The organism is Trinickia acidisoli, assembly GCF_017315725.1.
GTDB classification, from domain to species: domain Bacteria; phylum Pseudomonadota; class Gammaproteobacteria; order Burkholderiales; family Burkholderiaceae; genus Trinickia; species Trinickia acidisoli.
Genome location: NZ_JAFLRG010000001.1, coordinates 1,315,564 through 1,372,629, shown reverse-complemented (window position 1 = coordinate 1,372,629; position 57,066 = coordinate 1,315,564). Strand labels below are relative to the sequence as shown.

The following is a 57,066-nucleotide window of genomic DNA, read 5'->3' as shown; positions in this document are numbered from 1 at the left end:
TGCACCGACAGAAGCTGCGACTTGTCGCTGTCGGCCTCCGCGAGCAGGCGGTCGATGTGGCCGAGCACTTCGCGCGTCTGCCCGCCGATGTCCGGCGCCGTGTCTTCGGCGATCTGCCCGGCGAGGTAGACGGTGCCGTTGTGGATCGCGATCTCCGAGAGGCGCTTGCCGACGTGATGACGAATGACTGCCATTTGAAGTCCCTGTTCGGTAGAAGAGTGGGCCGATCGGGCGCCGCCTCGAGCAGCGCCGCAGATCGCTATTATGACTCGCCCGCGTCTCGAACGAAGAAGTGCCTCGCAACCGCGATCTGCTCGGGATCCAAAAACGCCGGCGCATGGCCGACGCCGGCGATCTCGACGGACTCGACCGCGTGGCCGCGCTCGACCATCTTCGACACTGTCTCGCGCGAAAGCAAATCCGATTGCTCCCCGCGCACCACGAGCACGGGCCCCGCAATCGCTCCAAAAAGTTGCCACAGAACCGCCTCGGCCGCGGCACCGGCTTCGGGCGTCGAGGCGCCGAACGGCACGGCGATCGCCGGATCGTAGCGGAACTCCCACGCACCGTCCTCGCACTGCCGCAACAGCGGCGCGTTGATTTCGCGCCATTCGTCGGCGCTGAGCGGCCCGAAGGTCGCCGCCAGCGCAGCCGCATGCTCGATCCCTTCCTCGAGCGTCGCAAAGCGCACGTTTTGGCCGACGTAGCCGCCAATTCGCACGAGCGCGTCGGGCTCGATGCGAGGCCCGATGTCGTTGACGAGCAGCTTGCGCACCGGGGAGCCCGGCAAACCGGCCAGCGTCATGCCGATGAGCCCGCCCATCGACGTGCCGAACCAGTCCACGGTCTCGACGTTCAGACGCGCGATCAGCGTCACCATGTCGGCCACGTACTGCGGCAAGACGTAGCGATTCGGATCGGGCAGCCGATCGGAGCGCCCGCGACCGACGACGTCGGGACACACGACGCGATAGGTATCGCACAGCGCCGCGGCCACGCGATCGAAGTCGCGCCCCGACCGCGTGAGCCCGTGCACGCAAACCAGCACGCGCGGGTTGTCGGGATCGCCCCATTCCGTATAGGCCATGCGGTGCAAGCCCGTCGGATTCGCGCAGATGACCTCGCGCTCGCGCGGCACGGCTTCGTGCGCGACGGCACCGAGAGAAACAGCGGCAACGGTCGATTCGCTCATGGGATCGTCCTTATGAAGGTTCTACGCGCGTGCCCGCTCGCTGCCGGGCGTGCAAACAAAAACGGGCGAAGCACTCGCCTCACCCGTTTCATCTTACCTGCGCGAGCGGCCCGAGCCTTTCTCGCGCTCATGACCCGCCGCGAGATCGCCCCGCGTCAATGCACCGCACTCGTATCGAGCGGCGCGCCCGTCTTGGCTTTGATTTCATCGATCGTCACGCCCGGCGCCAGTTCGATGAGCGTCAAGCCCGCGTCGGTCACGTCGATGACGCCCAGATCCGTGATGATCCGATCGACGACGCCCACGCCCGTCAGCGGCAGCGTGCAGCTTTCGAGAATCTTGTGCTGGTCGCCCTTGGCCACGTGCTCCATCAGCACGACGACGCGTTTGACGCCCGCCACCAGATCCATGGCGCCGCCCATGCCCTTGATCATCTTGCCCGGAATCATCCAGTTCGCCAGATCGCCGTTCTTGCTGATCTGCATCGCGCCGAGGATCGCCAGATTGATGTGCCCGCCGCGGATCATCGCGAACGAATCGGCCGACGAAAAAATCGACGAACCGGGCAACGTCGTGATCGTCTGCTTGCCGGCGTTGATCAGATCCGCATCGAGTTCCTCTTCCGTCGGCGACGGGCCGATGCCGAGCAGGCCGTTCTCCGATTGCAGCCAGACGTCGATGCCGGGCGGCACGTAGTTCGCCACGAGCGTCGGCAGCCCGATGCCCAGGTTCACGTAGAAGCCGTCTTGCAGCTCCTTCGCCGCGCGCGCGGCCATCTCGTCACGAGTCCAAGCCATGTCAGTCTCCTTTCGCGCGCACGACGCGTTGTTCGATGCGTTTTTCCGGATGCGCATTGAGCACGATGCGCTGCACGAAGATGCCCGGCGTGTGGATGGCATCGGGATCGAGTTCGCCCACCTCGACGATTTCCTCGACCTCGGCCACGGTGATCCGGCCGGCCATTGCGCACATCGGGTTGAAGTTGCGCGCGGTGCGGCGAAAGACGAGATTGCCGGACTTGTCGGCCTTCCACGCCTTCACGAGCGCGATGTCGGCCGTCAGCGAATGCTCGAGCACGTAGTGGTTTTCGCCGAACTGGCGCGTTTCCTTGCCCTCGGCGATGACCGTGCCGAAGCCCGTGGCCGTGAAGAACGCCGGAATGCCCGCGCCGCCCGCGCGCAGCTTTTCAGCCAACGTGCCTTGCGGCGTGAACTCGAGTTCGAGCTCGCCCGCGAGAAACTGGCGTTCGAACTCTTTGTTCTCGCCCACATACGACGAGATCATCTTCTTGACCTGGCGCGTTTGGAGCAGCACCCCGAGGCCGAAACCGTCGACGCCGGCGTTGTTGCTGATGCAAGTGATGCCCTTGACGCCGGTTTCGCGCAGGGCCGCGATCAACGCCTCGGGAATGCCGCACAGGCCGAAGCCGCCGACGGCAAACGTCTGGCCGTCCTTGACGATGCCTTCGAGCGCCGCGGACGCGCTTGGATAGACTTTATTCATCTGAGTGTCCCTTCCATGATGGAAATCCGAAATCCGGATCGGCACGAGCACTGAACCGGCATCGAATGCAACCGATGCCCATTTTAGTCGTCGAGCGCGCATCCGTTGGCCTGACATCGCTTCAGCTTCAGACACGCGTCGCCGTGCTCGGTTTAATGCTCCAAAGGGTACGATGGCCGGCGCTTGCGGCACAATACGCAAAAATACATAAGCGAAAGCCCCGTGCGCCGACTGCCGGCCTGCCGCGAACCATGCCCAAAATCGATTATCAGACCGCCTTCCATTTGGCGCCGATCGGCCTCGTGCTGTCGCGCGACCGCGTTATCGAAGATTGCAACGATGCCGTCGCCGCCATTTTCCGATGCGACCGCCCGGCGCTCATCGGCCGCTCCTTCGAGGTGCTCTATCCGTCGTCGGACGAGTTCATGCGCATCGGCGCGCGCATCGGGCCGATCATGACGGCCCAAGGCAGCTACGCCGACGATCGGATCATGAAGCGCGCCGACGGCGAGCTGTTCTGGTGCCACGTGACGGGCCGCGCGCTCGAGCGCCAAGCCCCGCTCGCGGCAGGCGTGTGGACGTTCGAGGATCTGAGCGCAACGCGGCGCGTCGCCGTCGAACTCACGCCGCGCGAGCGGGAGGTGGCCGCGCAACTCGCAACGGGCAAAACGAGCAAGCAGATCGGGCGCGCGCTCGACATCAGTTCGCGCACGGTGGACATCTATCGCGCGCGGCTCATGCGCAAGTACGGCACGGGCAATGCGACCGAACTCATGCAACGGCTGCTCGGGTAGCGGCGCGCGCGGCGTACATGCGGGCGACCGGCCGACGCAAGCGTCAGCCCGCAATCACGAGATGGGGATGTTCGAGCAGCGCGCGCAGACGCTCGGGCATCGGCACGGAGCTGCCCGCGGCGTAATCGATCCACACGCACCGCGCGGTGCCGCGCGCATAGACCGTGCCCGGATCGTCGGCGCGACGCAGTTCGAAACCTGTATCGAAGCTGCTGCGCCCCGGCTTACCCACCGACATCGTCCCGACCACGTCGCCCGGATAGTGCAGTTGCCGCAAAAATTCCATCGCAGCGTTGACGATGACGGGCCCCTGCCCTTGCTCGGCGCCGCCCATGATGCCGATCGATTCGAACCAACTGATCCGCACCTGCTCCATGTAGCGAAAGTACACGGTGTTGTTGACATGGCCGAACGCGTCCATGTCGCCCCAGCGGATCGGCATCGACATTTCGAAGACGCCCTGATAATCGTTGATCGTCACTTTTACTTCTTCCACTTCCAAAGAACACTTCCAACAGAAAATCCGGCGCAACGTCGACGTAGCGGGTTGGCGACGGACGGGCCTCGTTAGGCGAGCCCGAACCCGTCGTCGGCCGCGATGACCGCGCCGTTGATGAATTGCGATTCGTCGGCCGCCAAAAGCAATAGCAAGCCGTCGAGATCCTCGGGCCGACCCACGCGCCGCCGCGGCAGCATCGCCAAGAGCTTCTGCCCCTGGTCGGTCGACCAATGGTGATGGTTGATCTCCGTATCGATGTAGCCCGGTGCAATGGCGTTCACGTTGATGCCGTGCCGTCCCCATTCGAGCGCCATCGCGCGGGTCATGTGGACCACGGCCGCCTTGCTGATCGAATACAGCCCGATCTGCGGCAGCACGCGCAGCCCGGCCACCGACGCGATGTTGATGATGCGGTAGGCCGGCTTCTGAGCCGCGCCGCCCGAGCGCATGATCATTCGTTTCGCCACTTCCTGCGCGACGAAGAACGCGCCGCGCGCATTCGTATCGAACACGTACTCGTAGTCCGCCGGCGTGACGTCCGTAAGCTTTTGCGTCGTCGATACGCCCGAGTTGTTCACGAGAATGTCGATCGTGCCCGCTTCGGTCTCCGCATGCGCGACGGCCGACTTGATGCTTTGATAGTCGGTCACATCGAGCGACACCACGTGCGCCGCGCCGCCCGAAGCCTCGATCTCGGCGCGCAACTCCTTCAAGCGCTCCACGCGCCGGCTCGCCAGCACCACCTTCGCCCCCGCCTGCGACAGCACGAGCGCGAAGCGCTTGCCGAGACCGCTTGACGCGCCCGTAATCAGCGCGACCTTACCCTCTAGGTTGATCGAACGGCCCATTCTCGTTCCTTTAGTCGATGAAGTTGTGCGATGCGCGATCGAACGCGGAACATACAGCAACGAAACGGCCGCCGCTTGTCGAGCCGCGACTCTATCATATAAATAGAACGATCGTGCTAATCTTGATTCGCGCGGTTGCAGCGTCCCTACTGTTCGCTGACAATACGAACCGAAAAAAAGCATTCTAATGGCTAAGGAGCCTCAATGACCCCTGAAAGTCTGATCGAGCAGTATGGCCCTCGCGAGTCGATGGAATACGACGTCGTGATCGTCGGCGGAGGCCCCGCCGGTCTGTCCGCGGCCATCCGGCTCAAGCAGCTCGCGCAAGACAAAGGCGTCGAGCTGGGCGTGTGCGTGCTCGAGAAGGGGTCGGAGATCGGCGCGCACATCCTCTCGGGCGCCGTGATGGACCCGCGCGCCATGGACGAGCTCATTCCCGATTGGAAGGAGAAAGGTGCGCCTTTGAACGTTGCGGTGACGGAAGATCGTTTCCTCTTTCTCACTGAGAAAGGTTCTGTCAAGACGCCGAACTGGGCGCTACCCGAGAATTTCAAGAACCACGGCAACTACGTCATCAGTCTGGCCAACGTCACGCGCTGGCTTGGGCAGCAAGCCGAGGCGCTGGGCGTCGAGATCTTCCCCGGCTTCGCCGCAGCGGAGGTGCTCTATCACGACGACGGCTCGGTCAAGGGCGTGGCGACGGGCAACATGGGCATCGGCAAGGACGGCGAGCCCACCGAGAATTTCCAACTCGGCATGGAGCTGCACGCGAAATACACGCTGTTCTGCGAAGGCGCGCGCGGCCATCTGGGCCGCCGCCTCAGCGAGAAGTTCAAGCTCGAGCAAGGGGCCGACCCGCAGGTCTACGGCATCGGCATCAAGGAACTGTGGGAAATCGATCCGGCCAAGCATCAGCCGGGGCTGGTGATCCATACGGCCGGCTGGCCGCTCGATACGCAAACGTACGGCGGCTCGTTCCTCTATCACATCGACAACCACCAGGTGATGGTGGGCTTCGTGGTCGGCCTGGGCTATACGAATCCGTACCTGTCGCCGTTCGAGGAATTCCAGCGCTACAAGACGCACCCCGAGATCCGCCGGTTCCTGGAAGGCGGCAAACGCATTTCGTACGGTGCACGCGCGATTACGGCCGGGGGCATCCTATCGCTGCCCAAGCTCGTATTCCCGGGCGGCGCGCTCGTGGGCGACGACGCGGGCTTCTTGAATGCCTCGCGCATCAAGGGCAGCCACGCCGCGATCAAGAGCGGCATGCTGGCGGCGCAGGCCGCGTTCGACGCGGTGCAGGCGGGCCGCCAAGGCGATGAGCTGGCGGCCTACCCCGAGTCGTTCAAGCAATCGTGGTTGCATGAAGAACTGAACCGTGCGCGCAATTTCAAGCAGTGGATGAGCAAGGGGCTCTATCTGGGCACGCTGATGGTCGGGATCGAGCAGAAGCTGTTCGGTGGCAAGGTGCCGTGGACGCTGCATCATCGGCATCGCGATCACGAGATGCTCAAGCCGGCCTCGCAGTGCACGCCGATCGTCTATCCGAAGCCGGACGGCAAGCTCACGTTCGATCGGCTCTCGTCGGTGTTCCTCTCGAACACGAACCACGAGGAAAATCAGCCGGCGCATTTGACGCTCAAGGATGCAGCGGTGCCGGTGGAGGTGAATCTGCGTACCTATGCGGGCCCCGAAGGGCGCTACTGCCCGGCGGCCGTGTATGAGTTCGTGAAGAACGAGGAGGGGGGCGACCGGCTCGTTATCAATGCGCAGAACTGCGTGCATTGCAAGACGTGCGACATCAAGGACCCGACGCAGAATATCGTTTGGGTGACGCCCGAAGGCGGCGGCGGGCCGAACTACGCGAATATGTGAGGGCGAGGGGCCGCGCGCGTCGCGGCCCTATGCAGCGGAATGCGGGCGGTCAGGGTGCGCTGCCCGCGATTTTCGGCGTCGCCACGCGTACGTCCCCGCATTGCGCGCGATGACGCAAGGCGTGATCGATCAGCACCAGCGCCAGCATCGCCTCGGCGATCGGCGTCGCACGAATGCCGACGCATGGGTCGTGCCGCCCGAACGTCTCGACGACCGCCGGTTTGCCTTCTTTGTCGATCGAGCGGCGCGGCGTGCGGATGCTCGAAGTCGGCTTGATCGCAATCGAGACGGTGACGTCCTGTCCTGTCGAGATACCGCCCAGTACGCCGCCCGCATGATTGCCGACGAAACCCTCGGGCGTCAGCTCGTCGCCGTGCACCGAGCCGCGCTGCGCGACGCTCGCGAATCCCGCACCGATCTCGACCCCCTTCACGGCGTTGATGCCCATCATCGCGTGGGCAATGTCGGCATCGAGACGATCGAACAGCGGCTCGCCCCAGCCGGCCGGCACGCCCGTGGCCACGACGTCGATGCGCGCGCCGATCGAATCGCCATCCTTGCGCAGTGCGTCCATGTAGGCCTCGAGTTGAGGCACGACCTCGGCATTCGGCGCAAAGAACGGGTTTTCGCGAACGTGCGACCAATCGACGAACGGAATCTCGATTTCACCGAGCGCGCTCATATAGCCGCGCACTTCGACACCGAACGTCTCGCTCAGCCACTTCTTCGCAACGGCTCCGGCGGCAACGGTCGGCGCCGTCAGCCGTGCGGACGAACGCCCGCCGCCGCGGTAATCGCGCACGCCATACTTTTGCCAGTAGGTGTAATCGGCGTGGCCTGGACGGAAGGTTTCGGCGATGTTGCCGTAATCCTTGCTGCGTTGATCGGTATTACGAATCAGCAGCGCGATCGGTGCGCCCGTGGTGACGCCCTCGAATACGCCCGAGAGAATCTCGACCTTGTCCTCTTCTTGGCGCTGCGTCACGTGCCGCGACGTACCGGGCTTGCGGCGATCGAGTTCGCCTTGGATATCGATCTCGGAAATTGCCATCCCCGGGGGACAGCCGTCGATCACACAGCCAATGGCCGGCCCGTGCGACTCGCCGAACGTCGTGACGGTGAAGAGCGTGCCGAGAGTGTTGCCGGACATGGATGTGGCCTCAGAAATATTGAATGAGCAAGCCGATATTATGCCTTGCCCTGCGTCCGAGACGTCCTATTGCCGTTCATGCATGCCGCCGCCCCGCGACGCGCTAGCGGCGCTCGCCACGCAATTGCGCGACGATCCCCTGTAGCACCTCGGGTGTGGCCGCGCTCGGGTCGAGCGGCTCGGCCACGGCCAGCGTGAGCCGGCTCATGACGCCCTTCCGAAGCGGTCGCGGTACATGCGCATCGGAATGACGCGAAAACACGCTGCCCCAAAGGCCGCGCAGCGCCATCGGAATGACGGGCACGGGCGTACGCTCGAGAATCTGCGTCACCCCATGGCGGAACATGTTCAACTCGCCGTCGCGCGTGAGCTTGCCCTCCGGGAAAATACAAACGAGTTCCCCATCGGCCAACGCCTTGGCGCAAGCCTCGTAGGCGCTCTCCAACATCGCCGGATCTTCGTGGGCAGGCGCGATAGGAATGGCTTTCGCGTGCCGGAACAACCAGCCGGCAAACGGCGAGCGAAAGATTCTATGGTCCATGACGAACCGAATCGGCCGTGGGCTTTCCGCCATGATGACGACCGCGTCGACATAGCTCACGTGATTGCAGACGAGCACGGCCGCGCCTTCCTCGGGGATCCGTTCGGCATGAACGAGACGAATTCGATAGAACGTGTGCACGAGCAGCCACGCGACGAAACGCAGCAGGAATTCGGGCACGAGCGAATAGATGTAGGCCGCGACGACCACGTTGAGCAGCGCGGTGACCGCAAAAATGCCGGGAATGCTCACGCCGAGCGACGTCAATGCGATTGCCATCAGCGCCGAAACGATCATGAAGAAAGCGTTGAGAATATTGTTCGCGGCGATGATGCGCGCGCGGTGCGTGGGCTGGCAGCGGCTCTGGATCAACGCGTACAGCGGCACGCTGTAGAAACCGCCGAACATCGCGAGCAAGAAGAGATCGGCGAGGATGCGCCAGTGGCGCGCGTGTGCGAGAAATTCGCCGACGCCGATGAGCCGCCCAACTGGCGGCAACGCGTGGCTCGCCCAATAGAGATCGAGCGCGAATACGCTGATCCCGATCGAGCCGAGCGGCACGAGCCCGATTTCCACGCGCCGCTTCGAGAGCCGCTCGCACAGCATCGAGCCTGTCCCGATTCCAAGCGAAAACGTGGCCAGCAGCACCGTGACGACGTCGGGATTGGCTGATAGGACATCTTTCGCGTAGCTGAAAAACGACGTGAGGAACGTGGCGCCGACGAACCAGAGCCACGAAATGCCGAGCAAGCTCAGGAACACGGTGCGATTCGTGCGCGCCAGCGCGAGGTTGCGCCAAGTCTCCGTGAACGGGTTCCAGTTGATTCGCAAATCGGGCTGCGAAGCCGGCGAGACGGGCACGAGGCTCGAGGTCGAACGCCCCGCGAGCGCCACGGCCAGACACATGCCGGCCAGCACCCATCCGCCGTGCTCGGGCGAAGCCGCGGCGGCACCGCCGATGATCGTGCCGACGAGGATCGCCACGAACGTACCCATTTCCACGAGGCCGTTGCCCCCGACGAGTTCGCGATCGTCCAAGTGCTGTGGCAGGTACGCGTACTTGACGGGGCCGAACAACGTGGAATGAACGCCCATCAGGAACGTGCAGAGGTAGAGCAGCAATGCGTGATGCGTGACGAAACCGGCTCCGCCGATCAGCATGACGACGATCTCGAACGTCTTGACGAAACGCGTGAGCGTCGCTTTGTCGTACTTGTCGGCAATCTGCCCGGATGTGGCCGAGAACAGCACGAACGGCACGATGAAGATCGCCGAAATCAGGAAGGCGGCGGTCTTCGCGTCGACGCCCGAAAAACGCGCCGTCTGATAAGTCACGAGCGAGCTGAAACCGACTTTGAAAACGTTATCGTTCAGCGCGCCGAGAAATTGCGTCCAGAAGAACGGTGCGAACCGCCGCTCGCGAAAGAGCGCGAATTGAGAGTGGTTTTCGCGCGGGGCGCGGCGCGGCAACGAGGCAGCGGGCAACGGACGGTCACTCATGCGCTCAGCGGGTCTCCTGGGGGCCGGCACCTTCCTCGGGCCAGTCGCGGATGTAGGCCTTCAGCATGCGGTTCTCGAAGCCTTGCTCTTCCACGACGGCCTTGGCAACGTCATAGAACGAGATCACGCCCATCAGCGTGCGGTTCTCCATGACCGGCAGATAGCGGACGTGGTGCTCGAGCATGATGCGCCGCACTTCGTTGACGTCCGTTTCCGGCGTGCAGGTGATCGGATGATCGTCCATGACCTTGCGGATCGTGGTCGTGCCGACGCCGCCGTCGTTTTGCTTGAGCGTGAGGATGATCTCGCGGAATGTCAGCATGCCGACGAGATCGCCGAACTCCATGACGACGAGCGAGCCGATGTCGCGCTCGGCCATCGTATCCACCGCTTCGTGCAGCGCCGTGTCGGGCGTGACCGTGTACAAGGTGTTGCCCTTGACCTTCAGGATGTCGCTGACTCTCATGTCTGTCTCCCGGTGATGCTTACATGGATCGGTCGATCCTAGCGGAAAGGCCTGCAAAAGGAAAGCGAGGCGCCCGTTGGCCGGACGGCCGGCGCACAGCGCGGCGACGGCGCCGTGCGGGCACCGGCCAATGTTACGATTGCCGCCACCGCAACCTTCGCCGGGCCTGCCCGGCCGACGTCATGTCCGCCAACCGCTTCGATACGCTCGCGCTGCACGCCGGCGCGGCCCCCGATCCCGCGACGGGCGCGCGCGCCACGCCCATCTATCAAAGCACGGCCTTCGTCTTCCGCGATGCGGACCACGCCGCCGCCCTGTTCAATATGGAGCGCGCGGGCCATGTCTACTCGCGCATCTCGAATCCGACCGTCGCCGTGTTCGAAGAACGCGTCGCGGCGCTCGAGAACGGCGCCGGCGCGATCGGCACGGCCAGCGGCCAGGCCGCGCTGCATCTGGCCATCGTCACGTTGATGGGCGCCGGATCGCATATCGTCGCCTCGAGCGCGCTGTACGGCGGGTCCCACAACCTGTTGCACTACACGCTGCGCCGCTTCGGCATCGAAACGACGTTCGTCAAGCCGGGCGACCTCGACGCCTGGCGCGCGGCGGTACGCCCGAACACGCGCCTGCTGTTCGGCGAAACGCTCGGCAACCCGAACCTCGACGTGCTCGACATCGCGGCGCTCGCCGAAATCGCGCACGCGCACGCCATCCCGCTACTCATCGATTCGACGTTTACGACGCCGTTCCTCATCAAGCCTTTCGAGCACGGTGCCGATTTCGTCTATCACTCGGCGACGAAATTCCTAGGTGGCCACGGCACGACGATCGGCGGCGTGCTCGTCGACGGCGGCACCTTCGATTTCGCCCGCTCGGGCCGCTTTCCCGAATTCACCGAGCCCTACGAGGGCTTTCACGGCATGGTGTTCGCCGAGGAAAGCACCGTCGCGCCGTTCCTGCTGCGCGCCCGCCGCGAAGGCCTGCGCGATTTCGGCGCCTGCCTGCATCCGCAAGCCGCCTGGCAATTGCTGCAGGGCATCGAGACGCTGCCTTTGCGGATGGAGCGGCACGTCGCGAACACGCGCAAAATCGTCGAATTTCTCGCCGCGCAACCGACCGTCGAATCGGTCGCGTACCCCGAGCTGGAGTCGCATCCGGACTACGCGCTGGCCAAGCGCCTGCTGCCGCGCGGCGCCGGCGCGGTGGTCAGCTTCAACCTGCGCGGCGATCGCGCGGCGGGCCGCCGCTTCATCGAGACGCTGGCGCTGTTCTCCCACCTCGCCAACGTGGGCGACGCGCGCTCGCTCGTCATCCACCCCGCATCGACGACGCATTTCCGCATGGACGCCGCCGCGCTCGCGGCGGCAGGCATCACCGAAGGGACGATCCGGCTGTCAATCGGCCTCGAGGATCCCGACGATCTGATCGACGACCTCAAGCGCGCCATCAAGGCCGCGGCCAAACCTGCCGCGAAGCCCGCCTCGAAGCCCGCCTCGAAGTCGGCCCCTGGCTCCGGTGCCGCAGACGCACCCGCGAAGAAGGAGTCGGCATGATTCTGATCGTCCAAGGCAAAGCCGCCTATGCCTATACCGGCGGAAAGCCGTTCGATCCGGCGCTACCGACAGCCGTATTCGTGCACGGCGCCCAGCACGATCATAGTGTTTGGGCGCTGCAAAGCCGCTACTTTGCGCATCATGGCTTGAACGTGCTCGCCGTCGACCTGCCCGGCCACTGCCGCAGCGAAGGGCCGGCGAAAACGACGATCGAGGCACTGGCCGACTGGCTCGCCGCCTTGCTCGACGCGGCGGGCGCGCCAAGCGCGCTCGTCTTCGGGCACAGCATGGGCTCGCTCGTGGCGCTCGACTTCGCCAGCCGATACCCCGCGCGCGCACTAGGTGTCGCGCTCGTCGCGACGGCCGTGCCGATGGTCGTCTCCGACGCGCTGCTCGATGCCGCGCTCAATCGCGAGCCCGACGCGATCGAGCTCGTCAACCGCTGGTCGCACGCGACGATCGCCGCCAAACCGTCTTGCCCCGCTCCGGGATCGTGGCTCCACGGGATCAACCAGCGGCTGATGGAGCGCGTTTCGGCGAGCGGCGAACCGCATCTGTTCCATACCGACTTCGCAGCCTGCAACAGCTATGCGCATGGCCTCGAACGGGCTGCGCAGGTGCGCTGCCCCGTGCGGCTCGTCCTCGGGGCGAAGGACATGATGACGCCGGCACGCGCCACGCGCGCCCTTGTCGACACGCTCGAAGCCGCGAGCACGTCCGTTGACGTGGTCACGCTCGACGCCGGCCACGCGCTCATGAGCGAGCAGCCCGACGCGACGCTCGACGCGCTGTTTTCGTTCGCGCGGTTGACCACCCAACCACGACACGCCTGACGATACGCGTGCCGCGAACAAGGTGCCGAACAAGGTGCCACTAGGCCGAACGGTCGAGTTGCGCCTTCGCCGCAATCGCCGGACAATAGTTCTCGTCAGCCGGGGCGCCTTCGCGGAAGCGGCACCGGGGCACCGGGCGGGTTGCACGCTTGCCGCGGCGCCACCGCGGCAAGCGCACCCTATCAGCGCATACGGAGGAAGCGATGACTCACAGCGCTCATACGGCCGAGTTCGCAAGCTTCGCCGCGTTCTACCCGTTCTATCTCGGCGAGCATCGAAATACGGTTTGCCGCCGCCTGCACTTCGTCGGCTCGCTTGGCGTGATCGGCTGCTTGGCGATGGCCGTCGCGACGGGCGGCTGGCTCTGGCTGCCGGCCGCTGTTGTTTGCGGCTACGGTTTTGCCTGGGTGGGCCACTTTTTCTTCGAAAAGAACCGGCCCGCCACGTTCCGTCACCCGATCTACAGCCTGATGGGAGATTGGGCGATGTTCAAGGACATCTGCATCGGCAAGATCCCGCTCTAGCGGCGCAGGCGCAGTTGAAGAGGCGGCTTCGGCTATGCCGAGGCGGAACTGCCGACGCGGCCACGGCAGAACGCCGCCGCACCCGCTGGGTATCGCTGGGTATCGCTGGGTATCGTCGGTCACGCGGGCTGATGCGGCCATGGGGAACGCGCGGCTTTGCCGGTCCCGCCGATCGCACCGCGAGCGCTGCGCGCGGCCACCAGCGTCGCGATGGTCAGATCGAGCTTCGGATTGTGCAGTGCGTCGAGCAGCATCGCTGTGTCAACGCGTGTCGAATCGAGCCGCAACTGATACTCCAGCTCCGACCGGTCGATCACGAACATGTCGAACAGCCGACCGACCGTGACCTGCGTCGGATTGGCGATCAAAACGAAACGCGGCACGGCGTCATCGGCCAGGCGCGTGATCCACTCGCGCCGGCTGAGCTTGCCGAGCAACCGCACGACGGTATCGATGTCGCAGCGAAGCATACGCGCGAGTTCCATCGGCGTCAGGCCCGGCCTGCCCGCGTCACGCGCTTCGTCCAAACGCACGAGCATCTCGAGTGCGTCGAGCAGGTCGCTGCCTGCATAGCGCCGCCGGTGGAACTGCCCCGCGCGAATCGCCGGCATCGCGGAAACGAACGTCGCGCCCGCGAGCGTGATGAACCAGCACAGATACACCCACAGCAGGAACATCGGCACCAGCGCGAAGGCGCCGTACACGGCGGTATAGGTCGGCATGCGGCGCACGTAGAAACCGAAGCCACGTTTGGCGAGTTCGAATGCGACGGCCGCCAACAGCCCGCCCACAGCGGCATCGCGCCATTGCACCGAACAATTGGGCAGATAAACGTAAAGCAGTGCGAACGCGAGCGCGGTGAGCGGCAATGCCGCGCCCGTCAACGCCCACTCGAGCAGCAGCGGCACGTGGCCGGCCGAGAGCATGCTCGAGCGCGCAAATAAATACGACGAAATCGACAAGCTCACGCCGATCAGCAGCGGGCCGAGCGTGACGATGGCCCAATAGACGAGCACGCGTTGTGCGAACGGACGCGGTTTCGCCACTCGCCAGATGACGTTGAACGCCGACTCCACCGTCATCATCGTCATGACCGACGTGACGAACAGTACGATCATGCCCGCGGTCGTCAGCCCTTTCGCCTTCGACGCGAACTGGTTCAAATATTTGAAGATTTGGTTGTTGATCTGATCCGGCATCAGGTGCTGCGCGAGAAACATTTGCAGCGAGGCCTGGAATTTCGCAAAGATCGGAAACGCCGTGAACAAGGCGAACGCGACCGTCGCGAGCGGCACGATCGCGAGCATCGTCGTAAACGTCAGGCTGCCGGCCACTTGGGCGATGCGATCTTCGCTGCTACGCTTCGCGGCGAAGCGCGCCAAACGTTTGAGCGTATCCAGTTCGGAGCTGAGCGTCCGCACGAATGGTTCTCCTTTTTTTCATTCGATAGCCGCGCACGCGGCACGCACGGCGGCACGCGGCGGCGGGCACGGCGGCCTGCCCCTATAATAAGCCGCTCACGACCCGGCCTTATGAAAGACATTCTCGTACTCTATTACAGCCGTCACGGCGCAACGCGCGATTTGGCCTTGGCCATCGCCCAAGGCGTCGACAGCATCCCCGGCATGCAGGCGCGCGTGCGCACCGTGCCGGCCGTATCGGCCGTGAGCGAAGCCACGGCGCCGCCGATTCCGCACGACGGCCCGCCCTATGTCGAGTTACGCGATCTCGAAGAATGCGCGGGTTTGGCGCTCGGCTCGCCCACTCGCTTCGGCAACATGGCCGCGTCGCTGAAGTATTTTCTCGACGGGACGGCGCCGCAATGGATGAGCGGCGCGCTGGCCGGCAAGCCCGCCTGCGTATTCACGTCGACGAGCAGCATGCATGGCGGTCAAGAATCGACACTGCTTTCGATGATGCTGCCGCTGCTGCATCACGGGATGCTGATGGTCGGCATCCCGTACACCGAGAGCACGCTGGCGACGACGACGACCGGCGGCACCCCCTACGGCGCCTCGCACGTTTCCGGCGCCGGCGCACGCGAATCGGCGCTCTCGGCTGACGAAAAGGCGCTCGCTGTCGCACTCGGCGCGCGGCTCGCACGCACGGCGTCACTGCTGGCCGGCCGCCCATGACCAAGGACCAGGCAGCCCGGCCTACGACGAGCGCCGCCGCCAAAGTTGGCGCGCGCGGCCGATGGGCGATCGGCGCGACGCTCGCGCTCACGGCCTTGATCGCGCTCGCGATCGCTTGGGAGTGCTGGCTCGCACCGCTGCGCCCGGGCGGATCGGCGCTCGTGCTCAAAGCGCTGCCGCTCGCGTGCGCGTTGCCCGGCGTCGCCCGGCGCAAGCTTTACACGCTGCAATGGGCATCGATGCTCGTGCTGCTCTATCTGGCCGAAGGCATCGTGCGCGGCATGACCGACGGCGGCGTGTCGGCGCGGCTCGGCTGGATCGAAGTGGCGCTCGCGACGTTCTTCATCGGCTGTGCGCTCGCCTATGTCGCGCCGTTCAAGCGCGCGTCGCGAGCGGCGCGCCGCGGCGCCGACGCCCCGAGCGCTTCCGACGCGCGGTAGCATTCATGATGGCGTCGATCGGCGAACGCCGGCAGCGGCGCCTCGAACGGCACGCGAGCCGTCGCGCCTATTCGCGGTCCACGACGCTCGCCCTTTTGCCTCGCGCTTGCTCGAGATCAAGACGATCACCATGACCGACATCACTTCAGCCGCCCGCGACGCATTCGTCGCCGCATGCCGCGACGCCATCGGCGCCGCGAACGTGCTCACCGATTCGCACGACACCGCGCCGTTCCTGACGGACTGGCGCCGGCGCTACACGGGCGCCACGTGCGCCGTGCTGCGGCCAGGCACGACGCAGGAAGTCGCCGCCGTCGTCAAGCTCGCGAACGCGCATCGCATCGCGATCGTTCCGCAAGGCGGCAATACCGGGCTCGCGGGCGGCGCCACGCCCGACGGCACAGGCAATCAAGCAGTCGTCAGCCTCGCGCGCTTGAATCGGATTCGCGCACTCGATGCGCACAACAACACGATCACCGTCGAGGCCGGTGTCGTCCTGGCGCAGGTGCAGAACCACGCGCGCGAGGCAGGCCGCCTCTTCCCGCTCAGTCTCGCCGCCGAAGGAAGCTGCACGATCGGCGGCAATCTCGCGACGAACGCGGGTGGCACCGCCGTACTGCGCTACGGCAATACGCGTGAACTGTGTCTCGGCCTCGAAGTCGTGACGCCGCAGGGCGAGATTTGGGACGGGCTGCGCGCGCTGCGTAAGGACAATACGGGATACGACTTGCGCGACCTGTATATCGGCGCCGAAGGCACGCTCGGCATCATTACGGCAGCGGTCATGAAGCTTTACCCGCTACCGGCCGCCAGCGTCACGGCGCTGGCCGCCCTCGCCTCGCCGCATGCCGCGCTCGAATTTCTCGCGCTTGCGCATCGTTGCGCGGGCCCGCTGCTGACGGGTTTCGAACTGATGTCCGATTTTTGCCTGCGTCTTGTCGGCAAGCATTTTCCGCAACTGCGCTATCCGTTCGGTGAACCGCACGCGCAAATCGTGCTGCTCGAACTCTCCGACAACGAGAGCGAGGCGCATGCGCGCGCGCTGTTCGAGCAGATGATGGAGCAGGCACTCGAATCGGGCCTCGTCGACGATGCCGTCGTCGCCGAGAATCTCACGCAATCGCGCGCGTTTTGGGATCTGCGAGAACACATCCCGCTCGCGCAAGCCGAGGAAGGCTTGAACATCAAGCACGACATCGCCGTGCCGATCTCGCGCGTCGGCACGTTCATCGAGGAAACCGATGCCGCCATCGCCGCGGCCGTTCCGGGCGCGCGCATGGTCACGTTCGGCCATCTTGGCGACGGCAACCTGCATTACAACGTCCAGGCCCCGGAAGGCGTCGACGCCCCCGCATTCCTCGCGCAATATCAAGCGCCGCTCAACCATATCGTCTACGACAGCGTGCATCGGCATCGGGGTACATTCAGCGCCGAGCATGGCCTCGGACAGTTGAAAGTCGACGACGCGGCGCATTACAAGCCGGCCGTCGAAATGGACCTCATGCGCGCGCTCAAAACGGCGCTCGACCCACTCGGCCTGATGAACCCCGGCAAAGTGTTACGCTAAGGGTCATCGACCGGCCTCGACACGCGACGGGCCGCGCACGACGCCTCGGTGCGCGCCGGCCCATCGAGCCGTCATTGCCAAGGGGTGTCTCGTGAAAATCCGCGTGCTGTCCGATCTACATCTCGAGTGCGACGAGCCCGAAGCCATCGCCCATGCCGATGCCGATCTCGTCATCCTCGCAGGCGACATCCATAACCATGCCGAGGGTATTCGCTGGGCGGCTGAAACGTTTAGCCAGGACGTACCCATCATCTACGTACCCGGCAATCACGAGTACTACGACGGCGAATTCGGCGCACTCGAAGTGGCGATGCGCGACGCGGCGGCGAGCGTCGACAACATCCATTACTTGAACAACGAAACGCTGGTCGATCCCGAACGCCGCTGGCGCGTGCTCGGCACGACGCTATGGACCGATTTCGAACTGTTCGGCACGAGCGAAGAAGCCGTGGCTGCCTCGATCGCCGCCGCCGCAAAAGTCATGCTGGATTTTCGCGGGCCGATTCAGGTGACGTGGCCATCGAGCGCGACAGCCGCAGGCACAGTAGCGGCGGTCGTGGACGAAAATCCGCGTCTGTTCACGCCGGCCGACACCCTCGCGCTCCATCGTCATGCGCGCGAATGGCTCGCGCGGGAGCTAGCCAAGCCATTCGCCGGCAAAACCATCGTCGTCACCCACCACGCGCCGCATCGCGCGAGCCTTGCCGATCGCTTCGCCAACGATCTCGCCTCGGCCGGCTTCATCAGCGATTTGACCGACCTCGTCGGGCCGCCCATCGCACTCTGGGTTCACGGGCACACGCACACGCCGTTCGACTACGTCGCGAACGGAACGCGCGTGGTTTGCAATCCGCGCGGCTATGTCGATCGGCGCCGCAATCGGCTCGAAAATCCGCACTTCGCTTGGGACAAGATCGTCGATCTCTAAACCCGCCCGCGCGGCGGCGATATCTGAGCAACGCGCGTGCACGCGGGAACCTTACGACAATTCGCGTTCCTGCACGGCGCGCAACGGAATGCGCACTTCGATCTTCGCGCCGTGGCCCGGCGACGACTCGATGCTGAGTTCGCCATCGACGAGATAGGCGCGCTCGCGCAATCCCGCCAAACCGAACGAACCCGGCTTGCGCGGCCGTGCCGGATCGAAACCCACGCCGTCGTCGCGCACTGTCAGTACGACGCGATCATGCTCGCGCGTGAGGCGCACTTGCACGAGCGAGGCGTGTGCATGACGGGCCACGTTCGTCAGCGATTCCTGCAGGATGCGGAAGGTTGCCGTCGCGTAGGGTTCGTCGAGTTCGAGATCCGGGGGCTCGAGCGTCAGCTCGCAAGCGGTCCCGCTGCGCTGGCTGAAGTTTTGTACGAGCCATTGAGCCGCCGCGACGAGACCCAAGTCGTCGAGCACGAGCGGCCTCAAGTCCGACGCAATCCGCCGCGTCGACGCGACCGCCTCATCGAGCAACGAGCGCATCGCAGCAAGCCGGTGCACGCGGGCCGCGCCGCCGGATGGGTCCGTGGCCGATTCCCGTAGTCGATCGGTTTCGATTCTCAAGGTAGCGAGCGTCTGCGCGAGTTCATCATGCAATTCACGCGAGATCCGTCGCATTTCCTGCTCGCGCGCCGAACTGCCGATCGCAGCCACCTCCCGCAATTCCTCCTGCGAAAGCACGAGCGCCGCTTGGGCGCGCTTGCGCTCCGTGACTTCGCGCAGCAAGTCGCGATTCGATTCGGCAAGCGCGGCCGTGCGCGCCGCCACACGCTGCTCGAGCAGCGCCTTGGCTTCGTTCAGTTGCGCCGTGCGATGCTGCACGAGCCGGTGCTCGGCGCGCTCTCGATCGAGCGCCAGCACGATGCGCGCGTAAAGCTTGATGTTGTCGAACGTCAGGGCGACGAGCACGAAGCTCGACGCGATCAAACCGTAAATGCGCCCGGCATAAAAGCCCAGGTCGAAACGCGCGTGATTGAGCACGGAGGCCAGCGCAATGTCGAAAATCCACGCGCACAGCACGACGATCAGCCAGAGATCCAGAACGGTGCGCGCACGCCGCACGATCAAGGCCGCCAGCGCCGCAAAGTTGATGAGCCATACGAACGAGACGACCCAGACGATCGTGCGCGCCTCGTGCGAGCCCTGCATGATCGGCGGTAACCACGGATGGCCGATCGTCGCGATGGCCGTCATGACGCATGCCGCGCAAACCGCCGCCGCGATGCATAAGAGCGCGCTTAACCAAGGCGCGGCCGGGCGAACATCCTCCCCGACCGGTCGAGCCCGCGCGTAGGCAATGACCGCGAGCGGAAACGCCGCATGCCACATCATGTAAAGCCAAGCGGTCGTCTGCGGGCCGGCCCCGAGTAGCCCCGTGGGCGCGAATAGCCCGGGGAACGAGAGCGTGTGCGCAATCGCCATGCAAGCGCTCAGCAAGTAGCCGCCGGCGATGATCAAGAGCGGGCGCGAATAGAGGATGCTGAACTGACCGATGAGCAGCGCGGCCGTCAAGAGATCGCACACCGCGAGTGCCGACTGGTAGATCGGCACGAACGCCCAGACAGGCGCGAGCTGCGTTTTCGCGAACGGCGCCAGCGCCGCGAACACGACGATCGACGCCGCGACGGCACCCACCGCCAGCCGCCGCTCCCGGCGCTCAGGCCGCAATGTCGAAATGAATACCCGTGCCTCGTCCGCCGATTCGCCCAAATTGCCCCCCGTGCTCGATCGCGTGCGGTAGCGGTTCTTACGTGTAACGGCTCAATTATGGGACGCCATCACGCGCGAGGAAAGGAGGAACGATGAGATGACGGATGATGCTCGACACGTCAGCGCCCGGGCTCACCCGCATAGGCGAGCCCGGCATGAAAATCGCTGCACATCGCTCCTGCGGAATGACGAACGCCTTGCCGGTCACGTATCGATCATTTTGGGGCGGCATTGTCTGCTGCTCGATGCCAAGCAATCGGGCGTACGCGCAGTTTTCTTGCCGCGAAGCCAATATGACGATATATAGTCTGGCTGACATCATGCGCGCAAAAGAGGTCTAGCACCCGCAATGCGACCAACGATCGAGCCGTTGACGAGTCTCAGGGGCATCGCAGCCCTCTTGATCGTCCTCAATCACGTGACGCTGCTGATGCTCCCACTGGGACAGACGCAAGCCAAGGCAGCATTGATCAAGACGGGCATCCTGGGCATGACGGTCTTTTTCGTGCTCAGCGGATTCGTGATGTACTACAACTACGCACACCGCATCGCGGCCAATCGATCGGAAGGGACCGTGCACTTCCTGTTCGCGCGGTTCGCTCGACTCTATCCGCTGCTGATCGCGTACGTCGTGCTGAACTTCGTGTTGAACGTTTCGCGCTCGCTGTCGAGCGGGAATGCGGCAGGCGCGTCGCTGTACGTGGCAACGCTTCCGCTCTATCTGCTCGGCGTTCAATCGTGGCTGTACGCGGTCATCGACAACGTCAACGTGACGGTATCGCAGTACTTCGGCAATCCCGCTTGGTCGGTCAGCGCGGAATTATTCTTCTATACGCTCTTCGTTCCGCTGATCGCCCTGCGTAAGGCGCGCGCGCCTTCGGTGACGCGCGGGCTCTTCATCGTCATCGCATCGATCGCCGCGCGCGCCGCCTTCTTAACGGCTGCGAATGCCATTCCCGTGCAGCATTGGATCGCAGCCAAGCTCGGCGAGTCGAGTTCGCTCAGCGTCTATGCGTGGCTCGTCTATTACTGCCCTTACGGACGGTGCTTCGAATTCTTCGCGGGAATGGGTATCGCGCAGATATGGCTTGCACGCCGAGAGCGCGGGCATGCGCGTTCGGTTCTTGCCGACCGGCTGGGCCTATTGGCAGGCGCATGCGGGCTCGCTTATGTCACCGCGTCCTTCATGAGCGAAATCGTTTTTTCCTTGCCATCGCTCTTCGAGGGGATCGCAACGCATTTCTTTTACATCATGGCCGTGCCGCCAGCCATCTACTTCCTGAGCCGCGAACGGGGCGTAGCCGCGAAGATCTTGTCACGCGCACCGCTGCTGTTTCTCGGGGAGATCAGCTATTCGCTCTACTTCGTGCATACGCTCGTATTTCCCTTGTTCAGGGTACCGCCCACTACCGATCTCGCCTTGCATCTGCCGATGGTCATCGGACGCTGTGCCGCTTTTCTCGCGATTACGCTCGTCGTGTCCACCGTCGTCTATCGGACGCTCGAAAAGCCATCGCGCGCCGCGATCATGCGTATGCTCGGCATGAGCGTGCGAGCGCAAACACAAGCGCAGAGCGTGCAAGACACCGAGCAGGTAGCCAGCCTCGCCAGCAGGCAATGACAACTGCCGTCCGGCGGCGCGAAACGGAAAAGCACGTCGATCCGCGCACACCGCAAACGGCCGCGAGCGTACAATCGGCGGTCACCGGGGCGCCCCTCTCTTTAGGATAGGCAGCGATGACCTCTAGCAAGAACCTCGAAATCGAACGTCTTCGTGCGATCGCCGTTCTGCTTACGATTCTCGTCCACGCGCCCTTCAAGCAGCTTTTCAGCCCTTTGCTGTATTCGACCTTTACCGGGGTCGACCTGTTCTTCGTCATCTCCGGTTTCGTCGTCACCGCGTCGTTCTTGCGAACCTTGCCCGCTCCACTCGGCGCCAGCGCGCTCGAGCGTCTGCAAAACAGCCAGCGCGCGGTCATGCAGTTCTATATGCGCCGCGTATTCCGCATCGCGCCGTCGGCGTTCTTCTATATTGCGCTGTACTGGATCGTCGCTACGATCATGGCGTCGGCGGGCAGCATCGCCCCCTACGCAAGGCCGCAAGACATCTTTCGCGAAGGCGTGGCCTTCGCAGGCGGCATCTACAATTACGCGATGGTCTATGGCGGCATTACGAACAACCTCGCGCACTACTACAGCCTATCGATCGAAGAACACTTCTATCTCATCGCCCCGCTTCTTCTCGTCCTTTGCGGGAGTACGTCGAAGCGCCTGATCGCGCTTTGCGCCGGCATCGCGCTCGTCATCTTCGTCGCGCGGCCACTGACGACGGCCAACATCGCCAATCTGTCGCATACGCGCTTCGACGAACTGTTCTATGGCGTGATCCTGGCGCTGCTGGCACCCAAATACAAACGCGCGTTGGCGCAGCAATCGGAAGCGCTCAGGCGTTCAGCGCAGCAAATGCCTGCCTTCGTGCTCGCGTGTATGAGCGCGAGGGTGCGTCCTTTGACGAAGACGCTCGTCGGCTTGTCGCTGTGCGTGCTACTCGCGCTGCTGCCCGGCGTGACGAACACCGAGGTGCTCAACCGTACGACGGGGCCGCTCTACTTCTCGGTGTCGAGCGCGGCGTTCTGCAGCTACGGCGCGGTGTCCGCCGCCCTCGTGATGCTCGCCTCGCTCGAGCGCGGTTGGATCGTGCCGATCCCGGGCTTATCCACCGTGCTCGAATACATCGGCTCACGTTCCTATTCGCTGTACCTAGGCCACATGCTGATCATCTATATCTATAACGACCTGTACTTCCAGTGGTACGAGCTCGTTCCGAACATGCTCCGGCTCACCCGCACCGGCTACCTCATTCAATTCGCCATCTTCCTATTGCTCGCGCTGTGCTTGGCGGAACTCTCCTATCGCCTGATCGAAACGCCCTTTAGAAACGCCGGCCGCCAGATCACACGCTCGCTGAAGGAAACGTTCGCATGACGCTCGCAAAGACGGCAGCCTTCATCGCGCTCGCCTGCATTCCGATTACGGCTTTTTCTCAATTCGACTACAACGACGATCTGACGCACGCGGTGGCCGCGCACTATCCGCCGCTCATTCGGCTACTGATCACGAAGGGAGCGAAACAAAATACCCAAGACGCGCGCGGCGACACGCCCTTGATGCAAGCGATCCGATCGCACGATCGCGAAATCACCGAACTGCTGTTGCGCTACCAGCCGAACCCGTATTTGCTTAGTACGACTAATCACTCCGCGGCGACCGAAGCGGTGCTCGCCGACGACCCTGACAGCCTGAAAGCCGTCTTGATGCAGGACGATCAATTGCAAGTGGCCCAGGCCGTGGGCCTTGCAACGAAGCTCGACAAGCGCCGCGCGCTGAATATGTTCGTGCAGATCTATGGTGCATCGGCCACCTATGAAATCGGTCACGGCTTCCTCGATACGCCGATCAAGTACTTCAGGCTCGGCAGCCAAGTGGCCGTCGCATTCTCTCCCACCGGCCCGCGCCCCGACGTATGCGCGACGCCCGCTACGACACTCTTGCTACAGGGAAAGATTTGCAAGGTGGACGGCGAGCACGTAGCCATCGAATGGGAAACGCTGTCCAACCTCGACAACACGGACAGGCAATGTTCGCCGCAAAGGCACTTCCGCGTCGAACGGAAAACCGATCAAGCCTGGGACGCCAAGTACCTCGGCATGTGCGGCACCGTGCCCGGCTACTTCCCGAGCCTGCCTACATCCTTCGACTATCGGTCATTCGTCATTCCCGAGCTTCGATAGTCGGGCATATTTGAATTTTTTATGCATTGACAAAGTTAAAAAGTACAAAATAATTTAAATGCTTGCATCGACCAACCATTCAAATAGCAGGCACTCGGCTTCGATTTAAAACGTGCGTTCAATAGAATTTTCCGCCTCCGCTCAAGAAATCATAACGTTAACCCTATCAGGAGCACGTCGAATTTACACGGAAGACCGTATCAGCAATGCGCTTTCATAGCGACCGAATCGGCAAAATTTGTATCGAATCCAACTTATCCAGGTCATTTCAAGTTATTCTGGGATCTCAGATGCTTGTGGGCGCGCAGTGCGGCGGCTGCCGCAACCGAGGGCAAGCTACGCTTTCGACAATATCGTGAATATTTATTTCACGAAGGAAAAACGATTTCAGTTTTCACTGCATTCGTAAGGAATCCGTTATCTCGAAGTCCAGACGCCACTTCGTATAAACTTCTAGTGCAGTTCGTTTGTCCGACAACTAGACCTGGATAAAAAACTCGCTCATGCGAATGACACCCAAGCACGCCCGGACCACGAATCGACCCGCCAGCCGGAAGGGATTCCGGTTTCTGGCGGTCGGCGCATTCAATACCGCGTTTGCCTATTGCATCTCCACCGCCCTCTACTACGCCCTCGACCGCCAACTGCATATCGTCGCGATCGGAGCCATCGCCAACGTCATCTGCATCACGGAAGCGTTCGTCGCCTACAAGCTCCTCGTGTTCCGGTCGCGCGGACACTGGCTCGCGGAGTACCTGCGCTGCTACGTCGTCTACGGGGGCAGCGCACTGATCGGTATCGCGGGGCTATGGCTGCTGGTCAACGTGATCGGCGTGGCGTTTTGGCTCGCGCAAGGTCTCTTGATGATCGTCGGCATCGCCATCTCGTATGCCGGCCATGACCGATTCACTTTCAACAGGGCGCAACGCGGATGAGCAACCGAAAACTGATCAGCATCGTCGCCGGCTGCTTCAACGAACGGGACAACATCGCCGAGCTGCACGAGCGCATTACCGCGGCGATGCGGCAAGTGCCGCAATACGACTACGAGATCATCTTGATCGACAACGCGTCGACGGACGGCACGGTCGATGTGATCCGCGCGATCGCACGAACCGACAAACGTCTGAAGGCGATCGTCAATGTCCGCAATTTCGGCCACATTCGCTCGCCCTATCACGCGCTATTGCTCGCGCAGGGCGACGCCGTCATCGGCATGGCGTCGGACCTCGAGGACCCGCCCGAGCTGCTGCCCGAGTTCATTCGACACTGGGAGCAAGGCTTCAAGATCGCCATCGCCGTACGCCGCGGGCACGAGGATCGCGGCCTGCGGGTGTTGTTGCGCAAGGCGTACTACACGCTCATCACGCGCATTTCGGACGTCGAGCAAGTACAGGACTTCACGGGCTTCGGTTTGTACGACCGCGCGGTAATGGACATCTTGCGCGATATCGACGATCCGTATCCCTATTTCCGCGGCCTCATCTGCGAGATCGGCTTCGCGCGCGCCGAAGTGCCGTTCGACAAACCCGTCAGAAAGCGCGGCATCTCGAAGGGCACGTTTTTCGTCTACCTCGACAGCGCGCTGCTCGGTATCGTCAATCACTCGAAAGCGCCACTGCGGCTCGCGACGTTGCTGGGCATCGCGATGAGCGGCCTGAGCTTCCTCATGGGGATCTACTACCTCGTTCGCAAACTCATGGCGTGGAGCGAATTCCAAATGGGCATCGCGCCGCTCGCCGTTAGCCTGTTCTTCTTCATGGGCGTTCTGTTCCTGCTCGTCGGCTTGCTCGGGGAATACATCGGGTTGCTCGTCACACATACCGTGCGGCGCCCGATGGTCGTCGAAGACGAGCGCATCAACTTCGAGTCGACGCCGAAAACAGCCTCGCAGGCGAAGCTAGAGAACAGCGATGCATGAGATTGCGCCCGGCTTCTCGCTGTTTCGCGACGACCTCGAACGCATCGACCAGAGACTCGCACCGGTCTGGGCCGAGCTGCGCGGCGCACACCTGTTCCTGACCGGCGGCACCGGCTTCTTCGGTATTTGGCTGATCGAATCGCTGATCTGGGCCGATCGAACGCATCGGCTCGACATGACGATCACCGTCTTGAGCCGTGACCCCGAACACTTTCTGCGCACGCGCGCACCGCATCTGCGCGACTGCGAAGCGTTGCGCTTCGTGACCGGCGAGGTGGCCGACTTCGAAATGCCGGCGCGACCCTGCACGCACATCGTGCATGCCGCATCCGAAAACAACGTCGATCAACGCGCCGATTGGGCCGAACGCCAGTTGAACTCGGCGATCGACGGAACGCGTCGGATCATCGACATGGCGGCGCGCCACCGGTCGAAGTCGGTGTTGCTGACGACCTCCGGCTCCGTGTATTTGCCGTCGGAATCGAGCGATGGGCCACGTTTTGCCGAAGGCCCCGCGGGCATCGCCGACTATGTGTCGGAACGCCTGGTCTACGGTCAATCGAAGCGAACGATGGAAGTCATGACCGCGATCGCCGCGCGCAAACACGGATTCAATGCTCTGATCGCACGCTGCTTCGCGTTCGTCGGCCCGTATCTTCCGCTCGAGCACAACTACGTCGTCGGCAACTTCATTCGCGATGCCCTTGCGGGAAATCAAATCGTCGTGACGGGCGACGGGACGCCTTTGCGTTCGTATCTCTACGCCGGCGATCTCGTCGTTTGGCTGCTCACGATACTGGTGCGCGGGCGCAGCGGCGTGCCCTACAACGTCGGCGGCAAGGAGGCCGTCTCGATCGCGCATCTGGCACAACGCGTCGCTGCGGTGGCAGGCATGCCCGCCGATGCAGTGACGATCAAAGGGACACCGATACCGGGCGCCGCGCCGTTGGCCTATTTGCCGGCACTTGCACGAATCGAGCGCGAGTTGGGCTTGCATGCCGCGATTGGGTTGGATGACGCCATTCGTCGGACATTGGCCTGGCACCGCGAGCGAATGAACACGAGATAAACAAGGAATCAGGCGGCCTGGTTTAGCCACGCGAACGCACTGGCGGACGAAAACGAGTAACGACATCCATTTTTCATTGGGGCTTGCGCATATGGCAATCAGCGTCGCGGACTATGTCTTCCAACGGGTCGCCGAGGAAGGTGTCAAGGACGTCTTCATGGTATCCGGCGGCGGCATCATGTATTTATGCGACGCCCTGGGCCGCGCATCCGGCTTGCGTTATTGGTGCAACTACCACGAGCAGGCGTGCGCCATCGCCGCCGAAGGCTATGCGCGCGTGACCGAAGGTCTCGGCGTTTGCCTCGTCACCACGGGCCCCGGCAGCACCAATGCACTCTCCGGCATCGCGGGCGCGTGGGTCGATTCGATCCCGGTCCTCGTGATTTCCGGGCAAGTGCGCACGGGCATCATGGCCGACTACACGCGCCAGCGCCAAGTCGGCCCTCAAGAAATCAACATCACGCCGATGGCGACGCCGGTCACGAAGCACGCCGTCACCGTCACGCGCGCCGAAGACATCCGCTACGAACTCGAGAAATGTCTGTATCTGGCGCGTGCCGGTCGGCCCGGCCCCGTGTGGTTGAACCTGCCGCTCGACATTCAGTCCGCGATGATCGAGCCCGATCGGTTGCACGCTTACGTGCCCGACGTCGCACGCACGCCGCGGCTCGATCGCGCCGTGGTCAGCCAGATCGCGGATCTGTTTTCGCTCGCGAAACGGCCGGTCATGCTGTACGGCAACGGCATCGTGCTCGGCGGCGCTCGCCGCGCATTTCGACGGCTCGTCGAAGATTTGCGCGTTCCCGCGATGTCGACGGTCAGCGCCATGGACGCGCTGCCGGAGGATCATCCCTGCTTTCAAGGTCGCATCGGCCCGGGTGGGCAGCGCCGCGCGAACTTCGCGCTGCAAAACGCCGATTTGGTGCTCGCGATCGGCACGAGTCTGTCGATTTCGGCGATCGGATTCAGCGAGAAGTTCGCGCCGAAAGCCAAAAAGATCCTCGTCAACATCGACGAGGGCGATCTCGATAAGCGCAACATCACGATCGACGTTCCGGTGCTCGCGGATGCGAACGAATTCATCGCTGCGTTTCGCGAGGCGCTCCAAGCGCGTGACCGCCGGACCCCGCAGCGCTGGCTCGACGCTTGCGCAATGTGGAAACGCGATTACCCGCCGATGCCCTCGGCCGAACATTTGCAAAAAGAGCACGTCGACATTTATGCGGCATACGACGAGTTGTCCCGCCAACTCGGCGATACCGACATCGTCGTCAGCGGCAACTCGCTCGACGGCTGCATCATCGCTTATCAAAACCACCGCGTGAAAGATGGACAGATCGCGTTCACGAGCGCGTGCATGGGTGCGATGGGATGGGACCTGCCGGCACTCGTCGGCGCCTGCGTTGCCGGCGGCCGCGAGCGCCGCGGCGTGCTCGTCACGGGCGACGGCAGCGTTCTCTTCAATATTCAGGAGCTGATGTTCCTCGGTCATCACCGCCTGAACGCCAAGCTCTTCATCAGCAACAACGACGGCTATCAAAGCATCCGCAACACACAGACGCGCTTTTTCGACGGCCGTCAGGTCGGCACCGACGTGCATTCCGGCGTAGGCAACCCGAACTTCGAACAACTCGCCGCGGCGTTCAACCTGAACTATCTGCGCATCTCGACGAACGCCGAGTTGCAGCCGTCGATCGCCAAGGTATTCGCGGACGACGCCCCTTGGCTCGTCGAGATGTGCGTGTCGCAGCAGCAGCAGCGTTTCCGCGCGAGCTCGTACCGCCAACCGGACGGCACGCTGGCGTCGCGCCCCATGGAGGACATGGACCCGCTGCTGCCGCGCGAGGAACTGGAACGCAACATGACGATGTTCGATAACGACTAGGCGCGAAGGAGCGCTCATGCCATCGACGAGAAAAATATTGATCACCGGCGCGGACGGTTTCATCGGATCGCATCTAACCGAGCATCTCGTGCGAGCGGGTCACGACGTTCGCGCCTTCGTGCTTTACAACTCGTTCAATTCTTGGGGATGGCTCGATCGTACGAGATCCGACATCCGGCATGCCCTCGACGTGTTCGCAGGCGACGTGCGCGATCCGAACGGCGTGCGCAAGGCCGTCGAAGGCTGCGACGTCGTCCTTCATCTGGCCGCGCTGATCGCGATCCCCTACTCGTATCATTCGCCCGATACCTACGTCGACACGAACATCAAAGGCACCCTCAACGTCGTGCAGGCCGCGCGCGATTCAGGCGCACGCGTCGTGCATACATCGACGAGCGAAGTCTACGGCACGGCACGAACGGCACCGATCTCCGAACATCATCCGCTGCAAGGGCAATCGCCCTACTCGGCATCGAAGATCGGCGCCGATCAGATCGCGTTGTCGTTCCATCTTTCTTTCGGCACGGCCGTGTCCGTGCTGCGTCCGTTCAACACTTACGGGCCGCGTCAATCCGCACGGGCGGTGATACCGAGCATCGTCACGCAAATCGCCAAAGGGCAGCGCACCATCAAGCTCGGTGCGTTGCATCCGACGCGCGATTTCAATTACGTGACCGACACGGTGCGCGCCTTCGAGGCCGTCATGAACAGCGAGGCGGCGATCGGCCAGGTGCTCAACGCCGGTAGCGGATTCGAGATCAGCATCGGCGACACGGCGAAGGTCATCGCGGAAACGATGGGCGCGGACATTCGCATCGAAACCGAACAGGCGCGATTGCGGCCCGAGAAGAGCGAGGTGGAGCGGCTCGTCGCCGACGCGCGCCGTTTGCACGAGCTGACGGGTTGGACGCCCGAATACGGTGGCCCAGACGGCTTTCGACGCGGCATCGCACAAACGGTGCAGTGGTTCACGGAGCCGGCCAATCTCGCGGCTTATAAAACCGACATCTACAACATCTGAGCCATGACTCGCGCATACGACGTTCTGAAGATCGTCCGTGACGTGTATGGCAGCCACGGACCGCTGCCCTTGCATGCCCCTGTCTTTGCGGGCAACGAAATGGCCTACGTGCAATCGACGATCGAGTCGACGTTCGTGTCCTCCGTCGGCGCCTATGTCGACCGCTTCGAACAGATGTTGGCCGAGCTTACGGGTGCCGCGTACGTGATCGCGACGACGAACGGCACCACGGCCTTGCATATGGCGCTGCTGCTCGCAGACGTGGCGCCGGGCGAGCTCGTCGTGACGCAATCGCTGAGCTTTGTCGCCACCGCGAATGCGGTCGTTCATGCGGGTGCCCTACCGGCATTCGTCGACGTCGAGACGACGACGCTCGGCATGTCGCCCGACGCGCTGAGCGAATTTCTTCAACAGCACTGCGAACGTACCGACGGTGGAGTACGCCATCGTGAATCGGGGCGCCGCGTGGCGGCCTGCTTGCCGATGCATTCGTTCGGCTTGCCGTGTCGCATCGACGAAATCGCCGATGTCTGCGCGCGTTGGGGTCTCGCCCTCGTCGAAGATGCCGCCGAGGCGCTCGGCAGTCGGCGCGACACGCGGCACTGCGGCACGACGGGAAAATTGGGCACATTGAGCTTCAACGGCAACAAGCTGTGCACCACGGGCGGTGGCGGCGCGATCATGACGAACGATCCCGTCATCGCACGACGCGCCAAGCATTTGACGACGACGGCGAAGGTGCCCCACCGGTGGCGCTTCGAGCATGATGCGATCGGCTACAACTTCAGGCTGCCGAATCTGAACGCGGCGCTCGGCTGTGCGCAACTCGAGCAGATCGATGCATTCCTGACGTTCAAGCGTGCGCTTGCCGAACGCTACCGTCAGGCGTTCGAAATCGCCGACATCCCCTTCGTCGCCGAACCGCCGCATACGCATGCGAACTATTGGCTGTGCGCGATCCTGCTCGGCAGCGAGGCCGAACGCGATCTTTGCTTGGAAGTGACGAACGATGCGGGTGTGATGACGCGGCCGATCTGGGATCCGATGCATACGCTGCCGATGTTTGCGCAGAACCCTCGCGGGCCGCTTCCCGTCACCGAGCGCATGGCCGCGCGTCTCGTCAACATTCCGAGCGGCGTACGCATCGAGGAGCCCGCATGAAGGACATCCTGCTGATCGGCGGCGGCGGTCACTGCAAAGCCGTCATCGACGTTCTCGAAGCAACAGCGGCCTGGCGCATCGCGGGCATCGTCGAGCGGCGCGATTGCCGAATCAAGGAAGTCATGGGCTACGAAGTGGTCGGCTTCGACGAAGATCTCGCGGCGCTGCGAAAGCGTTGCGAGTTCGCACTCGTCACGTGCGGGCAGATCAAGTCGCCGCAAATCAGGATGCGCCTCTTTCATGCATTGAAAGAAACCGGCTTCACCTTGCCGGCAGTCGTGTCGCCCCGAGCCCACGTCGCGCGTTCGGCAACGCTCGCCGAAGGAACGATCGTCATGCACGCGGCGTGCGTCGGGTCCTGCGCGCAGGTCGGCGCAAACACGATCGTCAACACACGCGCGCTGATCGAACACGACGCCGACGTGGGAAACCATTGCCATGTGGCGACGGCCGCGGTCGTCAACGGCGGCACCACGGTCGGCGATCGCACGCTGATCGGCAGCGGCGCCGTCTGCCGCGAGGGCATCGCGATCGGCGCGGATTGCATCGTGGCCATGGGCTCGCGCGTCGTCAAGCCACTGCCTGACGGGACCCAGTTCATCGGAGGGCTCGCAACATGAAGTCCATCTGCGCGATCATCGCCGAGGCCGGCGTCAATCACAACGGCTCGATCGAGCTGGCCTTTCGGCTCGTCGACGAAGCCGCGCGAACCGGCGCCGACTACGTCAAGTTCCAAACGTTTCGGACAGAGAAGCTCGTCGCGCGTCATGCGCCCAAAGCGAACTATCAACAGCGAACGTGCGGCTCGAGCGAATCGCAATTCGACATGCTCAAGCGCCTCGAGTTGCCCGAGTCGGCGTTTCGCGATATCGCCGCTTATTGCACAGAGCAAGGCATCGCCTTCTTGTCCACGCCGTTCGACGCCGAATCGGCGGCGTTTCTCGCCGGTATCGGCATGAGCGCGTTGAAAGTCTCATCGGGCGATCTCACCGACATCCCGTTGCTGCGCCAGTTGGGTGCCATGGGCTTGCCGATCTTGCTCTCGACCGGAATGGGCACGCTGGGCGAGGTGGAAACCGCGCTCGAAACGCTGGAAGCGGCCGGCACGCCGCTGGAACGGATCACCTTGCTTCATTGCACGACCGAATACCCGGCGCCCTTCGAAGAAGTCAATCTGCGGGCCATGCTAACGCTCGGCACGGCGTTTCCGCGCGTATCGATCGGCTACTCCGATCACACCGACGGCATCGAGATTCCGATCGCCGCGGCCGCGCTCGGCGCACGCGTCATCGAAAAGCACCTCACGCTGGACCGCGCGATGCCTGGGCCGGACCATCGCGCAAGCCTCGCGCCGCTCGAATTTGCGCAGATGGTGGGCGCCGTGCGCCGCGTCACGTCGGCCCTCGGCGATGGCCGCAAGCGCCCGTCGGCGTCGGAGCTGCCGAACCGCCTCGTCGCGCGCAAATCGATCGTCGCAAGCCGGCCGATCGCCCAAGGCGAACCGCTCTCGCCCGAGAACCTGACCGTGCGCCGTCCTGGGTCGGGCATTTCGCCGGCCCGGTGGGATAGCGTCGTCGGCACCCTCGCGATGCGTGCCTATGCTGCCGACGAGCCGATTTGACATGGCCCAGCTCCCCCACTCATCGCGATCGCTTCCCATGGAAGAGACCGGCCTTCACCGCGACGGTCCGGCGGCGGACGCCGGTCCGCGCGCGTCGCTGCTGGTGATCGGCTACGGGTCGATCGGTGCGCGCCACGCCAGGCTCGCCGCGGCGCTCGGCGCTGACGTCGCATGCGTGACGAGCCATCCCGGCGCGCCATTTCCGCGCTTCGCGAGCATCGCGCACGCCCTCGCCGAAAGTCGGCCTGGGCATGTCGTGATCGCGAACGCCACCGGTCTGCATGCCCAAACGTTGCAAGAGTTGGCACGCGCGGGATTCGACGGTCGCGTGCTCGTGGAAAAACCGCTTTGCAGCACCCTCGATGAGATCGACGAGATGCCCGCCGCGCTGCCGTTCCATGTTGCCGTCGCATACAACCTGCGTTTTCATCCTCTCATCCAAGCGCTGCGCGATGCGCTCGCGGGGCGGCCACTCTACAGCGCCTGCTTCTACGCCGGCCAGTACTTGCCGCAGTGGCGGCCGGACCGCGATTACCGCACTTCGTATTCGGCGCACTCGGACCAAGGCGGCGGCGTGTTGCGCGATCTTTCTCACGAGATCGATCTTGCGCTCTGGTTATGCGGTCGTCCGCGCTCGATCACGGCCGTCGGCGGTCATCTCAGTCATCTCGAGATCGCGAGCGACGACGTCTATTCGATCGTGTCGCGCCACGAACGCTGTCCGGCCGTGGCGATCTCCATCAACTACCTCGACCGGACGCCGCAACGCGTCATCACAATCAACGCTCGCGATTTGACGGCAAGGGTCGACCTCGTCGGCGGCACGCTGATCCTCAATGACGAGTTGATCCACGGCCCGACCGAGCGCGACATGACGTACCGGACGCAACTGAAGTCGTTCTTCGACAACAACCTATCGACGATGTGCGATTTCGCCGGAGGACGTGAAGTCATGCAGTTCATCGCGGCCGCGGAAACGGCGGCGGCCAATCAACGCTGGGTGCACCTCTAGCCCGGACCGGACCACCACGACCTATCGACTCGACACCCTACGATGCGCACGATTTCAGAGCTCATGTCTCTCTCGGGTAGAACGGCCTTGATCACCGGGGCAGCCGGCCACATCGGCGCGGCGATTGCCGAGGCGCTTGCCGAAGCCGGCGCCACCGTCGCGCTGGCGGATCGCCGGCTCGCAGCCCTCGAGCAGTGCGCCGAGCGCATTCACGGCATGCGCATGCGCGACGCGCGTGTGGCCGCGTTCGAAGTCGATCTCGCCGACGAGGCAAGCGCGCGCGCGCTGCCGGCCCAGGTTGCCGCGCAATGCGGAGGGCTCGACGTGCTCGTCAACTGCGCGGCGTTCGTCGGCACCACGGAACTCGACGGTTGGGCCGTGCGGTTCGAACGGCAGCAAAGCGCGGCATGGCGCGCTGCCTTCGAAGTCAACGTCACCGCGGCCTTCGAGCTCGTGCAGGAAGCGCTGCCGTATCTCAAGCGATCCGGCAAAGGGTCCGTCATCAACGTGTCCTCGCTATACGGCGTCGTCGGGCCGGACTGGCGCCTCTATGAAGGCACGGCGATGGCCAACCCAGCCGGCTACGCCGCGAGCAAAGGCGCGCTGGCGCAACTGACGACCTGGCTCGCGACAACGCTTGCGCCCCACGTACGCGTGAACGCGATGAGCCCCGGCGGTGTCTGGCGCAACCAACCCACCGCATTCGTCGAGCGCTATGAACAACGGACGCCGCTCGGCCGCATGGCGATCGAGGAGGACTTCAAGGGCACCGCGCTATTTTTGGCAAGCGACATGTCGAGCTACGTCACGGGGCAGAACATCGCGGTCGACGGCGGTTGGTGCGCTTGGTAGATCATGGATATGGACGACAGCGACGAGGTTTCGATGTATACACAGTTCCGGCCCGACGCCGATACGCGGCAACGCGCGCGCGAGCGGATAAGCGGCCGGTCCTCGCGCTTGTCGGGGTGGGTCGCATTCGTCCGGCGCATACCCATCGCTTTCATCGCGATCTTCGGCGGAACGGCGCTCATCGCTTGCAACCCCGGTTACTTCTGGGACGACTGGGTATGGCGCTTTCAATCCCCCGCTCAAAACATACAGATCTCCAAGGAGCTCGGTATTTTCTGGGGCGGCTATTTGACGAACGCGATCAATGCGCTGGCTCATCCTTCGCTTGCGATGCGCGTGACGGCGCTCCTCGGGTGGGTCGTCGCGGGGGCCGCTGCCGCTTATGTGTTGCACCGCCGGCGCGTGCTCTCGCGCGACGATGCGTTCGCGCTGTTCTTGATCTACACCGCCACGCACGTCGCGATGGTCCGGTTTCTGACGAGCGTGGCGATGTACAACGTCTACATCGCGTCGTTCTGGATCGGCTGCGCGTGCTTGTCGGCGTCGTCGAACGAACGCAGGAATCAACTGGTCAGCTTGCCGTTCTTTTTCTTCTCGTTCTACCTCAATTCGCTCATCGCGCTTTATTTGGCGATCCTCGTCCTGTTCGCGGCCCGCTATGCGAGCGAACGCGTCGGTGGCGCGGCGACGTATATCCCGCAATGGGGCGACGTGCCTTCTCGGGTGCGCGAGTGGCGGGTGACGCTGAGCGCGATCGTGCAGGCCACTCGCGCACCGCTTCGCGAATTCGCGGCACAACACGCGGCGTTGCTCGCGTTGCCGCTCGTCTTCGTTTTGATCAAACGGCTCACGCACGTCAAGTCGATGCTTTATGGCGACTACAACGACATTCATTCGCACGCGCTGCTTTCATCATTCATCGGTGCATTCACGATCATTCGGCCCGTCCTGCGCGATTATTTCGCCATCTCGTCGCGCGGCGTGCCCTGGCCGATACTCGTTTCCTGCTGTCTCCTCTGCTTTCTTCTGCTTCGCGTCGCACCTAGAAAGCCCACGCGCACGACGCTGCGCGCGTCGCTGGCTCAGGCCGCGCTCGGATGGATTTTGTTCGCGGCGGCCGTCTATCCCTATCTGGTCGCCGACAAGACCCCGGTGCTGACGAGCTTCTACGACAGCCGCAACATCCTGCCGGCACTCGTCGCGCTCGCGCTCGTCCTGATCTCGTTCGTGAATCTACTCGACCTGGCGTTCGCGAAAGTCGCCGCGCTGCGCACGATCGGACGCGATCTTGTGCTCGGCTACGTGATCGGCGCGTCGGTGGGAAGCGGGATCGTCTCGGGGCTCGATCTCTGGCGCGACTGGATCCGACAGTCCGCGATCATGACGTTCGTCCGCACGCACGAAGCACCGCTCAAGGACGTGCGTACCTTCGTATTCGACGACGCGGCCCCTCGCATCGGCGATCGCATGCTTTGGAACTACGAATATACGGGCAGTCTGGTCGCGGTCTATCACACGAAGGAACGGCTCGGCATCTCGGTCGACGAATACGTCAATTGGCCGCGCAGCGTCCAACTCATCGTCAACCCGGGGTTACGACAGCGCTTCAACCTGGACGACTACGATTTCGACAAGCCCCACGCGATCATTACCGTCCGCAATGGGGTCGTCCCGCTCACGAACCTGAACACGCTGTCGGTGGTTCGATCCTATCTTCGCGGCGAAGCATGGCGGCAACGACTCGGCCGGTACATCGACATCAGCATGGCATTCGAAAACGTGCAAGCCGACGCGCGCGTGGCGCAGATATTCGACATCGTCCAAGCGCTCGACGCTTACAAGCGCGACCACGGGCAGTATCCGCCAACGTCCGCGGCGCTCGAGGACGGCATCCCCACCCATACGCTTTCGCCCACCGAGCGCATCGGACCGCCGATCGTGCGCGGCGACATTCCCGGCCTGTTTCCCGACTACATGCCGCGGATGACTGCGATGGCCCCGCATCCGATCGGCGATCCGACCTATCTGTACATGTCGGACGGGCTGGACTTCAAGCTCGTCTACGCAGACCCGCCCGACTTCGCGTACGCGAAGCAGGCGCATCCGGTATTGATCGATCCGATGCGGCCCGCCTACGGCACGTGGACGTCGGGCGCGAAAAACTGGTGATGCTGCCCGAACATCACCCGACATAGGAGCGATGCTATGCGAACGATATGCATCTTCACCGGCACGCGCGCCGAGTATGGCCTGCTGCGTCCGTTGATTCGCGCGCTCGAGAACGAACCGGACGCGACGGTCAGGCTGCTCGTGACCGGCTCGCATGTGGCCGATGCGCACGGCGCGACCTGGCACGAGATCGAGAACGACGGCATTTCGCTTTACGAGCGCGTCGAAGTGCTGATGGACAGCGCGACGGAAGCCGGCGTCTACACCGCGATGGGACTCGGCATGATCCGTTACGGCGACGTCTTGCGTCGCATGGCGCCCGACCTCCTCGTCCTGCTCGGCGATCGCTATGAAGCGTTCGCCGCGGCCGCGGCCGCGACGGTCTGCAAGATTCCGATCGCTCATATACAGGGGGGCGAACTCACGCTCGGCGCCATCGACGAATCGTTCCGGCATGCGATCACGAAGATGAGTCATCTGCACTTTGCGAGCACGCAGGCTTACCGGGCACGCATCATTCAGCTAGGAGAAGATCCCGATCGCGTATTCGCGGTCGGCGCGCTGGGCGTTGAAAACATTCGGACGATCGAGTTGTCCGGCGCCGAAGACACATCGCGCAGGCTGAACCTCGAACCGGGTCAGCCGTACCTGCTCGCGACGTTTCACCCCGCTACGCGATCCTCGAAGCCGCCCGACATTCAGCTTAGCGCCTTGCTCGACGCGCTCGACGACTTTCCGGACCACGCAGTCGTCATGACAGGCGCCAACGCAGATGCCGGAGGCCTCGCGATCAACCGCCTGCTCGCCGAGCGAGCGGCCCGGCACCCCAAGCGCTATCGGTTCTTCATGTCGCTGGGCACGCAGCTTTATCTGTCGGCGGCGAAGCACGCGGCGGCGGTCGTCGGCAATTCGTCGAGCGCCGTCATCGAAGTGCCGACGCTCGGCGTGCCGAGCGTCGACGTCGGCCCGCGTCAAGCCGGCCGCACGCGCGGCAACAGCGTCATTTCCTGCAACGACGAGGCGACCGAGATCGTCGATGCGATCGCTCGCGCGCTGTCACCCGAATTTCGCCATCTCGCCGCGTCTGCCGCCAATCCCTACGATCGCCCCGGAACGACGGCACGAATCGTGCGCGAGCTCTTGTCCCGAAATCTAACGGAGGTGTCGATCAAAACGTTTTACGACCTTCAGTAGCTACGCGCGGCCCTGGATGCCAGGCGGAGAGCGAGCCTGCATCGATGACGCCCTGATCGCCTTGGGAGCGATTTGTTTGCGGAAGGAACGCCATGAAAAATACACACATCGACGAACTCAAAGTATCGCTCGACGCCAATCTATCCGACGTCGTGCGTTGCATTCAAGCAAGCGGATCGCTGGGATGCGCGCTGATATACGACGACGCTGGGCGCTTCGTCAACGTCGTCACGGACGGCGACATTCGCCGCGCGTTTCTAGAAGGTAAACAACTCGACGCGACTGCCCGCGACGTTCACCAGATCAAACTCAAAACCGCGCGGCCGACGGCCGTCACGGCTCGCATCGATTCGACGCGAGCCGAGCGGACCGAACTATTTCGCCGGCATTCGCTGCGACAACTCATTCTCGTCGATCGTCTCGGCGCGCCGGTTGACGTGATCGATCATCAAAGCATCAATTCGTCGCCGGCCTACGTCAATCAGCGTTTCACCGCGGTCGTGATGGCGGGCGGCTATGGGATGCGCCTACGGCCGCTCACGGAAACCACGCCGAAGCCGATGCTGTGCGTGAACGGGCGCCCGATGCTCGAAATCAGCATCGAGAAACTCGTGAACCACGGCGCGAATCGCATCTTCATTTCCACGCATTATCTGCATGATAAGATCGTCGACTACTTCGGCGCGGGCGAACGCTTCGGCGTGCCAATCGATTACATTCACGAAGAAGAACCGCTCGGCACGGGCGGTGCGCTGTCGCGCCTCTCCTGCCGCGATAACGCGACGCTCGTCTTCAACGGCGACATCCTGACCAACCTCGATATCGGCATGTTCCTCGCCTATCACCTGCGGACCGAATCGGCGATGACGATCGCGGCGACACAGTACAGCTTTCAGGTGCCGTTCGGCGTCGTCAGCACGGCGCAAGCGCAGGTCCTGCACATCGATGAAAAACCGAAGCTCGGCTTTCTCGTCAATAGCGGCATCTACTTTCTCTCGCCGCGCGTGTTCGCCACGTTGCCGAAGGACGGGCCGTACCACATGACGGACGTTGCGCACGAGTTGATTCGCCGCAACGTGCGCGTGTCGTGTTTTCCTATCTTCGAACACTGGCTCGACGTCGGCCGCCCGAGCGATTACGACCTCGCCGCGAAGCTGTTCTGAACACGCATGAGCGTGCAACAGTCCGACTCGTTGTTTGGCCGCCTCTGGCGGCCCGACCTCGCCTCGATCCTCGCGCTACGCGTATGGCAGGCCGGCGCCGGACTCGTCTCGACGATACTCGCGATCAAATACCTGACACCTGAACTGCAAGGCTGGTATTACAGCTTCCTGAGCGTCGCCTCGCTCTATACGCTGTTCGATCTCGGCTTGTCCACGGTCTTGCTTCAAGTCGCCGCGCATTCGTTCGTCGGCTTGCGCTGGGCTCACGGCAATCGGCTCGTGGGGGCTCGCTCCGCTCACTTCAAGTCGTTGCTGGGCAAGTCGGTGCGCTGGTACGCGGCAGCAGCGATCGCGTTCTTCGTCTTGCTGCTGCCGGGCGGATGGATCTTCTTCGCTTCGAAAGCATCCGCCGGCATCACGTGGGCGCCGTGTTGGCTGGTGCTGTGCGCGGTCACCGCAGGCGGCCTCATCGTCTTGCCGTTTCTCTCGTTGATCGAGGGCAGCGGCCGGATTTCGCAGGTGTATTCGGTGCGGCTCGTCACCGCGATGCTCGGGTCGCTCGGGTGCTGGGCGGCCCTGGTCGCCGGGGGCGGCCTATGGGCCACGACGATGACCCCGGCGATGGCGCTGTGCGTACCGCTCGTGTGGCTTGCGCGCCGCCATCGTCCCCTCGTGGCGATCGCCCGCGACGAGCCGGGCGACAGCTACCGCTGGCGCGAGGAAGTGTGGCCCTTGCAATGGCGGTTGGCCCTCAATTGGCTATGCGCCTATTTGCTCACGCAGATCAACATCCCGAACCTGTTTCGTACGCAAGGGGCGATCGTCGCGGGACAGTTCGGCCTATCGCTGACGGTCGTCAATACGATCTGCCTCATCTCGCAGTCGTGGCTGCTGCGCCGCGTGCCCGCGATGGCGCAGGCTGCGGCGGTACACGATTGGCCCAAGCTCGACCACCTCTTTTGGCGCGACTTCGGCATCATGCTCGGCGTTTTCACCGTCGGCGCAACGGCATTCCTCGGTCTCGCCAGCCTCGTAGCGAATCTGCCGGTCGCGCATCGCCTCTTGCCATGGCCGCAATTGCTCGGACTCACCGTTTTTGCTTTCGCCACGCAGTTCACGAGTGCCCTCGCGCTGCAATTGCGTAGCTTCCGACGCGAGCCGCTCGTCTGGCTCAACGTTTGTACGACCTTGATCACGTTGCCCGCCGCGTTCTACGCAACGCGACATGATTCGTCGGCCGGGCTGATCGCGGTTTTGGCGAGCATGGCCGTCGCCCTGAATCTGCCGATCGGCATCGTCATTTGGTATCGCTGCAATAGGGACTGGAGAGCTACGGCATGAACCGCGCACCTTCGCCTAAGCTGACGATCGCCATTCCCACGTTCAATCGCGCGGGATATTTGCGAATGAATCTGGAACGGCTGGTCGAAGAAGTACGCGCACTGCCGCCTGGTCAAGTCGAAGTGCTCGTATCGGACAATCATTCGACGGACGAAACGCCCGCCGTCGTCGCAGGCGTCATCGAGGCGGGCCTTGCCGTTCGCTACATTCGCAATGAACGAGACCTCGGCTCGGATGCCAACATCGCGCAGTGCTTCAATGAAGCGCGCGGCGACTACGTGCAGATCATGGGCGACGACGACCTCTACGTGCGGGGCACGCTAGCGTACGTCGTCTCGCTGCTCGAATCGAACGATTACGGCGTGCTGTGTCTACGCCCTTTCGGTTATGACAGCGACCCAGGTCGAGAATACCCCGGCGACACCGGCAAGGTGCGCGAATTCGTCGACGTCGGGGGATTTCTCAGCGCTGCCGGGCCGCTCATCACGTTCATTTCGGCGATGATCGTCAACCGGCGCCTTCTATCGGGCCTCGACGTTCGCCAGTTTTGCGGTAGCAATCTCGTACAGGTTCACTTGGTGGTGCGGGCGTCGATTTCGGCAAGCCGCAACGCACTGCTGACGCGATACGTGCTCGCCTGCAAGCGCAACAATTCCGCCGACTACGGCGCGCCCGAGATTTTCGTCGAACGCTTGGGGCAGATCCTCGACAGCTATCGCGCGAAAGGGTTGACCGACGACGACATCCGTAGATTCGAGACCCGGATGCTGCTGTCGTATCACCCGTTCTATCTGCTGCGCCGGCGTCTTGCCGATCCGCACAGCCTGCGCGATATGTACGGGCGTTTCCGCGCCCGTTTCGCCAACCGCGCCATGTTTCATCTCTGGGTGGCGCCGATCATCCTGCTGCCTAGGCCGATCGCGCTGGTCTGGGGAGGGTTTGCGACGATCACGGGACGCATGTTGAGCGGCGATTTGCGCCGCGGTGTGGCGTTTGCTTGGCATCGGCTAAAGCCGAGGATTCAACCCAGGCATTGACGAAGTAATTTTCCTTGCCGAGGAAATCAGGCGAGGCCAGGACCCTGCCGACATACCTAGTATTCGTTGGTCGGGGCGATAGGATTCGGGCCTACACCCCTCCAATACCGAATCAGCACGGGTACGCGCTCCCCACGTTGACCGAAATTTCCAAAATCCACCGAGTTCTTCCACACAGGCAAGTCCGCCAACTTTCGCCTGCTACCGCCTAGGTGTTGCCTTCCGTGCGGAGGCGACGGAACGAGGGTTGCGGGCTGCCCAATAACACTGTAATGTATAAACATTAATGTATATCAATGTGGAGCCACATATGAACCTTCAGGTAGCTAAATGGGGCAACAGCCTTGCCCTGCGCATCCCTGCCGACTATGTGCGTCGCGTCGGTATCAAGGACGGCGACCATGTGGAGGCCAGCCTGACTATCGACGGCGGCATTTACATTCGCGCTGCCAGGTGGGACCGCAAGGCCTTCGCGCACGACCTCGAAAAACTACGGGCAGCTATACCGATGGGCGAGTCTGTCATGGAGGAATTGCGGCAAGGGGCACGCTACTGATGGTGTACGTCGATACCAGTGTGCTGGTTGCGTTGTGCGTGAACGAACCGAAGAGCACCGCCGTGGCGCAATGGTATGCCGCCTGCAAGGACGAACTGGCTTCCGCTGCGTGGTGCGTGACTGAATTTGCCAGTGCCCTGGGCATCAAGCAGCGGACGGGACAGATTACCGGAGAGCAAGGTACGAGTGCATGGCAGGTATTCGAGCGTCTTTGTGCCAACGACCTGCAACTGTTGCCGATCGAGCCGCCCACGTTTCACCGGGCGGCCGTGTTGACGCTGGAGGTAGCCACTGGCCTGCGCGCGGGCGATGCGCTGCATCTTGCGGCTGCACTCGATGCCAAGGCTAAGGGTATGGCGACGCTCGATGCAGTGCTGGCACGCAATGCAAATCGCATGAAGATAAAACCACTGCCGTTTTGAACCCGTTATCGACGCGCCACCTGCCGTGAAGTTACACGAACGTCAAAAAGCACTTAGCCCAGTCGAAGTGACTGGGCTAAGTGCTTGATTCCCTTGGTCGGAGCGATAGGATTCGAACCTACGACCCTCTGATCCCAAATCAGATGCGCTACCAGGCTGCGCTACGCTCCGACGAATCCGCAATTCTAGTCGACCTGTTGCGGCTCCGTCAATCACCGACTGCCGCCGCAACGGCCGTCGATGCCCCAATCGTCGAAGCCAAGGCCGCCCCCTTCCCCAACCGCACCGCATCCGACAACCGATGGCGCACCCCTGCGCCCAACGCTAAAGGAGGCAACGACATGGACTTGATTCTCTGGCGCCACGCGGAAGCCGAAGATACCGCTCAGAGCGACGCCGCCCGGCAACTCACTACGCGCGGCCGCAAGCAAGCGCAAACCGTCGCGAAATGGCTCAGACAACGCTTGGGCCCCGACGCCGTCATCCTGGCAAGCCCAACCGCGCGCACGGTCCAAACCGTCGAGACGCTGACGGATCAATATCGGACCGTGGACGCCATCGGTCCGGGCGCATCGCCCGAGGCCGTGCTCGCCGCCGCGAGATGGCCCGAAGGCATCGCGCCGACCGTCGTCATCGTCGGCCATCAGCCGACGCTCGGCCTCATCGCGTCGCGACTCGTCGCGGGCGAGAGCGCCGAATGGACGATCAAGAAAGGCGGCCTCTGGTGGCTGTCCAGCCGCGAGCGGAGCGACGCCCGACGCAACGGCGCCGACCACGTCGTCGTGCGCGCCGTCATCACGCCCGATTTGGCATAGCGATGATGAATGTCGCGTGTCTGCCGCGCGACATGTCATCGCATCGACACGCGTTTGCCATGCAACCGTCATCCCCCCTTACTACATTGGCGAGGACCGAGCATTCCTTTCATAGTCCTTAGGAACCAGGAAACCCCATGCGAGATCTGCCGACGCCGACCCTGCCCCTCGCTTCGATCCTGCTTGATTCGCGCCGCCATCTGCCGCGCGAGAAAGAAACCGTCACGCAAGAGCATCGTCTACAAGTGGCCTGGGCGCGCACCGACGAAGAACTGCGCGAAGCGCAGCGCCTGCGCTACCATGTGTTCGCCGAAGAAATGGGCGCGAGCGTCGCGGGGCCTGCCGGCCTCGACGTCGACGCGTTCGACGCCTATTGCGATCACTTGCTCGTGCGCGATCTCGACACGCTGAAAGTGGTCGGGACCTACCGCGTGTTGCCGCCGCATCAAGCCAACCGCATCGGACGCTTGTACGCGGAAGGCGAATTCGATCTGTCTCGCTTGGCACACCTGCGCGCCAAGATGGTCGAGGTGGGCCGCTCGTGCGTGCACGCCGACTATCGCAGCGGCTCGGTCATCATGTCGCTCTGGGGTGGGCTTGGCACCTATATGACGCAGAACGGCTACGAAACGATGCTCGGCTGCGCCAGCGTGCCGATGGCCGACGGCGGCCATTTCGCGGCCAATCTCTATGAGTCGTTGCGCGAAAGCTCGCTGACGAGCCCGGAATATCGCGCGTTCGCCCACACGCCGCTGCCGGTCGAGGAACTGCGCACCGGCGCACGCGTCTCCCCGCCGCCGCTCGTCAAAGGTTACTTGCGCCTCGGTGCGAAAATCTGCGGCGCGCCGGCGTGGGACCCCGACTTCAACTGCGCCGATTTCCTCACGCTGTTCCGCCTCTCCGATATCAACGCCCGCTACGCCCGCCACTTTCTCGGCTGACGTCGGGGCTGAGCGCGCGGCTCGCTTGGCTTTGCAGGCGGCTGATCGCTCCACGAACGAACGGCCCGTCCGCCTTACCGCGCACGGGCCGTTCGTTTCATCTGGATCGATGGCGCCTCGGGCCTATTCGTCCGTGTAGATGACGCGGTAGCGAATGCCGACCTTCTCCCACTCCGCCGCTTCCTGAATCAAGCTGTAGTCGGTCAGCGGATTGCCGGCGACCCACGCGTTCGGCAAGCGCACCTCATAGCCTCCGTTCGACTTCGCCACGCGGATGCCGGGCAGCCCCACATCGGTGCGCCGGCGCGAAAGCAGCGCCGCGAGACGCAAGCAAAACAGCAGCGGCCATTCGACTTCGCGCGACTGCGACAGCTTGCCGAGCTTGCCCGCGTGCCCGAGCACGAGCGCCGCAAGCCGGGCTTGGTCGGTCCGCGAGAACCCGGGCATGTCGGCGTTGCTCGCGATATAGGCCGAATGCTTGTGATAGGCGCTATGCGAGATCGACAACCCGATTTCATGCAATGCGGCCGCCCAGCCGAGAAAGGTGCGCCCCTCTTCGAGGCGCTCGGTATCGGATTCGCCGAGTTGATCGTAAAACCCGGCCGCAAGCGCCGCGATACGATCGGCCTGTGCGCGATCCACGCCGTAGCGGCGCATGAACCCCTCGACCGTCACCGCACGCATGTCTTCGTGCTGCGTGCGGCCCAGCAAATCGTAGAGCACCCCGAGCCGCAACGCGCCGTCGGTCGTATCGACATATTCGATGCCGAGCTCTTCGAAGACGGCCAGCATGATCGACAAGCCGCCCGCCAGCACCGGCACGCGATCGGGTTTGAGCGCAACGAGCTTGAGCCGATTGACGTTCTCGGCCTTGATGAGCGCCCGCTTGAGCCGCTCGAGGCCGCCGCGCGAAATCCCATGCGTGATACCGGGATCGTTGAAACCGTTCGCTTCGACGAGCTCGGCCAGTGCTCTTGCGGTGCCCGATGAGCCGATCGCCTGGTCCCACCCGGCCTGCTTGTACTCGCGCGAAATGATCTGGATTTCGCGTTTGGCCGCGAGTTCGGCTTGGCGCATCGTGTAATCGTCGACGTTGCCGGCCGGGAAGAACGCGCGGCTATGGCTCACGCAGCCGATGTAAAGGCTTTCCATGACGAGCGGCGTGTAATGCTGACCGATGATGAATTCGGTCGAGCCGCCGCCGATGTCGACGACGAGCCGCTTGCCCGAGATCGCCGGCACCGAGTGCGCCGCCCCTGCATAGATCAACCGCGCCTCTTCTCGCCCCGCGATCACTTCGATCGGAAATCCGAGCGCGCTTTGCGCTTCGACGAGAAACTCGGCCGAGTTCTTGGCAACGCGCAGCGTGTTCGTGGCGACGGCGCGCACGTGGTCGGGGTGGAAATCGCGCAGCCGCTCCCCGAAACGCTTGAGCGCGTCCCAGGCGCGCACCTGCGAGGCGCGATCGAGCATCTTGTCGGCCGAGAGCCCCGCCGCCAAGCGCACGCTCTCGCGCAGCGCATCGACCTGATAGATCTGCGCGCCGGCAGGCGTTTCCTCGACGCGGCCTACGATGAGCCGAAAGCTGTTCGAGCCGAGATCGACGGACGCAAGAAGGTGCGGGGTATTGGGCATTAGGAAAGAAGCCTCCCGTTCATGCGCACGACCTTCCGAGTGCGAATGACACCCGGCGCGCGGCACTGTTCAAAGACGCCATTTTAAGCGCATAGTATTTCGCATCGGTGCACGAATATGGCGCCCCATCTGCGTCATGCCGCAGCGGGCATCGTCCTTGCGTTTTGCCGGCAGCCGTGCTGCACGCCGGGGAACGTCGTCAATGCGATGGCCAAAGTCGTACCAATGTCCGTAGAATAAGTGACAGTATGACGTTTCATCAAAATGTCATCGAATCATGAGAATGTCCGAGCGCCCGTTCGTCCTTTCATCCGACCCTCCTCATTTTCCGCTGCCGATGTCGTTGCGCTATCCCCTTCTGAACCGTGAGCTAGGCATTCTGAGTTTTAACGAGCGTGTGTTGTCGCAAGCGGCCGATCCGTCCGTGCCGCTGCTAGAGCGCCTGCGCTTCATCTGCATCACGAGCAGCAACCTCGACGAATTCTTCGAGGTCCGGATGGCCGGGCTGCAAGAGCAAATGCGCGACAACCCGGGCACGCTCTCGCCCGACGGCATGTCGCTGCAGCACGTCTACGACCTCGTCGCCGAGCGGGCGCACAAGCTCGTGGATCGGCAGTATTCGATGCTCCACGAAACGGTGCTGCCCGCGCTCGAACAGGAAGGGATCTATTTTCACAGCGCCGAGACTTGGACCGAGGCGCAAACGGAATGGGCGCGCCAATACTTCGTCGACGAGTTGCTGCCGGTGCTCACGCCGATCGGGCTCGACCCCGCGCACCCGTTTCCGCGCGTGCTCAACAAGAGCCTGAATTTCGTCGTCGAGCTCGAAGGCAAGGATGCGTTCGGCCGCCAGGCCGTGATGGGCATCGTGCAGGCGCCGCGCGCACTACCGCGGCTCGTGCGCATGCCGCAGGATCTGTCGGGTTTCGCGTACGGGTTCGTGCTGCTCAGCTCGTTCTTGCAGCGCTTCGTTCAAGAGTTGTTTCCGAATCTCGTCATCCGCAGTTGCAATCAATTCCGGATCACGCGCAACAGCGAGTTGTTCGTCGACGAAGACGAAATCACGAATCTGCGCGTCGCCCTGCAAGGCGAGCTGCCGGCGCGGCATCTGGGCAACGCCGTGCGCCTCGAAGTATCGGCCGATACGCCGACGCATCTCGTGCGGCGCCTGCTCGACGAGAGCGGTCTGTCCGAGAAAGACTGCTACCGCGTGGACGGCTCCGTCAATCTCGTGCGGCTCATGCAGTTGCCCGAGCTCGTCGATCGGCCCGATTTGAAGTTCGTCCCGCACGTACCCGCCACACCGGCCGCGCTCGCGAACGCCTCGAATCTGTTCGACACGCTCGATCAAGGCGACGTCCTGCTCCATCATCCTTACGAGAGCTTTCAGCCTGTGCTCGAGTTGCTGCTGCAGGCCGCGCAAGATCCTAACGTCGTCGCCATCAAGCAGACGATCTATCGCACGGGCACTGATTCGCCGCTGATGGACGCGCTCATGCAAGCGGCGCGCAACGGCAAGGAAGTCACGGTCGTCGTCGAGCTGCTCGCCCGCTTCGACGAAGAGACGAACATCAATTGGGCATCGCAGCTCGAGGCCGTCGGCGCGCACGTCGTCTATGGCGTCGTCGGCCACAAGTGCCACGCGAAGATGATGCTGATCGTGCGTCGCACCACGCACAACGGCAAGTCGATGCTCAGACGCTACGCGCACTTGGGCACCGGCAACTATCACCCGCGCACGGCGCGCCTGTACTCGGACTTCGGCTTGATGACGGCCGACCAGTGCCTTTGCGAAGACGTCCATCACGTGTTCCAGCAGTTGACCGGCATCGGCGGCGAATTGAAACTGCACGACCTGTGGCAATCGCCGTTCACGTTGCATCCGAAGCTCGTCGAGTCGATCCGCGCCGAAGCAGACAACGCGCGCGCCGGCAAAAAGACGCGCATCGTCGCGAAGATGAACGCGCTGCTCGAGCCGACCGTCATTGCCGAGTTGTACGAGGCTTCGCGAGCTGGGGTGAAGATCGATCTGATCGTGCGTGGCGTCTGCTCGCTGCAGCCGGGCGTCGAGGGGCTATCGGAAAACATTTCCGTACGCTCGATCGTCGGGCGCTTCCTCGAGCATCACCGCATCTTCTACTTCTTCGCCGACGGCGAGGAACGCGTGTACTTGTCGAGTGCCGACTGGATGGACCGCAACTTCTTCCGCCGCGTCGAGGTCGCCTTTCCGATCAAAAATCGCCGCCTCAAGCGGCGCGTCATCGTCGAAGGGCTATCGGCCTTCCTCGGCGACAATCAATCGGCATGGGTCATGCAAAGCGACGGTCACTATCGGCGCAGCCGCCCCGGCAAGAGCTCGCGCAACGCGCAGGCGGGTCTGCTGACGAAATTCGGCTGCTGATCGGGCATTGATCGATCGACCGGCCAATCTCATCGAGCCAAGCACGACGCCCGTGCGCGCCACGCTTCGCTCGATCAAGCGTGCGCCGGTTGGCGGCGCGTCGTGCGTTGCGCGGGAAAGCGCACGCTGAACGTGCTGCCCTTGCCCTCTTCGCTTTTGACGTCGAGCATCGCATCGTGCCGCTGCAGCACGTGCTTGACGATCGCAAGGCCCAGCCCCGTGCCGCCCGTGTCGCGCGAACGGCTGCGATCGACGCGGTAAAAGCGCTCGGTCAAGCGCGGAATATCGGCCGCGGGAATGCCGAAGCCCGTGTCGGTCACCGAGAACACGGCTTCCTTGCCGATCTGCGTCCACACCACGTGGATCGAGCCGCCGTCGGGCGTGTAACGGATGGCGTTCGTCACGAGATTGCCCAGTGCGCTCAGCACTTCCGTTTCGACGCCCGTCAGCGTCAAGCCGTCGTCCGTCGTGAAGGCGACGCCGTGGCGCCCGCCCGAGAGCGTCGCGGCATCCTCGCGAAGATGCGACATCACCGCGCGCATGTCGATGATTTGATCGCTGGGCGGCTTGACGCTGCCCTCGAGCTTCGCAAGCACGAGCAAGTCGTCGACAATATTGCGCATGCGCGACGCCTGCTGGTCCATCAACTCCAAGTAGCGCTCTCTATCGGCCTGCTCGAGCGGCAACTCGCGCATCGTCTCGAGAAAACCCGACAGCACCGTCAGCGGCGTCTTCAGTTCGTGCGAGACGTTCGCGACGAAATCGCGCCGCATGGCATCGGTGCGCTCGAGCTCGGTAATGTCGGCCGACAACACGAGCTTGCGATTCTCGCCGTAGGGAAACGCCTGCACCGAGAGCACGTTCTGCCGCTTCTCGCCCATGCCGCGCATGATGAGCATTTCGTCGTACTCGTGCGAGTTCAGATACCGCACGAAATCGGGATGCCGCACGAGATGCGTGATGTGCTGACGTAGATCGCGCTTCGCGTCGAGCCCGAAGTGCAACTCGGCAATCGCGTTGCACCATTCGATCTGGTCGTGATCGTCGAGCATAGCGACGCCGTTCGGCGAAGCTTGAATCGCTTGAATGAAGCGCGAATGCTGCTGCTCGACCTGACGCACTTGCGCGTGCCAGCGCTTGGCGAGCTTATGCAGCCGATAGTAGATTTCACCCCAGATGCCTGGCGCGCTCGGCACTTCGCCATAGACGGGTGCATCGAGCAAGCGCCATAGCCGCTGCGTGTGATAGGTCGCAAACAGGCTCTGCGTGATGAACGCCACGAGCGCGAACACCAAGGCCGTGCGCACGCTCGTGACGGCGGCGATCGCCGCGCATATGAGCGCAAGCAGCAGGAGCGATACGATCGAGCGCGCCCAAATGATGTTCATGAGGTCTAGGTCTGCCGGATAACGAATACGCGCCGCGTCCGGTGCCGCTTCGCGACACCGGCCCCGCGCGGCGCGCCGGGATGGCGCCTTTCAGGCTTAGGCGCTCTTGGCGAGACGATAACCGCTGCCGCGCACCGTTTCGATCATAGCATCGCACCCCGCTGGCTTGAGCGCGGCGCGCAACCGCTTGATGTGCACGTCGACCGTGCGCTCTTCGACGAAGACATGATCGCCCCAGACTTGATCGAGTAGCTGCGTGCGGCTGTGCACGCGCTCGGGATGCGTCATGAAAAAGTGCAGCAGCCTGAACTCGGTCGGACCGAGATCGAGCTTGATCTCGTCGCCCGACGAGTGCGCCGCGACACGATGCGTGGCCGGATCGAGCTTGAGCCCGTTGATGGCCACCGTGTCCTCCGTCAACTGCGGTGCGCGCCGGCGCAGCACGGCCTTGATACGGGCCATCAGCTCCTTCGGCGAAAACGGCTTCGTCACGTAGTCGTCGGCGCCGATTTCGAGGCCGAGCACTTTGTCCTGCTCGTCGCCGCGCGCCGTCAGCATGATGATCGGGATGTGCTTGGTGCGCTCGTTGTTGCGCAGATCGCGCGCGAACGCGATCCCCGACTTGCCCGGCAACATCCAGTCCAGCAAAACGAGATCGGGCAGCACGTCGCTGATCAGCGCCTGCGCCTGCTCCGCGTTGTAAGCGCGGATGGGACAATGGCCCGCATGCTGCAGATTGACGGAAATCAGTTCGGAAATGGCGGGCTCATCTTCGATGATGAGAATGCTGCTCGGCATCGTCACGTCACCTCTTGATACGTTTAACTAAGGGCTTCGCGTTCGAGGGCATCGCGCGACTTGTGCCGCACGTCGGTCCCTTTCACGATGTAAATAATGAACTCGGCGATGTTCTTCGCGTGGTCGCCGATGCGCTCGATCGCCTTCGCGATGAAGAGGAATTCGAGCCCCGCCGAAATCGTGCGCGGGTCTTCCATCATGTACGTAACGAGCTTGCGCACGAACGCGCGGAATTCTTCGTCGATCGCCTTGTCGTCGCGCACGATCTGCGCGGCGGCTACCGTATCGAGACGCGCGAACGCATCGAGCGCCCGGCGCAGGATCGACACGGCCATATCGCCCGACACCTTGATCTCGGCGATGTTGACCGTGCGCGATGCGCCGTCTTCCGTCAGACGTTTGACACGCTTGGCGATCTTTTCGGCTTCGTCGCCGGCGCGCTCGAGGTTCGTGATCGTCTTCGAGATCGCGAGCAGCAAGCGCAAGTCGCGCGCGGCCGGTTGACGGCGCGCGATCACGTTGCTGCACTCCTCGTCGATCTCGACTTCCATCGTGTTGACCGTCTCTTCGGCCGTGATCACCTGATCGGCGATGTTGACGTCGAAATCGTTCAGCGCCTGCATCGCGCGCGTGATCTGCGCTTCGACGAGGCCCCCCATTTCCAATACTTTCGACGAGACGAGATTGAGGTCCGCGTCGAATTGGCTCGACAAATGCTTGTCCGACATCGCTGTCTCCTTATTCATCAGCCGAAGCGGCCGGTGATGTAATCCTCGGTTTCCTTGCGGACCGGCTTGATGAAGATTTTCTCGGTATCGCCGAATTCAATCAACTCGCCGAGGTACATATATCCCGTGTAATCGGAGCAACGTGCCGCTTGCTGCATATTGTGCGTGACGATGACCACCGTGTAATCGTTCTTGAGCTCGGCGATCAATTCCTCGACACGGCCCGTGGAAATCGGGTCGAGCGCCGAGCACGGCTCGTCGAGCAGCAACACTTCGGGGCGAATCGCGATGCCGCGCGCGATGCAAAGCCGCTGCTGCTGGCCGCCCGAAAGGCTGTAGCCGCTTTGATGAAGCTTGTCCTTCACTTCGGTCCACAGCGCCGCCTTCGTGAGCGCCCACTCGACGCGATCGTCCATCTCCGAGCGCGACAGCGATTCGAACATCTTCACGCCGAACGCGATGTTGTCGTAGATCGACATCGGAAACGGCGTCGGCTTCTGAAACACCATGCCCACGCGCGCGCGTAGCAGTGAAATGTCGCGCTTGGTCGTGAGCAGGTTCTCGCCGTCCATCATGATCGCGCCTTCGGCGCGCTGCTCGGGATAGAGCGCGAACATCTTGTTGAACGTGCGTAGCAGTGTCGACTTGCCGCAGCCCGACGGACCGATGAACGCCGTCACCTTCCCCTCGGGAATCTGCAGGTTGATGTTCTTGAGCGCGTGATACTTGCCGTAGAAGAAGTTCAGGTCCTTCACTTCGATCTTCGGCGTAAGGGGCGCGAGCGGCCGATCGCCTTGCGTCGGCTCGAAACCGGCGGGCGCGGTGGGACGCTCGATTTGGGAAAGGTGACTCTCAGCCATATTCATAGGGCGCTCCGTGGCTCATTTCTTGCCGAACATCGCACGCGCGAGGATATTCAGTCCGAGCACGCCGAGGGTAATCAGGAACACACCGGCCCACGCTAGCGATTGCCACTGCGGGAACGGACTCATTGCGAACTTGTAGATCGTGACGGGCAGATTCGCGAGCGGCTGGTTCATGTCGACCGAGAAGAACTGGTTCGACAACGCCGTGAACAGCAGCGGCGCCGTCTCGCCCGCGATCCGCGCGACGGCGAGCAGCACGCCCGTCATCACGCCCGCCATCGACGCCTTCAGCGTGATCGACAACACCATTTTCCACTTCGGCACGCCAAGCGCGAAGGCCGCCTCGCGCAGCGCGTTGGGCACGAGCTTGAGCATGTTCTCGGTCGTGCGGATCACGATTGGAATTTGCAGCAGCGCGAGTGAAATCACCCCGGCCCAACCGGAAAAGTGCCCCATCTTTTCGACGACGATTGCATAGACGAACAGACCCACCACGATCGAAGGCGCCGACAGCAAGATGTCGTTGATGAAGCGCGTGACGTTCGCGAGCCAGCCCTTACGACCGTACTCGGCCAGATAAACGCCAGCGAGCACGCCGATCGGCGTACCGACCACCGTCGCGGCGCCGACGAGCATCAGCGTGCCGACGATCGCATTGGCCAGGCCGCCGCCATCGGTGTTCGGGGGCGGCGTCGACTGCGTGAACAATGCCGTCGACAGGCCGCCGACACCGAGGCTCAGCGTCGTATAAAGAATCCAAACGAGCCACAGCAGCCCGAATGCCATCGCGGCCAGCGAAAGTGTCAGTGCAATCCCATTGACCACACGCCGGCGGCGCTGCAAGCGGTCGCGCGTCGCATCGAACACTTCGGGGCTGGCCGAGCCGGGAATTTGCATGGAGGGCCGATTCATTTCACCCCCTCCGCCCGCTCGAGACGCAGCAGCATGACCTTCGAGATGGCGAGCACGATGAACGTGATGACGAACAGAATCAAGCCCAACTCCATCAACGCGGAGGTGTGCAAGCCGGGACCCGCTTCCGCGAACTCGTTCGCGAGCGCCGACGTAATGCTGTTGCCGGGCGAAAACAGGGAGATGTTACTGAGCAGGTTGGTGTTGCCGATCACGAACGTGACGGCCATCGTTTCGCCAAGCGCGCGGCCCAAGCCGAGCATGACGCCGCCGATCACCCCGCTCTTCGTGAACGGCAGCACGATCTTCCACATCACTTCCCACGTCGTGCAGCCGATACCGTATGCCGATTCCTTCAACAGCACGGGCGTGACTTCGAACACGTCGCGCATGACCGACGCGATATACGGAATGATCATGATCGCCAGAATGACGCCGGCGCATAGGATGCCGATGCCGATCGGCGGTCCTTGGAACAGCGAGCCGATGATCGGCATCGAGCCGAGCACCGAGCCGATCGGCTGCTCGAAGTAGGTCGCGAAGATCGGCGAAAACACGAGCAAGCCCCACATGCCGTAGACGATCGACGGGATGGCGGCCAGCAATTCGATGGCGATGCCGAGCGGCCGGCGCAGCCAGGCCGGCGAAAGCTCGGTCAGAAAGAGCGCGATGCCGAAGCTCACGGGCACCGCGATGATGAGTGCGATGATCGACGTCGCAAGCGTGCCGTACATGGGCACGAGCGCGCCGTACTTATCGTTGGGCGGATCCCAGTCGGACGTCCATAGGAAGCTGAGGCCGAATTTTTGAATCGTCGGCAGCGATTCGATGATCAGCGACACGATGATGCCGCCGAGCAGCAATAGCGTGACGATTGCCGCGAGGCGCGCCAGGTTGCCGAAGATGAAGTCGCCGAGCTGGCTCGGTGCGCGTTGCGCGTGTTCGGCTGGGGCCATCGACATGAGTCGAGTGTCGGACATATGAACCCGTTTGCTGTTGCCGCGCCCGGGATGGGCACAAGCGATGGCGACGCCCGGCAAAGCACTCGCCTTGCCGGGCTTTGACTTTCTACGGCACTTATTCAGCGACCGACTTGCCCGAAGCATCCTTCACGTTCGCCTTCCACTGCTTCTCGATTTCAGCCGTCACCGAGGGAGGCAACGGGATGTAGTCGAGCGACGTCACGGCATCGGCGCCGTTCTTGAACGACCAGCCGAAGAACTTGAGCGTTTCCGTGCCTTCCGCCGGCTTGTCTTGCGTCTTGTGCACGAGCACGAACGTCGCACCGACGATCGGCCATGCCTGAGCGCCCGGCTCGTTCGTCAAGATCTGGTAGAACGACTTGCTCCAGTCCGCGCCCTTGGCCGCTGCCGCGAACGTGCCCGTGTCCGGCGTCAGCACCTTGCCGTCGTGGTTCACCATCTTCGTGAAGACCATGTGGTTTTGCTTCACGTAGGCCCATTCGACGTAGCCGATCGCGCCCGGCAGGCGTTCGATGAACGCGGCAACGCCGTCGTTACCCTTGCCGCCCGTGCCCGTCGGCCAGTTGACCGTCGTGCCTTCGCCAACCTTCGCCTTCCATTCCGGGCTCACCTTCGAGAGATAGTCCGACCAGATGAACGTCGTGCCCGAGCCGTCGGCGCGGCGCACCACGGCAATGGCCGTATCCGGCAGCTTGATGCCGGGGTTCAGCTTGGCAATCGCCGGGTCGTTCCACTTCGTGATCTTGTTCAGATAGATGTCGGCCAGCACTTCGCCCGACAGCGTCAGTTGGCCGGGCTTGATGCCCGGCACGTTGACGGCGGGCACCACGCCACCCACCACCGTCGGGAATTGAAACAGCCCTTGCTTCGCGAGTTCGTCATCCTTGAGCGGCATGTCCGAACCGGCAAAATCAACGGTCTTCGCTTCGATCTGCTTGATGCCGCCTGCCGAGCCGATGCCTTGATAGTTGACCTTGCCGCCGCCCGACTTGACGTACGAATCGGCCCACTTCGTGTAGAGCGGAGCGGCGAACGTGCTGCCCGCGCCGGTGACATCGGCGGCTTGCGCGGAAACGGCGAAAAGCACGCCGGCCAAGCCAGCGAACGCGGTTTGCATCAATTTCATGGAATTAACCCCTAGTGGTGTGGTCGTGGAAACGCGACACCGCGAAGATTAGGTCGAAACCGTGACAGTAATATGACACTCGATGAAGGGGATGTGACAGCTTCCTTACGCGACGAAAGGTCGCTTCGCGCAATTCGCGTTAGATACGAGGAATTGGGGGGAAGATGGCGGCACGGCGCCCCCGCGCCGGTAGAACCTAAGCGTAGGAGAAAAACGCCGCCAAGGCAGCGTTTCTCATTTTCGACCGACTAGGAAGTCGCCTGCTCGACGACGCGCGCGATGTCTTGCGCATGACGCACGGCCGCCTCGCGCTGGCTCGCCTCCACCATCACGCGCAACACCGGTTCGGTGCCCGACGCGCGTATCAACACGCGGCCGCTGCCGTCGAGCGCGCGCTCGGCGTCTTGCACCGCCTGCTTGATCGCATCGCTATGCTTCCAATCGGCGCCGGCACGCATGCGTACGTTGATGAGTTGTTGCGGGAACAGCGTCACGGCTTCGAGCAAGTCGGCCAGCGTACGGCCGCTACGTTTGATTGCGGCGAGCACGAGCAATGCCGAGACAATGCCGTCGCCCGTCGTATGCCGGTCGAGCGACAAGATATGGCCGGAGCCCTCGGCGCCGAGCTGCCAGCCGCGCTCGCGCAGTTGCTCGAGCACGTAGCGGTCGCCGACGGGCGCCCGCACGAGCGGCACGCCCTCGCGCGCCAGCGCCACTTCCACGGCCATGTTCGTCATCAGTGTGCCGACCGCGCCTGGCACGCGGCCATCGGTCGCCATCCGGTCCTTCACGAGCACGTACAGCAATTCGTCGCCGTTGAAGAGCCGCCCTGACGCATCGACGATCTGCAAACGGTCGGCGTCGCCGTCCAAGGCGATACCCAGATCGGCCCGATTCGCGCGCACCGCGCGAATCAGCGCGTCGGGCGCCGTCGCGCCGACGCCGTCGTTGATGTTGAAACCGTTCGGCGCCACGCCGATCGGCACGACCTCGGCGCCAAGCTCGTGAAATACGTGCGGCGCGATGTCGTAGGCCGCTCCGTGCGCGCAATCGACGACAAGCTTGAGCCCGTGCAAGTCGAACGCGGCAGGAAACGTGCTCTTGCAAAACTCGATGTAGCGCCCCGCCGCGTCATCGAGCCGGCGCGCCTTGCCGAGCTGCTCGGAGGCCGCGCAAGCGAGCGGCTGCTCGAGTTGCTCCTCGATCTGCAATTCGACTTCGTCGGGCAGCTTGTTGCCGTCCGCGCTGAAGAACTTGATGCCGTTGTCGTAGTAGGGATTGTGAGACGCGCTGATCACGACGCCCGCCGCCAGCCGCAGCGCACGCGTGAGATAGGCGACGCCCGGCGTCGGCATCGGCCCCGCCAGCATCACGTCGACCCCCGCGGCCGAAAAGCCCGATTCGAGCGCGGCCTCGAGCATATAGCCCGACACGCGCGTGTCCTTGCCGATCAGTACCGTCGGCCGCGTACCGGCCCTCGCCCACCGATCGGCCTGCGCCAGTACCTTGCCGGCCGCGTAGCCGAGCCGCAACACGAAGTCGGGCGTGATCGGCGCCTCACCGACTTTGCCCCGAACGCCATCGGTGCCGAAATAACGACGTGCCATTCTCGAATTCCCCCGCTCTCAAGCGTATTGAATGATTCTGTCCGTCAGCGCGCAGCGGTTTGCGCTTCCCGCACGGCCGCCCATACCTTCAATGCATCGACCGTTTCGGCCACGTCGTGCACGCGCACGATCGCGGCGCCCCGCTCCACCGCGCATACCGCCGCAGCGACGCTGGCCGCCATGCGCTCGGCCGGCGTCTTGCGCCCCGTCACGGCCCCGAGCATCGACTTGCGCGAGATGCCGGCCAGGATCGGAAACGGCGCCTCGCCGGCACCGGGCCGCGGTGCGGTATCGGGCAAGTGCGCGAGCAACGCGTAATTGTGCTCGCGGGTCGCTTTGCCGAAGCCGAACCCCGGGTCGACGCTGATCCGGGCCCGCGCGATACCAGCCTGCATCAATGCTTCGACGCGTGCCTGTAGGAACGCGCGCACATCGCCAACGACGTCCTGATAATCGATCTCGCCGCGCTGCATTGTCTGCGGCTCTCCCAGCATATGCATGACGCACAGGCCGCAATTCGTCTCCCGCAC

54 protein-coding genes and 1 tRNA gene (2 of these 55 cut by a window edge) are annotated in these 57,066 nt (G+C 63.3%); 33 read left to right on the top strand and 22 right to left on the bottom strand.

All coding sequences use genetic code 11. The annotated features are described in order from the left end of the window. The 4 genes from J3485_RS06380 to J3485_RS06365 all read right to left on the bottom strand — a co-directional run. Positions 1 to 194, bottom strand: partial view of a RidA family protein gene (locus J3485_RS06380; RefSeq protein WP_206951681.1) — the 5' portion only. The gene continues 160 nt to the left of window position 1, outside the view; only the first 194 of its 354 coding nucleotides appear in the window; the start codon lies at positions 192 to 194; its stop codon lies beyond the left edge, outside the window. A 68-nt stretch (positions 195 to 262) separates the two neighbouring features. Then, positions 263 to 1,192, bottom strand: coding sequence for an alpha/beta fold hydrolase (locus J3485_RS06375; RefSeq protein ID WP_206951680.1), 930 nt, complete (start codon positions 1,190 to 1,192; stop codon positions 263 to 265). A gap of 155 nt (positions 1,193 to 1,347) precedes the next feature. Then, positions 1,348 to 1,989, bottom strand: coding sequence for a CoA transferase subunit B (locus J3485_RS06370; protein ID WP_206951679.1), 642 nt, complete (start codon positions 1,987 to 1,989; stop codon positions 1,348 to 1,350). Position 1,990: 1 nt separating this feature from the next. Beyond that, on the bottom strand, positions 1,991 to 2,695 hold the full coding sequence (locus J3485_RS06365; protein ID WP_206951678.1) for a CoA transferase subunit A: 705 nt from the start codon (positions 2,693 to 2,695) through the stop codon (positions 1,991 to 1,993). Between the two features lie 251 nt (positions 2,696 to 2,946). Between J3485_RS06365 and J3485_RS06360 the strand changes: the two genes are divergently transcribed. Continuing rightward, the gene (locus J3485_RS06360) at positions 2,947 to 3,489 is read left to right on the top strand and encodes a PAS and helix-turn-helix domain-containing protein (protein WP_206951677.1); all 543 of its coding nucleotides are present in this window, start codon (positions 2,947 to 2,949) and stop codon (positions 3,487 to 3,489) included. 43 nt (positions 3,490 to 3,532) lie between these two features. Here the strand turns inward: J3485_RS06360 and J3485_RS06355 are convergent, their stop codons facing one another. Then, positions 3,533 to 3,964: an acyl-CoA thioesterase gene (locus J3485_RS06355; RefSeq protein WP_206955679.1), complete on the bottom strand. Its 432-nt coding sequence runs from the start codon at positions 3,962 to 3,964 to the stop codon at positions 3,533 to 3,535. Between the two features lie 92 nt (positions 3,965 to 4,056). Continuing rightward, positions 4,057 to 4,836 carry an SDR family oxidoreductase gene (locus J3485_RS06350; RefSeq protein ID WP_206951676.1) on the bottom strand — a complete coding sequence of 260 codons (780 nt, stop codon included), beginning with the start codon at positions 4,834 to 4,836 and terminating at the stop codon, positions 4,057 to 4,059. Between the two features lie 204 nt (positions 4,837 to 5,040). Here J3485_RS06350 and J3485_RS06345 point away from each other — a divergent pair, with 204 nt between their 5' ends. Continuing rightward, entirely contained in the window at positions 5,041 to 6,714 is a 1,674-nt protein-coding gene (locus J3485_RS06345) for an electron transfer flavoprotein-ubiquinone oxidoreductase (protein ID WP_206951675.1), read from the top strand. A gap of 49 nt (positions 6,715 to 6,763) precedes the next feature. Here J3485_RS06345 and aroC read toward each other — a convergent pair whose 3' ends face one another. The 3 genes from aroC to J3485_RS06330 form a co-directional block, all read right to left on the bottom strand. Continuing rightward, positions 6,764 to 7,864 carry a chorismate synthase gene (gene aroC, locus J3485_RS06340; protein WP_206951674.1) on the bottom strand — a complete coding sequence of 367 codons (1,101 nt, stop codon included), beginning with the start codon at positions 7,862 to 7,864 and terminating at the stop codon, positions 6,764 to 6,766. A gap of 103 nt (positions 7,865 to 7,967) precedes the next feature. After that, positions 7,968 to 9,905, bottom strand: coding sequence for an MFS transporter (locus J3485_RS06335; protein WP_206951673.1), 1,938 nt, complete (start codon positions 9,903 to 9,905; stop codon positions 7,968 to 7,970). 4 nt (positions 9,906 to 9,909) lie between these two features. Then, positions 9,910 to 10,371 carry a CBS domain-containing protein gene (locus tag J3485_RS06330; protein WP_206951672.1) on the bottom strand — a complete coding sequence of 154 codons (462 nt, stop codon included), beginning with the start codon at positions 10,369 to 10,371 and terminating at the stop codon, positions 9,910 to 9,912. A gap of 182 nt (positions 10,372 to 10,553) precedes the next feature. Between J3485_RS06330 and J3485_RS06325 the strand changes: the two genes are divergently transcribed. From J3485_RS06325 to J3485_RS06315, 3 genes are all read left to right on the top strand, one after another. Next, positions 10,554 to 11,924, top strand: coding sequence for an O-acetylhomoserine aminocarboxypropyltransferase (locus J3485_RS06325; protein WP_206951671.1), 1,371 nt, complete (start codon positions 10,554 to 10,556; stop codon positions 11,922 to 11,924). Further along, the gene (locus J3485_RS06320) at positions 11,921 to 12,757 is read left to right on the top strand and encodes an alpha/beta fold hydrolase (protein WP_206951670.1); all 837 of its coding nucleotides are present in this window, start codon (positions 11,921 to 11,923) and stop codon (positions 12,755 to 12,757) included. Before J3485_RS06325 ends, J3485_RS06320 begins: the two co-directional genes overlap by 4 nt. Before the next feature lie 203 nt (positions 12,758 to 12,960). Beyond that, positions 12,961 to 13,281, top strand: coding sequence for an Mpo1-like protein (locus tag J3485_RS06315; protein ID WP_206951669.1), 321 nt, complete (start codon positions 12,961 to 12,963; stop codon positions 13,279 to 13,281). Positions 13,282 to 13,400: 119 nt separating this feature from the next. On the opposite strand, the gene J3485_RS06310 is transcribed toward J3485_RS06315, so the two are convergent. Next, positions 13,401 to 14,702, bottom strand: a complete 1,302-nt coding sequence (locus tag J3485_RS06310; RefSeq protein WP_206951668.1) for a YihY family inner membrane protein — start codon at positions 14,700 to 14,702, stop codon at positions 13,401 to 13,403. Between the two features lie 111 nt (positions 14,703 to 14,813). Here J3485_RS06310 and wrbA point away from each other — a divergent pair, with 111 nt between their 5' ends. The 4 genes from wrbA (at position 14,814) to J3485_RS06290 (ending at position 18,351) form a co-directional block, all read left to right on the top strand. Continuing rightward, entirely contained in the window at positions 14,814 to 15,416 is a 603-nt protein-coding gene (gene wrbA, locus J3485_RS06305; RefSeq protein WP_206951667.1) for an NAD(P)H:quinone oxidoreductase, read from the top strand. After that, positions 15,413 to 15,856: a DUF2069 domain-containing protein gene (locus J3485_RS06300; RefSeq protein ID WP_206951666.1), complete on the top strand. Its 444-nt coding sequence runs from the start codon at positions 15,413 to 15,415 to the stop codon at positions 15,854 to 15,856. The genes wrbA and J3485_RS06300 overlap by 4 nt, the downstream gene beginning before the upstream one ends. A gap of 130 nt (positions 15,857 to 15,986) precedes the next feature. Further along, positions 15,987 to 17,423 carry an FAD-binding oxidoreductase gene (locus J3485_RS06295; RefSeq protein ID WP_206951665.1) on the top strand — a complete coding sequence of 479 codons (1,437 nt, stop codon included), beginning with the start codon at positions 15,987 to 15,989 and terminating at the stop codon, positions 17,421 to 17,423. A 91-nt stretch (positions 17,424 to 17,514) separates the two neighbouring features. Next, positions 17,515 to 18,351, top strand: a complete 837-nt coding sequence (locus J3485_RS06290) for a metallophosphoesterase (protein WP_206951664.1) — start codon at positions 17,515 to 17,517, stop codon at positions 18,349 to 18,351. 51 nt (positions 18,352 to 18,402) lie between these two features. On the opposite strand, the gene J3485_RS06285 is transcribed toward J3485_RS06290, so the two are convergent. After that, a complete protein-coding gene (locus tag J3485_RS06285; RefSeq protein WP_206951663.1) occupies positions 18,403 to 20,121 on the bottom strand; it encodes a sensor histidine kinase in 1,719 nt (572 codons plus the stop codon). Between the two features lie 104 nt (positions 20,122 to 20,225). Here J3485_RS06285 and J3485_RS06280 point away from each other — a divergent pair, with 104 nt between their 5' ends. From J3485_RS06280 to J3485_RS06180, 21 genes are all read left to right on the top strand, one after another. After that, positions 20,226 to 20,462 (top strand): hypothetical protein, encoded by a 237-nt coding sequence (locus J3485_RS06280; protein ID WP_206951662.1) that lies wholly within the window; start codon positions 20,226 to 20,228, stop codon positions 20,460 to 20,462. 29 nt (positions 20,463 to 20,491) lie between these two features. After that, positions 20,492 to 21,742, top strand: coding sequence for an acyltransferase family protein (locus J3485_RS06275; protein ID WP_206951661.1), 1,251 nt, complete (start codon positions 20,492 to 20,494; stop codon positions 21,740 to 21,742). Between the two features lie 116 nt (positions 21,743 to 21,858). Next, positions 21,859 to 23,106 carry an acyltransferase family protein gene (locus J3485_RS06270; RefSeq protein WP_206951660.1) on the top strand — a complete coding sequence of 416 codons (1,248 nt, stop codon included), beginning with the start codon at positions 21,859 to 21,861 and terminating at the stop codon, positions 23,104 to 23,106. After that, positions 23,103 to 23,912 carry an ankyrin repeat domain-containing protein gene (locus J3485_RS06265; RefSeq protein ID WP_206951659.1) on the top strand — a complete coding sequence of 270 codons (810 nt, stop codon included), beginning with the start codon at positions 23,103 to 23,105 and terminating at the stop codon, positions 23,910 to 23,912. Before J3485_RS06270 ends, J3485_RS06265 begins: the two co-directional genes overlap by 4 nt. A 509-nt stretch (positions 23,913 to 24,421) precedes the next feature. Next, positions 24,422 to 24,847 carry a GtrA family protein gene (locus J3485_RS06260; protein ID WP_206951658.1) on the top strand — a complete coding sequence of 142 codons (426 nt, stop codon included), beginning with the start codon at positions 24,422 to 24,424 and terminating at the stop codon, positions 24,845 to 24,847. Beyond that, a complete protein-coding gene (locus J3485_RS06255; protein WP_206951657.1) occupies positions 24,844 to 25,833 on the top strand; it encodes a glycosyltransferase family 2 protein in 990 nt (329 codons plus the stop codon). The genes J3485_RS06260 and J3485_RS06255 overlap by 4 nt, the downstream gene beginning before the upstream one ends. Continuing rightward, entirely contained in the window at positions 25,826 to 26,902 is a 1,077-nt protein-coding gene (locus tag J3485_RS06250; RefSeq protein ID WP_206951656.1) for an NAD-dependent epimerase/dehydratase family protein, read from the top strand. Before J3485_RS06255 ends, J3485_RS06250 begins: the two co-directional genes overlap by 8 nt. A gap of 91 nt (positions 26,903 to 26,993) precedes the next feature. After that, entirely contained in the window at positions 26,994 to 28,787 is a 1,794-nt protein-coding gene (locus J3485_RS06245; protein WP_206951655.1) for a thiamine pyrophosphate-binding protein, read from the top strand. Positions 28,788 to 28,803: 16 nt separating this feature from the next. Continuing rightward, on the top strand, positions 28,804 to 29,808 hold the full coding sequence (locus J3485_RS06240) for an NAD-dependent 4,6-dehydratase LegB (protein WP_206951654.1): 1,005 nt from the start codon (positions 28,804 to 28,806) through the stop codon (positions 29,806 to 29,808). A gap of 3 nt (positions 29,809 to 29,811) precedes the next feature. Continuing rightward, positions 29,812 to 30,969 carry a LegC family aminotransferase gene (locus J3485_RS06235; RefSeq protein WP_206951653.1) on the top strand — a complete coding sequence of 386 codons (1,158 nt, stop codon included), beginning with the start codon at positions 29,812 to 29,814 and terminating at the stop codon, positions 30,967 to 30,969. Then, positions 30,966 to 31,589 (top strand): acetyltransferase, encoded by a 624-nt coding sequence (locus J3485_RS06230; protein WP_206951652.1) that lies wholly within the window; start codon positions 30,966 to 30,968, stop codon positions 31,587 to 31,589. The genes J3485_RS06235 and J3485_RS06230 overlap by 4 nt, the downstream gene beginning before the upstream one ends. Further along, a complete protein-coding gene (gene neuB, locus J3485_RS06225) occupies positions 31,586 to 32,590 on the top strand; it encodes an N-acetylneuraminate synthase (RefSeq protein ID WP_206951651.1) in 1,005 nt (334 codons plus the stop codon). The genes J3485_RS06230 and neuB overlap by 4 nt, the downstream gene beginning before the upstream one ends. A 37-nt stretch (positions 32,591 to 32,627) precedes the next feature. Next, complete coding sequence (locus tag J3485_RS06220) at positions 32,628 to 33,602, top strand: Gfo/Idh/MocA family protein (RefSeq protein WP_206951650.1); 975 nt, start codon at positions 32,628 to 32,630, stop codon at positions 33,600 to 33,602. A gap of 42 nt (positions 33,603 to 33,644) precedes the next feature. Further along, positions 33,645 to 34,454, top strand: a complete 810-nt coding sequence (locus J3485_RS06215) for an SDR family oxidoreductase (RefSeq protein WP_206951649.1) — start codon at positions 33,645 to 33,647, stop codon at positions 34,452 to 34,454. A gap of 33 nt (positions 34,455 to 34,487) precedes the next feature. Beyond that, on the top strand, positions 34,488 to 36,623 hold the full coding sequence (locus J3485_RS06210) for a hypothetical protein (RefSeq protein ID WP_206951648.1): 2,136 nt from the start codon (positions 34,488 to 34,490) through the stop codon (positions 36,621 to 36,623). A 36-nt stretch (positions 36,624 to 36,659) separates the two neighbouring features. Continuing rightward, the gene (neuC, locus tag J3485_RS06205) at positions 36,660 to 37,817 is read left to right on the top strand and encodes a UDP-N-acetylglucosamine 2-epimerase (protein ID WP_206951647.1); all 1,158 of its coding nucleotides are present in this window, start codon (positions 36,660 to 36,662) and stop codon (positions 37,815 to 37,817) included. A 92-nt stretch (positions 37,818 to 37,909) separates the two neighbouring features. After that, the gene (locus J3485_RS06200; protein ID WP_206951646.1) at positions 37,910 to 38,980 is read left to right on the top strand and encodes a nucleotidyltransferase family protein; all 1,071 of its coding nucleotides are present in this window, start codon (positions 37,910 to 37,912) and stop codon (positions 38,978 to 38,980) included. A gap of 6 nt (positions 38,981 to 38,986) precedes the next feature. Further along, entirely contained in the window at positions 38,987 to 40,321 is a 1,335-nt protein-coding gene (locus tag J3485_RS06195; protein WP_206951645.1) for a hypothetical protein, read from the top strand. Next, the gene (locus J3485_RS06190; RefSeq protein ID WP_206951644.1) at positions 40,318 to 41,358 is read left to right on the top strand and encodes a glycosyltransferase family 2 protein; all 1,041 of its coding nucleotides are present in this window, start codon (positions 40,318 to 40,320) and stop codon (positions 41,356 to 41,358) included. Before J3485_RS06195 ends, J3485_RS06190 begins: the two co-directional genes overlap by 4 nt. Positions 41,359 to 41,668: 310 nt before the next feature. Further along, the gene (locus J3485_RS06185) at positions 41,669 to 41,914 is read left to right on the top strand and encodes an AbrB/MazE/SpoVT family DNA-binding domain-containing protein (RefSeq protein ID WP_206951643.1); all 246 of its coding nucleotides are present in this window, start codon (positions 41,669 to 41,671) and stop codon (positions 41,912 to 41,914) included. Next, entirely contained in the window at positions 41,914 to 42,336 is a 423-nt protein-coding gene (locus tag J3485_RS06180) for a type II toxin-antitoxin system VapC family toxin (RefSeq protein WP_206951642.1), read from the top strand. The genes J3485_RS06185 and J3485_RS06180 overlap by 1 nt, the downstream gene beginning before the upstream one ends. A gap of 94 nt (positions 42,337 to 42,430) precedes the next feature. Here J3485_RS06180 and J3485_RS06175 read toward each other — a convergent pair. Next, positions 42,431 to 42,507 (bottom strand) — tRNA-Pro (locus J3485_RS06175). A gap of 170 nt (positions 42,508 to 42,677) precedes the next feature. Between J3485_RS06175 and J3485_RS06170 the strand changes: the two genes are divergently transcribed. Continuing rightward, positions 42,678 to 43,151 (top strand): SixA phosphatase family protein, encoded by a 474-nt coding sequence (locus J3485_RS06170; protein ID WP_206951641.1) that lies wholly within the window; start codon positions 42,678 to 42,680, stop codon positions 43,149 to 43,151. 137 nt (positions 43,152 to 43,288) lie between these two features. Then, a complete protein-coding gene (locus tag J3485_RS06165) occupies positions 43,289 to 44,092 on the top strand; it encodes a GNAT family N-acetyltransferase (protein ID WP_206951640.1) in 804 nt (267 codons plus the stop codon). Between the two features lie 123 nt (positions 44,093 to 44,215). On the opposite strand, the gene ppx is transcribed toward J3485_RS06165, so the two are convergent. Next, entirely contained in the window at positions 44,216 to 45,727 is a 1,512-nt protein-coding gene (gene ppx, locus J3485_RS06160; RefSeq protein WP_206951639.1) for an exopolyphosphatase, read from the bottom strand. A gap of 337 nt (positions 45,728 to 46,064) precedes the next feature. Here ppx and ppk1 point away from each other — a divergent pair, with 337 nt between their 5' ends. Continuing rightward, a complete protein-coding gene (gene ppk1 / locus J3485_RS06155) occupies positions 46,065 to 48,128 on the top strand; it encodes a polyphosphate kinase 1 (protein WP_206955678.1) in 2,064 nt (687 codons plus the stop codon). Positions 48,129 to 48,202: 74 nt separating this feature from the next. On the opposite strand, the gene phoR is transcribed toward ppk1, so the two are convergent. From phoR to folP, 9 genes are all read right to left on the bottom strand, one after another. Further along, entirely contained in the window at positions 48,203 to 49,516 is a 1,314-nt protein-coding gene (phoR, locus tag J3485_RS06150) for a phosphate regulon sensor histidine kinase PhoR (protein WP_206951638.1), read from the bottom strand. 96 nt (positions 49,517 to 49,612) lie between these two features. After that, positions 49,613 to 50,314, bottom strand: a complete 702-nt coding sequence (gene phoB, locus J3485_RS06145) for a phosphate regulon transcriptional regulator PhoB (RefSeq protein WP_206951637.1) — start codon at positions 50,312 to 50,314, stop codon at positions 49,613 to 49,615. Positions 50,315 to 50,337: 23 nt separating this feature from the next. Beyond that, complete coding sequence (gene phoU / locus J3485_RS06140; protein WP_206951636.1) at positions 50,338 to 51,042, bottom strand: phosphate signaling complex protein PhoU; 705 nt, start codon at positions 51,040 to 51,042, stop codon at positions 50,338 to 50,340. A gap of 17 nt (positions 51,043 to 51,059) precedes the next feature. Next, positions 51,060 to 51,908: a phosphate ABC transporter ATP-binding protein PstB gene (gene pstB / locus J3485_RS06135; RefSeq protein ID WP_206951635.1), complete on the bottom strand. Its 849-nt coding sequence runs from the start codon at positions 51,906 to 51,908 to the stop codon at positions 51,060 to 51,062. A 15-nt stretch (positions 51,909 to 51,923) separates the two neighbouring features. Further along, entirely contained in the window at positions 51,924 to 52,820 is an 897-nt protein-coding gene (gene pstA, locus J3485_RS06130) for a phosphate ABC transporter permease PstA (protein ID WP_206951634.1), read from the bottom strand. Continuing rightward, positions 52,817 to 53,800, bottom strand: coding sequence for a phosphate ABC transporter permease PstC (gene pstC, locus J3485_RS06125; RefSeq protein ID WP_206951633.1), 984 nt, complete (start codon positions 53,798 to 53,800; stop codon positions 52,817 to 52,819). The genes pstA and pstC overlap by 4 nt, the downstream gene beginning before the upstream one ends. Positions 53,801 to 53,897: 97 nt before the next feature. After that, positions 53,898 to 54,929 (bottom strand): phosphate ABC transporter substrate-binding protein PstS, encoded by a 1,032-nt coding sequence (gene pstS, locus J3485_RS06120; protein WP_206951632.1) that lies wholly within the window; start codon positions 54,927 to 54,929, stop codon positions 53,898 to 53,900. 248 nt (positions 54,930 to 55,177) lie between these two features. After that, positions 55,178 to 56,536: a phosphoglucosamine mutase gene (glmM, locus tag J3485_RS06115; RefSeq protein WP_206951631.1), complete on the bottom strand. Its 1,359-nt coding sequence runs from the start codon at positions 56,534 to 56,536 to the stop codon at positions 55,178 to 55,180. Between the two features lie 44 nt (positions 56,537 to 56,580). Next, a protein-coding gene (folP, locus tag J3485_RS06110) for a dihydropteroate synthase (protein WP_309476981.1) crosses the window boundary here: on the bottom strand, positions 56,581 to 57,066 show its 3' portion. It continues 417 nt past the right edge of the window; only the last 486 of its 903 coding nucleotides appear in the window; its start codon lies beyond the right edge, outside the window — the gene reads right to left on this strand; it ends in the stop codon at positions 56,581 to 56,583.

What these genes read in the sequence shown, in the direction of transcription:
- J3485_RS06375 (WP_206951680.1), bottom strand. Translation starts at nt 1,192, where the DNA reads ATGAGCGAATCGACCGTTGCCGCTGTTTCTCTCGGTGCCGTCGCGCAC.
- J3485_RS06370 (WP_206951679.1), bottom strand. Translation starts at nt 1,989, where the DNA reads ATGGCTTGGACTCGTGACGAGATGGCCGCGCGCGCGGCGAAGGAGCTG.
- J3485_RS06365 (WP_206951678.1), bottom strand. Translation starts at nt 2,695, where the DNA reads ATGAATAAAGTCTATCCAAGCGCGTCCGCGGCGCTCGAAGGCATCGTC.
- J3485_RS06360 (WP_206951677.1), top strand. Translation starts at nt 2,947, where the DNA reads ATGCCCAAAATCGATTATCAGACCGCCTTCCATTTGGCGCCGATCGGC.
- J3485_RS06350 (WP_206951676.1), bottom strand. Translation starts at nt 4,836, where the DNA reads ATGGGCCGTTCGATCAACCTAGAGGGTAAGGTCGCGCTGATTACGGGC.
- J3485_RS06345 (WP_206951675.1), top strand. Translation starts at nt 5,041, where the DNA reads ATGACCCCTGAAAGTCTGATCGAGCAGTATGGCCCTCGCGAGTCGATG.
- aroC (WP_206951674.1), bottom strand. Translation starts at nt 7,864, where the DNA reads ATGTCCGGCAACACTCTCGGCACGCTCTTCACCGTCACGACGTTCGGC.
- J3485_RS06335 (WP_206951673.1), bottom strand. Translation starts at nt 9,905, where the DNA reads ATGAGTGACCGTCCGTTGCCCGCTGCCTCGTTGCCGCGCCGCGCCCCG.
- J3485_RS06330 (WP_206951672.1), bottom strand. Translation starts at nt 10,371, where the DNA reads ATGAGAGTCAGCGACATCCTGAAGGTCAAGGGCAACACCTTGTACACG.
- J3485_RS06325 (WP_206951671.1), top strand. Translation starts at nt 10,554, where the DNA reads ATGTCCGCCAACCGCTTCGATACGCTCGCGCTGCACGCCGGCGCGGCC.
- J3485_RS06320 (WP_206951670.1), top strand. Translation starts at nt 11,921, where the DNA reads ATGATTCTGATCGTCCAAGGCAAAGCCGCCTATGCCTATACCGGCGGA.
- J3485_RS06315 (WP_206951669.1), top strand. Translation starts at nt 12,961, where the DNA reads ATGACTCACAGCGCTCATACGGCCGAGTTCGCAAGCTTCGCCGCGTTC.
- wrbA (WP_206951667.1), top strand. Translation starts at nt 14,814, where the DNA reads ATGAAAGACATTCTCGTACTCTATTACAGCCGTCACGGCGCAACGCGC.
- J3485_RS06300 (WP_206951666.1), top strand. Translation starts at nt 15,413, where the DNA reads ATGACCAAGGACCAGGCAGCCCGGCCTACGACGAGCGCCGCCGCCAAA.
- J3485_RS06295 (WP_206951665.1), top strand. Translation starts at nt 15,987, where the DNA reads ATGACCGACATCACTTCAGCCGCCCGCGACGCATTCGTCGCCGCATGC.
- J3485_RS06280 (WP_206951662.1), top strand. Translation starts at nt 20,226, where the DNA reads ATGATGCTCGACACGTCAGCGCCCGGGCTCACCCGCATAGGCGAGCCC.
- J3485_RS06270 (WP_206951660.1), top strand. Translation starts at nt 21,859, where the DNA reads ATGACCTCTAGCAAGAACCTCGAAATCGAACGTCTTCGTGCGATCGCC.
- J3485_RS06265 (WP_206951659.1), top strand. Translation starts at nt 23,103, where the DNA reads ATGACGCTCGCAAAGACGGCAGCCTTCATCGCGCTCGCCTGCATTCCG.
- J3485_RS06260 (WP_206951658.1), top strand. Translation starts at nt 24,422, where the DNA reads ATGACACCCAAGCACGCCCGGACCACGAATCGACCCGCCAGCCGGAAG.
- J3485_RS06255 (WP_206951657.1), top strand. Translation starts at nt 24,844, where the DNA reads ATGAGCAACCGAAAACTGATCAGCATCGTCGCCGGCTGCTTCAACGAA.
- J3485_RS06250 (WP_206951656.1), top strand. Translation starts at nt 25,826, where the DNA reads ATGCATGAGATTGCGCCCGGCTTCTCGCTGTTTCGCGACGACCTCGAA.
- J3485_RS06245 (WP_206951655.1), top strand. Translation starts at nt 26,994, where the DNA reads ATGGCAATCAGCGTCGCGGACTATGTCTTCCAACGGGTCGCCGAGGAA.
- J3485_RS06240 (WP_206951654.1), top strand. Translation starts at nt 28,804, where the DNA reads ATGCCATCGACGAGAAAAATATTGATCACCGGCGCGGACGGTTTCATC.
- J3485_RS06235 (WP_206951653.1), top strand. Translation starts at nt 29,812, where the DNA reads ATGACTCGCGCATACGACGTTCTGAAGATCGTCCGTGACGTGTATGGC.
- J3485_RS06230 (WP_206951652.1), top strand. Translation starts at nt 30,966, where the DNA reads ATGAAGGACATCCTGCTGATCGGCGGCGGCGGTCACTGCAAAGCCGTC.
- neuB (WP_206951651.1), top strand. Translation starts at nt 31,586, where the DNA reads ATGAAGTCCATCTGCGCGATCATCGCCGAGGCCGGCGTCAATCACAAC.
- J3485_RS06220 (WP_206951650.1), top strand. Translation starts at nt 32,628, where the DNA reads ATGGAAGAGACCGGCCTTCACCGCGACGGTCCGGCGGCGGACGCCGGT.
- J3485_RS06215 (WP_206951649.1), top strand. Translation starts at nt 33,645, where the DNA reads ATGCGCACGATTTCAGAGCTCATGTCTCTCTCGGGTAGAACGGCCTTG.
- J3485_RS06210 (WP_206951648.1), top strand. Translation starts at nt 34,488, where the DNA reads ATGTATACACAGTTCCGGCCCGACGCCGATACGCGGCAACGCGCGCGC.
- neuC (WP_206951647.1), top strand. Translation starts at nt 36,660, where the DNA reads ATGCGAACGATATGCATCTTCACCGGCACGCGCGCCGAGTATGGCCTG.
- J3485_RS06200 (WP_206951646.1), top strand. Translation starts at nt 37,910, where the DNA reads ATGAAAAATACACACATCGACGAACTCAAAGTATCGCTCGACGCCAAT.
- J3485_RS06195 (WP_206951645.1), top strand. Translation starts at nt 38,987, where the DNA reads ATGAGCGTGCAACAGTCCGACTCGTTGTTTGGCCGCCTCTGGCGGCCC.
- J3485_RS06190 (WP_206951644.1), top strand. Translation starts at nt 40,318, where the DNA reads ATGAACCGCGCACCTTCGCCTAAGCTGACGATCGCCATTCCCACGTTC.
- J3485_RS06185 (WP_206951643.1), top strand. Translation starts at nt 41,669, where the DNA reads ATGAACCTTCAGGTAGCTAAATGGGGCAACAGCCTTGCCCTGCGCATC.
- J3485_RS06180 (WP_206951642.1), top strand. Translation starts at nt 41,914, where the DNA reads ATGGTGTACGTCGATACCAGTGTGCTGGTTGCGTTGTGCGTGAACGAA.
- J3485_RS06170 (WP_206951641.1), top strand. Translation starts at nt 42,678, where the DNA reads ATGGACTTGATTCTCTGGCGCCACGCGGAAGCCGAAGATACCGCTCAG.
- J3485_RS06165 (WP_206951640.1), top strand. Translation starts at nt 43,289, where the DNA reads ATGCGAGATCTGCCGACGCCGACCCTGCCCCTCGCTTCGATCCTGCTT.
- ppx (WP_206951639.1), bottom strand. Translation starts at nt 45,727, where the DNA reads ATGCCCAATACCCCGCACCTTCTTGCGTCCGTCGATCTCGGCTCGAAC.
- ppk1 (WP_206955678.1), top strand. Translation starts at nt 46,065, where the DNA reads ATGTCGTTGCGCTATCCCCTTCTGAACCGTGAGCTAGGCATTCTGAGT.
- phoR (WP_206951638.1), bottom strand. Translation starts at nt 49,516, where the DNA reads ATGAACATCATTTGGGCGCGCTCGATCGTATCGCTCCTGCTGCTTGCG.
- phoB (WP_206951637.1), bottom strand. Translation starts at nt 50,314, where the DNA reads ATGCCGAGCAGCATTCTCATCATCGAAGATGAGCCCGCCATTTCCGAA.
- phoU (WP_206951636.1), bottom strand. Translation starts at nt 51,042, where the DNA reads ATGTCGGACAAGCATTTGTCGAGCCAATTCGACGCGGACCTCAATCTC.
- pstB (WP_206951635.1), bottom strand. Translation starts at nt 51,908, where the DNA reads ATGAATATGGCTGAGAGTCACCTTTCCCAAATCGAGCGTCCCACCGCG.
- pstA (WP_206951634.1), bottom strand. Translation starts at nt 52,820, where the DNA reads ATGAATCGGCCCTCCATGCAAATTCCCGGCTCGGCCAGCCCCGAAGTG.
- pstC (WP_206951633.1), bottom strand. Translation starts at nt 53,800, where the DNA reads ATGTCCGACACTCGACTCATGTCGATGGCCCCAGCCGAACACGCGCAA.
- pstS (WP_206951632.1), bottom strand. Translation starts at nt 54,929, where the DNA reads ATGAAATTGATGCAAACCGCGTTCGCTGGCTTGGCCGGCGTGCTTTTC.
- glmM (WP_206951631.1), bottom strand. Translation starts at nt 56,536, where the DNA reads ATGGCACGTCGTTATTTCGGCACCGATGGCGTTCGGGGCAAAGTCGGT.